The 57,671-nt window shown below is 42.6% G+C and carries 45 protein-coding genes, 2 rRNA genes and 1 pseudogene (2 of these 48 running past the window's edge); 23 read left to right on the top strand and 25 right to left on the bottom strand.

Features of this window, described 5'->3' with window-relative positions; translation table 11 throughout:
• The 3 genes from HC246_RS16915 to HC246_RS16925 all read left to right on the top strand — a co-directional run.
• A 23S ribosomal RNA gene (locus HC246_RS16915) occupies nt 1-182 on the top strand (its annotated part extends 2,500 nt beyond the left edge of the window); the annotation flags it as partial.
• Nucleotides 183-281: 99 nt separating this feature from the next.
• Nucleotides 282-398, top strand: a 5S ribosomal RNA gene (gene rrf / locus HC246_RS16920).
• Between the two features lie 190 nt (nt 399-588).
• The gene (locus HC246_RS16925; RefSeq protein ID WP_169364651.1) at nt 589-2,994 is read left to right on the top strand and encodes a CHAT domain-containing protein; all 2,406 of its coding nucleotides are present in this window, start codon (nt 589-591) and stop codon (nt 2,992-2,994) included.
• Here the strand turns inward: HC246_RS16925 and HC246_RS16930 are convergent.
• Entirely contained in the window at nt 2,989-3,504 is a 516-nt protein-coding gene (locus tag HC246_RS16930) for an alpha/beta hydrolase (protein WP_169364652.1), read from the bottom strand. The genes HC246_RS16925 and HC246_RS16930 overlap by 6 nt on opposite strands.
• Nucleotides 3,505-3,709: 205 nt before the next feature.
• Here HC246_RS16930 and HC246_RS16935 point away from each other — a divergent pair, with 205 nt between their 5' ends.
• Together HC246_RS16935 and HC246_RS16940 are read left to right on the top strand one after the other, a co-directional pair.
• Nucleotides 3,710-3,868 carry a hypothetical protein gene (locus HC246_RS16935; RefSeq protein ID WP_169364653.1) on the top strand — a complete coding sequence of 53 codons (159 nt, stop codon included), beginning with the start codon at nt 3,710-3,712 and terminating at the stop codon, nt 3,866-3,868.
• Nucleotides 3,861-4,796 carry a tyrosine-type recombinase/integrase gene (locus HC246_RS16940; protein WP_169364654.1) on the top strand — a complete coding sequence of 312 codons (936 nt, stop codon included), beginning with the start codon at nt 3,861-3,863 and terminating at the stop codon, nt 4,794-4,796. The genes HC246_RS16935 and HC246_RS16940 overlap by 8 nt, the downstream gene beginning before the upstream one ends.
• Before the next feature lie 62 nt (nt 4,797-4,858).
• Here the strand turns inward: HC246_RS16940 and HC246_RS16945 are convergent, their stop codons facing one another.
• From HC246_RS16945 to HC246_RS16965, 5 genes are all read right to left on the bottom strand, one after another.
• The gene (locus tag HC246_RS16945) at nt 4,859-5,203 is read right to left on the bottom strand and encodes a hypothetical protein (RefSeq protein WP_211167834.1); all 345 of its coding nucleotides are present in this window, start codon (nt 5,201-5,203) and stop codon (nt 4,859-4,861) included.
• Nucleotides 5,204-5,209: 6 nt separating this feature from the next.
• Nucleotides 5,210-5,719, bottom strand: coding sequence for a phage tail protein (locus HC246_RS16950; protein ID WP_169364655.1), 510 nt, complete (start codon nt 5,717-5,719; stop codon nt 5,210-5,212).
• 77 nt (nt 5,720-5,796) lie between these two features.
• Nucleotides 5,797-6,270 carry a phage tail protein gene (locus HC246_RS16955; RefSeq protein WP_169364656.1) on the bottom strand — a complete coding sequence of 158 codons (474 nt, stop codon included), beginning with the start codon at nt 6,268-6,270 and terminating at the stop codon, nt 5,797-5,799.
• Between the two features lie 66 nt (nt 6,271-6,336).
• Entirely contained in the window at nt 6,337-6,810 is a 474-nt protein-coding gene (locus HC246_RS16960) for a phage tail protein (RefSeq protein ID WP_169364657.1), read from the bottom strand.
• A gap of 258 nt (nt 6,811-7,068) precedes the next feature.
• On the bottom strand, nt 7,069-8,778 hold the full coding sequence (locus tag HC246_RS16965) for a phage tail sheath family protein (RefSeq protein WP_169364658.1): 1,710 nt from the start codon (nt 8,776-8,778) through the stop codon (nt 7,069-7,071).
• A gap of 422 nt (nt 8,779-9,200) precedes the next feature.
• Between HC246_RS16965 and HC246_RS16970 the strand changes: the two genes are divergently transcribed.
• Both HC246_RS16970 and HC246_RS16975 read left to right on the top strand, forming a co-directional pair.
• Nucleotides 9,201-9,899: a response regulator transcription factor gene (locus HC246_RS16970; RefSeq protein ID WP_169364659.1), complete on the top strand. Its 699-nt coding sequence runs from the start codon at nt 9,201-9,203 to the stop codon at nt 9,897-9,899.
• Nucleotides 9,892-11,154 (top strand): DUF4255 domain-containing protein, encoded by a 1,263-nt coding sequence (locus HC246_RS16975; protein WP_169364660.1) that lies wholly within the window; start codon nt 9,892-9,894, stop codon nt 11,152-11,154. Before HC246_RS16970 ends, HC246_RS16975 begins: the two co-directional genes overlap by 8 nt.
• 42 nt (nt 11,155-11,196) lie before the next feature.
• On the opposite strand, the gene HC246_RS16980 is transcribed toward HC246_RS16975, so the two are convergent.
• Nucleotides 11,197-11,802: a TetR/AcrR family transcriptional regulator gene (locus HC246_RS16980; protein WP_169364661.1), complete on the bottom strand. Its 606-nt coding sequence runs from the start codon at nt 11,800-11,802 to the stop codon at nt 11,197-11,199.
• A gap of 118 nt (nt 11,803-11,920) precedes the next feature.
• Between HC246_RS16980 and HC246_RS16985 the strand changes: the two genes are divergently transcribed.
• The 6 genes from HC246_RS16985 (at nt 11,921) to HC246_RS17010 (ending at nt 18,541) form a co-directional block, all read left to right on the top strand.
• The gene (locus HC246_RS16985; RefSeq protein WP_169364662.1) at nt 11,921-13,240 is read left to right on the top strand and encodes an HlyD family secretion protein; all 1,320 of its coding nucleotides are present in this window, start codon (nt 11,921-11,923) and stop codon (nt 13,238-13,240) included.
• Between the two features lie 74 nt (nt 13,241-13,314).
• A complete protein-coding gene (locus HC246_RS16990) occupies nt 13,315-15,300 on the top strand; it encodes an ATP-binding cassette domain-containing protein (RefSeq protein ID WP_169364663.1) in 1,986 nt (661 codons plus the stop codon).
• 51 nt (nt 15,301-15,351) lie between these two features.
• Complete coding sequence (locus HC246_RS16995) at nt 15,352-15,780, top strand: VOC family protein (RefSeq protein ID WP_169364664.1); 429 nt, start codon at nt 15,352-15,354, stop codon at nt 15,778-15,780.
• Nucleotides 15,777-16,883, top strand: a complete 1,107-nt coding sequence (locus tag HC246_RS17000) for an ABC transporter permease (RefSeq protein ID WP_169364665.1) — start codon at nt 15,777-15,779, stop codon at nt 16,881-16,883. The genes HC246_RS16995 and HC246_RS17000 overlap by 4 nt, the downstream gene beginning before the upstream one ends.
• A 45-nt stretch (nt 16,884-16,928) precedes the next feature.
• Nucleotides 16,929-17,345: a GNAT family N-acetyltransferase gene (locus HC246_RS17005; RefSeq protein ID WP_169364666.1), complete on the top strand. Its 417-nt coding sequence runs from the start codon at nt 16,929-16,931 to the stop codon at nt 17,343-17,345.
• A gap of 77 nt (nt 17,346-17,422) precedes the next feature.
• Nucleotides 17,423-18,541 (top strand): ABC transporter permease, encoded by a 1,119-nt coding sequence (locus HC246_RS17010; RefSeq protein WP_169364667.1) that lies wholly within the window; start codon nt 17,423-17,425, stop codon nt 18,539-18,541.
• Between the two features lie 54 nt (nt 18,542-18,595).
• Here HC246_RS17010 and HC246_RS17015 read toward each other — a convergent pair whose 3' ends face one another.
• Together HC246_RS17015 and HC246_RS17020 are read right to left on the bottom strand one after the other, a co-directional pair.
• Nucleotides 18,596-20,164, bottom strand: a complete 1,569-nt coding sequence (locus HC246_RS17015; RefSeq protein ID WP_169364668.1) for a mucoidy inhibitor MuiA family protein — start codon at nt 20,162-20,164, stop codon at nt 18,596-18,598.
• 3 nt (nt 20,165-20,167) lie between these two features.
• Nucleotides 20,168-22,516 (bottom strand): DUF4139 domain-containing protein, encoded by a 2,349-nt coding sequence (locus HC246_RS17020; RefSeq protein ID WP_169364669.1) that lies wholly within the window; start codon nt 22,514-22,516, stop codon nt 20,168-20,170.
• A gap of 304 nt (nt 22,517-22,820) precedes the next feature.
• Here HC246_RS17020 and HC246_RS17025 point away from each other — a divergent pair, with 304 nt between their 5' ends.
• Complete coding sequence (locus HC246_RS17025; RefSeq protein WP_169364670.1) at nt 22,821-25,490, top strand: CBS domain-containing protein; 2,670 nt, start codon at nt 22,821-22,823, stop codon at nt 25,488-25,490.
• 50 nt (nt 25,491-25,540) lie between these two features.
• Here the strand turns inward: HC246_RS17025 and HC246_RS17030 are convergent, their stop codons facing one another.
• From HC246_RS17030 to HC246_RS17075, 11 genes and pseudogenes are all read right to left on the bottom strand, one after another.
• Nucleotides 25,541-25,861: a fertility inhibition FinO-like protein gene (locus HC246_RS17030; RefSeq protein ID WP_169364671.1), complete on the bottom strand. Its 321-nt coding sequence runs from the start codon at nt 25,859-25,861 to the stop codon at nt 25,541-25,543.
• 64 nt (nt 25,862-25,925) lie between these two features.
• Nucleotides 25,926-28,070 (bottom strand): Tex family protein, encoded by a 2,145-nt coding sequence (locus HC246_RS17035; protein ID WP_169364672.1) that lies wholly within the window; start codon nt 28,068-28,070, stop codon nt 25,926-25,928.
• A 428-nt stretch (nt 28,071-28,498) separates the two neighbouring features.
• Entirely contained in the window at nt 28,499-29,998 is a 1,500-nt protein-coding gene (locus HC246_RS17040; RefSeq protein WP_211167835.1) for a COR domain-containing protein, read from the bottom strand.
• A 45-nt stretch (nt 29,999-30,043) separates the two neighbouring features.
• Nucleotides 30,044-30,547: pseudogene (locus HC246_RS26995) on the bottom strand (ADP-ribosylation factor-like protein); the annotation flags it as partial.
• Entirely contained in the window at nt 30,523-31,872 is a 1,350-nt protein-coding gene (locus HC246_RS17045) for a leucine-rich repeat domain-containing protein (protein ID WP_169364673.1), read from the bottom strand. The gene HC246_RS17045 and the pseudogene HC246_RS26995, both read right to left, overlap by 25 nt.
• 71 nt (nt 31,873-31,943) lie before the next feature.
• Nucleotides 31,944-32,114, bottom strand: coding sequence for a HepT-like ribonuclease domain-containing protein (locus tag HC246_RS17050; RefSeq protein ID WP_169364674.1), 171 nt, complete (start codon nt 32,112-32,114; stop codon nt 31,944-31,946).
• The gene (locus HC246_RS17055; RefSeq protein WP_169364675.1) at nt 32,111-32,431 is read right to left on the bottom strand and encodes a nucleotidyltransferase family protein; all 321 of its coding nucleotides are present in this window, start codon (nt 32,429-32,431) and stop codon (nt 32,111-32,113) included. Before HC246_RS17055 ends, HC246_RS17050 begins: the two co-directional genes overlap by 4 nt.
• Entirely contained in the window at nt 32,428-32,751 is a 324-nt protein-coding gene (locus HC246_RS17060) for a nucleotidyltransferase domain-containing protein (RefSeq protein WP_169364676.1), read from the bottom strand. The genes HC246_RS17055 and HC246_RS17060 overlap by 4 nt, the downstream gene beginning before the upstream one ends.
• 13 nt (nt 32,752-32,764) lie before the next feature.
• Complete coding sequence (locus HC246_RS17065) at nt 32,765-34,123, bottom strand: pentapeptide repeat-containing protein (RefSeq protein WP_169364677.1); 1,359 nt, start codon at nt 34,121-34,123, stop codon at nt 32,765-32,767.
• Nucleotides 34,114-36,114: an ATP-binding protein gene (locus tag HC246_RS17070; RefSeq protein ID WP_169364678.1), complete on the bottom strand. Its 2,001-nt coding sequence runs from the start codon at nt 36,112-36,114 to the stop codon at nt 34,114-34,116. The genes HC246_RS17065 and HC246_RS17070 overlap by 10 nt, the downstream gene beginning before the upstream one ends.
• Nucleotides 36,111-36,338, bottom strand: a complete 228-nt coding sequence (locus HC246_RS17075; protein ID WP_169364679.1) for a hypothetical protein — start codon at nt 36,336-36,338, stop codon at nt 36,111-36,113. The genes HC246_RS17070 and HC246_RS17075 overlap by 4 nt, the downstream gene beginning before the upstream one ends.
• Nucleotides 36,339-36,587: 249 nt before the next feature.
• Between HC246_RS17075 and HC246_RS17080 the strand changes: the two genes are divergently transcribed.
• The 3 genes from HC246_RS17080 (at nt 36,588) to HC246_RS27000 (ending at nt 40,110) form a co-directional block, all read left to right on the top strand.
• Nucleotides 36,588-39,533, top strand: a complete 2,946-nt coding sequence (locus tag HC246_RS17080; protein ID WP_169364680.1) for a COG1470 family protein — start codon at nt 36,588-36,590, stop codon at nt 39,531-39,533.
• Nucleotides 39,534-39,670: 137 nt separating this feature from the next.
• Nucleotides 39,671-39,976, top strand: coding sequence for a hypothetical protein (locus HC246_RS17085; RefSeq protein ID WP_169364681.1), 306 nt, complete (start codon nt 39,671-39,673; stop codon nt 39,974-39,976).
• Nucleotides 39,973-40,110, top strand: a complete 138-nt coding sequence (locus HC246_RS27000) for a DUF6760 family protein (RefSeq protein ID WP_369683004.1) — start codon at nt 39,973-39,975, stop codon at nt 40,108-40,110. Before HC246_RS17085 ends, HC246_RS27000 begins: the two co-directional genes overlap by 4 nt.
• A gap of 2 nt (nt 40,111-40,112) precedes the next feature.
• Here the strand turns inward: HC246_RS27000 and HC246_RS17090 are convergent, their stop codons facing one another.
• From HC246_RS17090 to HC246_RS17105, 4 genes are all read right to left on the bottom strand, one after another.
• A complete protein-coding gene (locus HC246_RS17090) occupies nt 40,113-40,571 on the bottom strand; it encodes a pentapeptide repeat-containing protein (protein ID WP_169364682.1) in 459 nt (152 codons plus the stop codon).
• Between the two features lie 37 nt (nt 40,572-40,608).
• Nucleotides 40,609-41,145: a Uma2 family endonuclease gene (locus tag HC246_RS17095; RefSeq protein ID WP_169364683.1), complete on the bottom strand. Its 537-nt coding sequence runs from the start codon at nt 41,143-41,145 to the stop codon at nt 40,609-40,611.
• A 141-nt stretch (nt 41,146-41,286) separates the two neighbouring features.
• Nucleotides 41,287-43,581 (bottom strand): eCIS core domain-containing protein, encoded by a 2,295-nt coding sequence (locus HC246_RS17100; RefSeq protein ID WP_169364684.1) that lies wholly within the window; start codon nt 43,579-43,581, stop codon nt 41,287-41,289.
• 124 nt (nt 43,582-43,705) lie between these two features.
• The gene (locus HC246_RS17105; RefSeq protein ID WP_169364685.1) at nt 43,706-44,446 is read right to left on the bottom strand and encodes a pentapeptide repeat-containing protein; all 741 of its coding nucleotides are present in this window, start codon (nt 44,444-44,446) and stop codon (nt 43,706-43,708) included.
• Nucleotides 44,447-44,554: 108 nt separating this feature from the next.
• Between HC246_RS17105 and HC246_RS17110 the strand changes: the two genes are divergently transcribed.
• Nucleotides 44,555-46,228: a tetratricopeptide repeat protein gene (locus HC246_RS17110; protein WP_318655967.1), complete on the top strand. Its 1,674-nt coding sequence runs from the start codon at nt 44,555-44,557 to the stop codon at nt 46,226-46,228.
• A gap of 32 nt (nt 46,229-46,260) precedes the next feature.
• On the opposite strand, the gene HC246_RS17115 is transcribed toward HC246_RS17110, so the two are convergent.
• A complete protein-coding gene (locus HC246_RS17115) occupies nt 46,261-46,470 on the bottom strand; it encodes a Nif11-like leader peptide family natural product precursor (protein ID WP_169364687.1) in 210 nt (69 codons plus the stop codon).
• Nucleotides 46,471-46,630: 160 nt separating this feature from the next.
• On the opposite strand from HC246_RS17115, the gene HC246_RS17120 reads away from it, so the two are divergent.
• From HC246_RS17120 to HC246_RS17140, 5 genes are all read left to right on the top strand, one after another.
• On the top strand, nt 46,631-49,114 hold the full coding sequence (locus tag HC246_RS17120; protein WP_169364688.1) for a substrate-binding domain-containing protein: 2,484 nt from the start codon (nt 46,631-46,633) through the stop codon (nt 49,112-49,114).
• 140 nt (nt 49,115-49,254) lie between these two features.
• Entirely contained in the window at nt 49,255-49,440 is a 186-nt protein-coding gene (locus HC246_RS17125; protein ID WP_169364689.1) for a hypothetical protein, read from the top strand.
• Complete coding sequence (locus HC246_RS17130; protein ID WP_169364690.1) at nt 49,437-49,946, top strand: phage tail protein; 510 nt, start codon at nt 49,437-49,439, stop codon at nt 49,944-49,946. The genes HC246_RS17125 and HC246_RS17130 overlap by 4 nt, the downstream gene beginning before the upstream one ends.
• Before the next feature lie 3 nt (nt 49,947-49,949).
• Nucleotides 49,950-57,584: a hypothetical protein gene (locus HC246_RS17135; protein ID WP_169364691.1), complete on the top strand. Its 7,635-nt coding sequence runs from the start codon at nt 49,950-49,952 to the stop codon at nt 57,582-57,584.
• A gap of 62 nt (nt 57,585-57,646) precedes the next feature.
• On the top strand, nt 57,647-57,671 hold the 5' portion of the coding sequence (locus HC246_RS17140; protein WP_169364692.1) for a CIS tube protein. 422 nt of this gene lie beyond the right edge of the window; only the first 25 of its 447 coding nucleotides appear in the window; it begins with the start codon at nt 57,647-57,649; its stop codon lies off the right edge, out of view.

Here is a 57,671-nt window from a genome sequence, read left to right on the forward strand (position 1 = left end):
GGTAGCTATGTGCGGAGAGGATAACCGCTGAAAGCATCTAAGTGGGAAGCCCACCTCAAGATGAGTATTCTCATGGGAAAACCCAGTAAGGTCACAGGAAGATTACCTGTTTGATAGGTTTCAGGTGGAAGCGTAGTAATATGTGTAGCCGAGAAATACTAATAGACCGAGGGCTTGTCCTCAATAATTACTCTACTTCTTGTATTTACTAACTAACTTTGTTACTTGATTACTGTGCAGCTTTCAAGGTTCTTACTTATCAGGTAGACCTTACAGGTTTGCTTGGTGTCTATGGTGCGGTGGAACCACTCTGACCCATCCCGAACTCAGGTGTGAAACGCTGTCACGGTGAAGATACTTTAGGGGTAGCCCTACGGGAAAATAGCTCGATGCCAAGCTCTTTTTTGAAAAGATAAAGGCGGTAGAAACTAGTTAGTTTCTACCGCCTTTATCTTTTTGTGATTTTCCTACAATCTCAGATATGGAAAGTATAGAATTGCTATGCTTTTGGAGATGGGCAGTAAACTTTATCAGACGATAATCATCTATGCTAAGCTAAAATTTTTATGTAAATGTAGAGGTGCTGTTATGACTGCTCAATTCTACTTAGTTGCATTAGCTTTAACTGGACTTTGGGGTTTAGTGGAACAATTCAATGTCCCTTCTGTTTCTGTTTATGCACAAACAATACCAGATCGGAAGGGAGATGCTGATCAGCTATCTAGATTAGGAAATGATCAATATCAAACTAGTAAATTTGAGGCAGCATTACAGTCATATCAGCAAGCATTAACTATCTATCTCGAAATTAGGGATCGCAGAGGCGAAGAATGGATGACAGGCAGTTTAGGGCGGACTTATAACAGCCTTGGTAAATATGGCAAAGCGATAGGGTATTTACAGCAAAGCTTAGAATTGGCAAGAGAAATTAAAGACCGCCTAGGGGAAGAACAATGGATTGGAAATTTGGGGATCAGTTATAAAAATCTTGGTAAATATGACAAAGCTATTGAGTACTACTTGCAAAGCTTAGTGATCGCGCGGGCAATTGAAGATCGACAAGGGGAAGAAAAGTGGCTGGGCAGTCTAGGATTTGCTTACGATGCCCTTGGTAAATATGACAAAGCTATTGAGTACTATCTGCAAAGTTTAGCGATCGCAAGGGAAATTAAAGACTTTTATGGTGAGGGGCAATTGTTGGGGAATCTGGGAGTTGCTTACCATGGACTTGGCAAATATTACAAATCAATTAATTACCAACTGCAATATTTAGCAATTGCAAGGAAAATTAAAGACCGTTTTGGAGAAATGCAGGCTTTACATAATTTAGGCTATGCCTACCTCAATTTGCATCAAGATCGTGAGGCAATGATTTATCTTCAACAAGCTTTAGCTATCGCTAGAGATATAGGCGATCTCAATACCGAAAGATACTTACTGGGAAGTATAGGACAAGTCTTATCTAACCAACAAGAGATTGAACTTGCGATTCTCTTTTACAAGCAAGCAGTTAATATTCGCGAAGTTATTCGTAAAGATATTCGTAAACTTGATAAAGATGTTCAAAAATCCTATTTAGATACTGTTGAAGATAATTACCGTAATCTCGCTGAATTGCTACTAAAACGCAACCGTATTTACGAAGCTCAGCAAGTTCTTGATCTACTCAAAGTTGAAGAACTCAGCGACTATCTCCGTACTGTACGGGGCAATAGTATTACTGAAAAAGGAACGGCATATCGTCGCCCAGAAGAAATTTTTATTGCGCTCTCCCTTGAACTTGATAGCTTACAAAAACGGAAACTCAAAAATCAACTCACCGATACTGAACAGCAGCGCCTCAATCAATTGATTCAGTTTGAACAGGAACAGAATAAACAATTTACGGCTTTCCTAAAGAGTGATGCTGTTCAATCCTTAGTTAAAGAACTGCGCCGCACTGAAGAGCAACAAAACCTTGATGTTAAAAATTTTCGCAACCTTCGTACTGATATACTCGCCAAACATCCAAATGCGGTTTTGCTCTATCCTCTCATCCTTGACAATAGTCTTGAATTAATTCTGATTACTGCCAAAACTCCTCCTATTCATCACTCTATTCCCATTAAGGGCGAAAAAGTAAATCAAGAAATAATGGATTTTAGATCTGGGCTAAGAGATGTTTCATCTCAAGATGTCAAAGAGTCAGCTCAGAATCTTTATGACTTGTTAATCAAGCCATTAGAACTAGAACTTAATCAACTTAAAATCGATACAATTGTCTATGCTCCCGATGGACAACTACGCTATATTCCTCTTGCTTCACTCTATGATGGCAAGCAATGGTTAATTGAAAAATATCGCATTGATAATATTACCTCTGAATCACTCACTAAATTTAATAAAACACCGATCGCTACACCACATATTTTTGCTGGTGCTTTTGGCAGTAAAGAAAAGGATGGATTTATAGGTTTGCCTTCTACTCTAGTGGAGGTGAAAAAAATTGCGGATCGTTTCACTAATACAAATACTGTTGTTGAATCTGCTTTCACTAAAACTGTGACTGAAAATAATGCCAACTCATACACGATTTTACACTTAGCCACTCATGGACATCTCTCCAGTGAAAAGCCTGAAGACTCTTTTATTCTCTTTGGTGATGGACAAAAAGCCACGCTTTCTGATATTGGCTACTGGACTTTAACTAATGTGGATTTAGTCGTTCTAAGTGCTTGTGAATCTGGGCTAGGCAGTAAATTAGATAATGGGATAGAAGTTCTCGGCTTAGGTTATCAAATGCAAGCCGCAGGGGCAAGAGGGGTAATTTCTTCACTTTGGCAAGTAAGTGATGAAGGAACTCAGGCTTTAATGGATGCTTTTTATGCTGAATTAAAAAAAAGTGATGTGACTCTCTCCGAAGCTTTGAGAATGGCTCAGGTGAAAATGATTCATAGCAATTTCTCCCATCCCTTCTACTGGTCTGCGTTTATTTTGATTGGCAATGGTTTATAAATCTGCACTCATTCCCAGATCGAGAGTAACTTTAATTTTAGCAGCATCTGAGGTTTCTGTGGCAAAGGCGATCGCAGTTGCCGCTCCCATAGAATGTCCGCCCATGCCGAGTTTTGCTTGATCAAAGAGTTCAGGATGTTGCTTCACATAAGAAAATACCAATTTCGCATCCTGAAGATTTTCTTCTGCACTAAAAGTTCTTGGATAGGACTCGCCAAATCCTCCAGAATCAAAGGTTAAAGCTGCAATTCCATGACGAGCTAACTCCAAAGCAAGTGGTTCCACCATCTCCTTAGAAGAGCTAACTCCATGCCAGAGAATCATCATCGGATAGGGTGCTGTTTGATTGGGCAAATAAAGTCTACCGACAAGAGCACGATCGCGATCGTGGTGAAGATTAATGGTTTTCGTTATGATCGTATGGGGATAAAAAACTTGATAGAGCAATAATCCGATGATTAAAGCGATCGCACCTAACCACAGCCCCAGTCTTGTAAATAATCTATGCATATTAATTAGGGATACAAAAAAGATGCCATCTTGCTTCTGTTAACTTTGTACTTCTAATTATTAACTGGGAAGGGAGTAGGTGATGTGTATACTTCTAACAATCCATTCAATATCATATGTTTAGGATTTTGCGATTTAATAAAGAACCAAACTTTTTGTGACGAGGTAGGGGACTTGACGAGAAAAAAGGTACCACCGAGTTTGTATGGCTTCGACTTCGCTCAGCCAACGTTGGCTGAGCGAAGTCGAAGCCGTAGGTACTTTAATTAATCGTAAGTCCCTAAAGCCTTGCCACAAAAAATCGTTCTGTGTCTCTGATTGCTACATAAAAGATTTTAATTCTTGGATGATCTGCTATGCCTGAACCAATTCTTATTCTTTATAACCAGCCGCAACCTAAAGCGATCGCTACCAATGTACGTCAATCACGGGTAGATGAATTTTTGGATTCGAGATCTCTGCAACCCAAAAGTCGCAAAGCATATCAAGCGGATTTACAGATTTTTATGGATTGGTGCGATCTCCCTTGGGCTGATGTCAGTCGTCGCAAAGTAACGCAGTTTAAAACCTTTTTACTAAAGGAACGCGGATTAGCTCTCAGTTCCCTCAATCGGGTGCTGTGTACACTCAAGTCCTTTTATCGCTGGATGTTGCTATCAGAATATATCACCGCCGATCCTACTATTGGTATTCAACAGGAACGCTTGCCTGAGCCTGATTCTCAAGACTTGGAAGATGAGGAGGTCGTGCGAATTTATGAAGCGATTAATTTAAGTAAAGTTGTCTTACGCGATCGCGCATTGTTTTCCGTTCTTTTGCATGGGTTGAGAGCCGAAGAGGTCTGCCGCTTGAATATTGAGGACTATTGCAATGGAGAATTAGTAATTAAAGAGGCAAAATGGGATAGCAAAGGAGAAGTACCCCTCACTAAGCTGGGGATACAGGATTTAGATGCCTATTTAGATTGGCGTAAAGAAAAAGAAGATGAGTTATTACCCGAAAGTCCTTTATTTGTTTCCTATTCCAATCGTAGTCAGGGTAAGCGCTTGACCTATTGGGGCATTCGTCATGTGATGGATGACTTAGCTGAGAAGACAGGTATTGCGCTCCATTCCCATCGAGGAAGACATACCTTTGCTACAAATTTAATCGTGAAATATGAGTTAGATCCCTCCTTAGCAATGGAATTAACCCGCCATCGCGATATTCGCAGTTTTAAACGCTATACCAATCGCAAAAATAAATTGGCTGCCAAACGTGCTTTCCTAAGAGCAGCCGAAAAATTGCAGTAACCTTACATTGCAATAAAAGAACGAATGAATTTAAGAGTGTTGCGTGGCAACACTCTTAAAATTCATTCGTTCTGATCAGAGGTTTCAGGTTCCTCGACAAAATTTGTCCATTCTGTATCCTCCAATCCATTAATCTGACGGTAGAACTTTTGTAGGTAACTTAAATCACTAGCAAATAAATTTTCGATTACTGTTGTGGTAATTTCTTCTAATCCCCCTAATTTAGTAATTACTCTTGCCAAAATAATCACAGTAGCGTAAGCAGGATTACTCCTCACACGCGGATCGCGCATTGGTGTAATTTCATCGATCGCTCTTGATAGACGCATCACACCTTTTCGATGTAAATTGCCATCACTATCGACATAGCCCTTGGGAAGCGTAAATTCAAACTCTGTTTGAATCATTGATTTTTAACTAATCCTTAAAAAGTCGTTCACGCTTAACTCTACCTCAGCCACTGCAAACTCACCACTATCTGCTTTAAAGTCAGAAATTTTATAGCGCACTGGCCAAGCCCCATTAAATCGAAATCTGGCTTTCTCGATTGCCGACTGATCGTAAACAGTGATATCACCATCTCGAAGCTGTTGCGTCCAATTCCCATCTTCAACTGCCTTGAGCCATTTCCACATGGTCATGGAAATAGTTAACCCTTGCTTGAGAATAATATTATCGCTCTTGACATTACCAGGAAGTTTAGTGCGGACAACACGTCCCTTACTGGAGGAGTTCTTTCCCCATACTTGGGGTGTCACTTCTACAATCTCGATCACTTCTTGGCTACGGGATAAACCACTACATTCCATAAAGTAGCCATCAATTTTTTCGAGACTACCCTGTAAAGTAATTTCCACATAAAACCTAGAACTAGCTAAAAATTCGACCTGTTGATCTTGAGCGCTAGCATCTGTTCCTGCCATGAAATCTCACCATTAAATGTAATAGTTTGTCCATTAGCGCTGGCTAATGGGCAAACCCATATCATTGATTAGCCATATTATTTGGTGCGGTGTAAAGACTCATACACAAATTCAATTGTTTCTGTGGCTAAACCTTCTGCACCTGCCTCTAGTTTAATGGATTTGTAACTTGCAGGCATAACTCCTTTCAGTTCCCAAACTGCTGCCGCTTCACCACCTTGATTGTATAGAGTAATTGTTGCTGTATCCCTTACCCCTTTAGTTTCTGAACCACCGCCACCGAGAGGCTCAGTGTGAGATGCACTGTACCACTTGATGAGGCGATCGTCCCCCACTGTACAGACAAACTCAACGGTAACTTTGCTATTAGTTACACCCGTTACAGTTGCTTGAATTACTGATTTTGCCCCTTTGGTGACTCCATAGGACTTAGAATCACCAGCAGTTTGCAAAGTAGAACTAATGCCACTTACGCTTTTGATCACTAAGTCTGGGTACTTACCCAACTCAAAACTGTACTTAGAGCAAGCTAAAACTTCACCTTTTGCCATAGTTTCTTGACCTCAAAAATTTATAGTCTGTGTCATCGAGCTTATTTCAGTCAGATGACCTTTGCTCTACTTGATACGGTTGATCTGCTCAGCAATAATTTCGTAGGTTTCAACTGCCAAGTCCTTGCTTTCAGAGTTAAAATCGCTCACTTTGTAGGATTTGATCCAACAGTTGATGAGATTCCAACGAATTACTTCGGTGTCTTCGCTGTCGTAGGCAACAATTGAGCCATTTTTACGATTGGAAGACCATTTCCCTTGACCACCTTCACTCTTAGGCATAGTGTTCAACATCCAATTGTAAAAATCCATGTCCCCTTCAGTAACATATACTTCAACGGTCACGTTAGGGTTCTCTTCAAATCCTGACGAAGTACTCTGCCAGAGGGTCTTACCACCTTTGGTGGAAGCAAGAGGTTTTTCATGCCCTGCGGTCTGTCCTGTAAAAGTTACTTCAGAAACACTTTTAATTAACTTGTCCGTCAATCCATCAAATTCTACATAGTATCGACTAGTAGGAATTGGTATAAGATCAGCCATTCTTCCTCCTTGAACTTTGTGTTATTGGGTGTTATTGCGCTGAATGATTGCTGAGTTATTGAATATTTAGGTGCTTGATTTGAATAATTAGGTAAATATTTAGCGATCGCCAAATATTTACCTAATTATTTTAAAATCTAAAACTATGCCTTCAAGAGAACCACAGCATAAATCTTAAGAAAGCGATAAATTTAGTCACATTATTTAGTCACATTATTCGGAGAAAAGAGAACCACTACGGTTCTCTTTTCTGCAAACTTAGCTATTAGGCGACCACTGGCTGACTCGGAAGATCACAAACTCAGCAGGTCGGACAGGGCAAATGCCAACTTCGATGAATAGACGACCCATCATCATGGTTTCGTTGGTATTGATCGAGGCATCGCATTTGACGTAAAACGCTTCGGATGCTGCGCCGCCAAACAATGCGCCATTGCGCCAGAGTCCTTCGAGGAAGTTGCTCACTGTGCGCGAGACTCTTGCCCAGAGGTCAGTGTCATTGGGTTCAAAGACGACCCATTGTGTACCGATCTCGATCGATTTTTCGATGTAGCTGATCAAGCGGCGGACACTGATATAGCGCCATTGAATATTGTCTGGTTCCACCAAGGTACGTGCGCCCCAAACTTTGAAGCCACGATTGTAGCTAGCAAAGTTGCGGATACAGTTGATACCAATGGGGTTCAAGAGTTCTTGCTCACGCATATTGGTTTCATAGGCTAAGCCAAGTACACCTCTGGGAGTGTCGTTAGCAGGAGCTTTGAATATACCGCGTGATTGGTCGGTGCGACACCAGAGACCCATGATGTGACCGCAGGGAGGAACGTAGGAGGGCTTGCCACCTTTGCGGGGGTTGGCAACCTTGATCCAAGGGTAGTAGAGTGCGCCAAACATGGAGCGACGGTTGAACATACTCAACCATTGGGCTACGTCTTGAGGCTTTTGGCGATCAGGAGGGACTGCTTCCATGCCCTTAGAGGGTTTGATCGGTGGGGGATCGATGACAGCCATACGGAAGGCAGGACCTGGGAAGGAGTTTTCGCACATGCTGAGCATCATTTCCATGACCCCGTGGACTTGATCGATATCGATTAGTCCTGCTTCGTAAACGCGCATCAGGTCAGGGCAAGCGATCATCGCTGTTTCGTCGATTTCAAACATGCCTTGGATGCCTGTGCGATCATCTCTTTGTCCTAGGAGATCACGGGCAAAGCGATCGATTGAGGAGATGTAAGGAGGAGGAGCAATTTCATAGGCTCCGTTGGCAGGACGACGGGAGAGGGGCTGTCCACTGGTGGAGATATCAGCGATGGTGACATATTCAGAATCGGCGATCGCTGTGACAACATAGTCGGCAACTTCGGGGGCGACCTGTGGATTCATGGAGACATTCTCGAATCTTTCGAGTTCCTGTCCACCACGAACGACGACAACATTGAAAAATTCACCAGTATTTAAAGGTGGCTCGGCATCATCAGGTGCATCAGCAGGTAAAGGCTTGGGCGTACTTTCTTGGATGATCACCTTGAGGCGATCGCCTGAGGATGGCAAAGCTAATTGACTTTCAGAGGCATCGGCAGGCTTGATGTTAAACATCAATGCGGGTTTATTGTTGGATGTGCCGATCCGTAGAGCTGTAGCTTCTGGAGGTGGAGGAGTTGAGCCAGGTAATTTTGTACCGATACTCGTTACCCAACAGCGACCACCGCCATTGACAAACCAACCGCTAACGGCAAAGGGTAAGTAAGCATCGAAGTCAGTAAATCCGTCGGAACCGGGGGCAGCGAAATATTCACGATATTGATCCCATGATGTCACCATCATCGGTTTGAATAGTTCCGCATCACCGCGCACATCTTCTGTAAATCCAATAAATCCCGCCACACTCAGGCTGATCCCTTCAATCGGACGACTGCCTTTATCAACCTCTTCGACGTATACGCCCGGGGCGAAGTAGTCTAGTGCCATATGCCACCCTTTAACTATGTCTATAGAGGTATACAGTAGGCAGGATTAAAATTAAGGGTTATTAGACTTTAGTCTATACTTTTACTAAAATGAGATGGCTCAAAAGTTCTTGGTGTTAAACCAAATTTAATTACTAAGAAATAATAAAAGTTCTGTTAACAATTGCTAAGGATTAATAAATGCTTTTAGATGGAATTTAATCTCTATTACGTTTTATTTCATGCTTGAGATCATTGGGAATAGACCTTGTAGGCATCTCTAATAAAGTATTGATTCCAGCAATATTTCTTTAGAATTTAGGCTTTAGCGTTAATTTTTATTTAATTTTTGTTTTAGCAGATTGCCTAACTAAGCTTATTTACCTACTTAACTTGCTTGAATAAGTTTTTATTTTTACTGATAAGAAATCAAAAGAATGATATATGACAACAACGGCTCAAGTGGTATCAGTTTTATTAGTAGAAAATGACTCTATTTTTCGTAGAGGGTTACATACACTGCTGAGCTTTTATAGTGATGATTGCTATCTACAATTTCAGATTGTGGGGGAGGCGACCTCTAGCGAGCAAGCAATCAAGCTGGTAGTCGAGCAAAAACCCGCACTGATACTTTTGGATGTGAAGTTAGCTTTGGAATTACCTGAAGACAGTGGACTGAAAGTACTCATGGATTTAAAGAAATTGGATTATCATGGCAAGGCTTTGATTTTGTCAGCACATCGCGAGGATGAGTTGGTATTTCGAGCGATGCAGTTGGGTGCGCGAGGCTATGTGGCAAAGGATCGCATTGGTAGTCAGTTGTATGATGCAATTTCTACAGTTATGAATGACGAAATTTTCTTACCGCCTGATATTGCTACCAGCTTCTTTCGGATTTTTCATTTCTATGCAGGGCGATCGCTACAGGGGCATTGCACGATCCATCTAACCGATCGCGAGCAGGAGGTATTGAACTGGTTAATTAAGGGAGCATCGAATGAGGAAATTTCTCGCTATTTGCATGTAACGATCGCGACAGTGAAAGCGCATCTCACTAGTGTGTTTGAAAAGTTAGGGGTGACTAGTCGCACGCAGGCAATTGTCAAAGCTTTAAAGTTAGGTTTGGTAGGTACTGATGAGTAATTATTTAGCGATCGCTACGGTTACGGCTACATTACAACGAATTTTGCAATCGGTAATTCAACAAGATATTGAGGGTGCTAGAGCCACAACTTTACCCCCTGGGGGGATTTCCACAGGTGCGCCAGAGGTGGGGGTCAATATTTTCTTATATCAAGTGACGAGTAATCCTGCATTGGCTAATTATGACTCTGCACCAAATCGCGCAAAGGGGAATCCCCTCAATCGTCAGGTGGCGATCGATCTCTATTACATGATGAGTTGCTATGGCAGTGATGCGGAACTACAACCACAGAGGGTTTTAGGTAGTGTAATTAGTACTCTCACTGATAAGCGGATATTGACATCTGATTTAATTCGTTCTACTTGCAATGATCCCACTTTTCCATTTTTAGCAGAATCGGATTTAGCAGATCAGATCCAGCAGGTGACTGTCGCGCCTGTAGATATTTCCCTAGAGGATCTGTCCAAGGCTTGGTCAGTGTTTTATCAAGTGCCCTATGTGCTATCGGTTGCCTATCGGGCTTGTCTCGTGATTGTCGAAGGTCGAGAAAACTTTCAGCGATCGCTACCTGTGCGTGATAGTTCGCCCGCAGGTATTGTGCCGTTCCCCGCTTCTCCCCATCTTGATCAGGTGACGGTTCAGGGTAGTCGCTTTGAACCGATCGCGATCAGTAGTGTACTAATGATTCGAGGAAGGAATCTCCAAAGCCAAACTGTAGAAATTCATATTGGCGATTTGGTGATTACGCCTATGGAAGTTAAGGAGCGCGAAATTACTTTTTCGTTAAGTAATACTCCTTTTCCTATGCTCCAAGCTGGGGTGCAGAGTTTACAAGTTGTACATCGTCTGGAGAGCACTTCGCCTTTAATGACTAATGCGATCGCTTCTAATGTATTGCCCTTTGTTCTTTGTCCAACAATTATCAATTTATCGGTACGAGGTGTAGAAGAGGTAGAAGATCATTTGCGATCGGCAGTGGTGGTCGTGCAGTTAGATGTTTTAGTGCGGGAGAAACAGAAAGTGGTAATAGCGCTGAATGAATGGACGATGGAGGCTCCCAGTGTCTATATGTTTGATCGTCCTCCTCTATCCAATGCTAGTTCAACGATTGAGATTCCAATTACTAATGTCAAGGCAGGTGAGTATCTAGTGCGAATAAGAATCGATGGTGCAGAGAGTAAGCTGGGTGTAGATGATAATCCTGATAGTCCGACCTATAACTGGTACAACAGTCCTAAAATTGCGATCGCCTGAACTTGAGTTTAGTGATTGGTGACGTGCGAAGCACGTCACCAATCAACTAGAACTATGTATAAGATCAATCAGACTATCTACTAATCTTTCAGAGGAGAGAGGCATAATCTCCTTGCCATGCATAATTTCCTGCACAACGACGAAGGAAACTAAGGAACCGAAGAAAATATGGGCGGTGGCTTCGGAGTCCTGAATTCCTAATTCGGGATGAGCGTCAAAGTATTGACTCAATAGCTGTCTTCCGCGCTGAATCACTGTCTGATAATAGAGCTTTGCCATTTCAGGAAAGCGTGAAGATTCGGCAATGATTACTTTTAAGAGACTGAGATATTCTTGATCCTCGGCAACTCTCAGCAAATAGGTTTCGGCAACCTGCCTGAGAAGTTGGTCGGGTTCACCTTGTAACTGCTCTGACTCAAAAAGAGTATGAAATCGAGCGATCGTAATTTGTTCAATTAGAGCTTTGAAGAGGCTCTCTTTGTCATGGAAATAACTGTAAATAGTTTGCTTAGAGACCCCTGCCTCACTGGCAACGCGATCCATACTCGTGCCTGCATAGCCATCGCGAAAAAACAATTGCATCGCGCCTTGCAAGATCCTTTCGCGTTTCTGTTTCCCTAAGATGGCTTGGCTAGCAGTAAGAGTCATGACAAGAATTTAAGTTTAATTTAAGTTTATTAACTTTGTTGCAAGTTTATTCATACTAGACTGTCTAGTATGATATGTAAATCTATAAACCTATAGTCTTTATTGCGATCGCGAAACTATGTCACAGGCTGCCCCTAATCCCTCAGAAGTTTCTCTGCAACAAACCGAATCGCAAAATGTCGATCCCGCGAATACGCCGCAACAACCTCAGAAGTTTAATCCACGCTTAATCATTCCTCTTGCCTTGGTAATTGGTGCAATTGGTTATGGAATCTGGACAATCTTGCCGAAACCTGCGGAAACGGTCTTGCATGTGAGTGGGCGCTTGGAATCCGATGAAACGGACATTGGCGCAAAGACGGCAGGACGCTTAGCAAACATTTTGGTGCGTGAAGGAGATGTGGTCAAAAAGGGGCAGGTGGTGATTGAGATGGAAGATGAAGAAATTCCTGCTCAACTCAGTGGCTTGAATGCCCAAATTGAAGCCGCTCAGCAGGAAGAGATCCAAGCAAAGCAAGAGATTGCCGTCGCCGAGAGTCGCATTCGTGAAGCTACGTTAAATGTGCAACAGTCACAGGGGGATGCGGTCGGACGGATCGATCAAGCGCAGTTTACAGTCTCGGCAACGGCATCGGATTTGCGACAGGCGGAAGCATTGGTGAAGCAGTCAGAGGCTCAATTGCAGCAATCAAAAGCAGAATTAAAATTGGCAAGAATAGAACGCGATCGCTATGCTGAATTGGTCAAAGAAGGCGCAGTCAATCAACAACAGTTCGATCAAAAGCAAACTGTCCTCGATACTTCCCTTGCCAATGTGAATACTACTGAGGCAAAGTTGTTGGCAAGTCAGGCTTCGGTCAGAGCTTTTCGCGATCGCTTGCTAGCAGCACAGGGTAATTCGGTACAGGTACAGGCAACGGGCTTAAATCCAGATATTCGTAACGCTCAACTTGATACCTATTATTTACAGAAGAATCAAGCACAGTCGAAATTACTTGCCGCACAGGCAAAGGTCAAAAACGCTCAAGCTGCCCGTGACCAGATCCAGCGTCGTTTGGATTCCTTTAAGGTCAAAAGTCCCATTGATGGCATTGTCCAGAGTCGTCCCTTTGAGTCAGGAGCTGTAGTCGCTACGGGCAAAACCTTGCTAACGGTTCTCGATCCCAATGCTGTATATCTACGGTGCTACATTCCCGAAGGTGAGATTGGCAAAATTCGTGTAGGACAGACTGCCAAGGTCTTTCTTGATTCCAGTCCCAATAAGCCTTTTATCGCCCATGTCTCCCAAATTGATACGAAGGCTTCCTTTACTCCTGAAAATATCTACTTCAAACAGGATCGAGTCAAGCAAGTATTTGGGGTGAAGTTAGCGATCGATCAGCCTGAAGGCTTTGCTAAGTCGGGTATGCCTGCTGATGCGGAAATTGAGTTGAAGTGATGTTCATTTTGCCGTAAGCAAAAATCAATTGAGTATGGCAACGCCATTTTTTAACTTGGTATTAGGAAACAATTATGACCAGTATTTCCCCCGTATCTTCAGAACGAATAGCGATCGCCAAATCCCATAGCTCTCCAGTAATTTCTGTGCAGAATTTGCGTAAGCAGTATGGCAATTTTATGGCTGTGAAAGGGATTGATTTTGAAGTGAAGCAGGGAGAAATCTTTGGCTTAATTGGTCCCGATGGTGCAGGGAAAACCACCTGCTTTCATATATTAGGCGGCGTGATGGAATCTTCGGGTGGTGAAGTATTAGTACTAGGAGAAGCGCCACGTACTGCTCGATTAAATATTGGCTATCTCACCCAGCAATTTTCGCTCTATTTAGATTTGAGTATTGATGAGAACTTACGCTACAGTGCAGGACTGCGGCAAGTTCCTAACGATCAATTTGAGCAGAGACGTGATAAGTATTTGCGATTGATGAACCTTGAACGCATTGGCGATCGCCTTGCGGGACAGTTATCGGGAGGGATGAAACAAAAGCTCGCCCTCTGTTGCGCCTTAGTATCACAGCCGCGATTGCTATTACTAGACGAACCAACCACAGGGGTTGATCCTGTCTCACGGCGAGAGTTTTGGGATGTGCTAGCTGCCCTCGCCGATGATGGGATGACGATTGTGGTAGCAACGCCTTACCTTGATGAAGCTGAGCGCTGTAATCGTATTGCCTTAATGTATGAGGGGCAAATCAGCGAAATTGGCACATTGCCGCAATTACGCGCCCATCTGGGATTACAAAGGTTAGAGGTGCGGACTTCAGCTTTGGCGGAGGCGGAGTCAGTGCTATTGGAAACTGCGAGGGGGAGATCGAGTATTGCCGATGTGCAGACCTTTGGCGATCGCCTAGATGTATTGGTTGAGAATGCCACAACTGACGAAAGAGCGGTGAGACAGGCTTTTAGCGATAGCCTCGTACCGTTTGATAGCATTCAAGCCAGTGAGGCAACCCTTGAGAATGTGTTTGTGACCCGATTGCGCCAACAAGGTTCTGATCCTTTGTTTCTGCCTTTCCCGCGATCGCAGTTCCCGAATGGTGGTAATTCCAAGCTTGATCATATGGCGATCGCTGCCCGTAATCTGCAAAAGACCTTTGGCAAGTTTCGCGCTGTCAAAGATGTCAATCTCGAAATTCGCTATGGTGAGATTTACGGACTATTAGGTGCAAATGGGGCGGGCAAAACAACGACGATCAAAATGCTCTGTGGTTTGCTCGAAGCTACCAGTGGCAAAATAACCCTAGCAGGACAGAGCCATAATCTGCGGAGTAGCGCTTTGCGGAAACGCATCGGCTATATGAGCCAAAAGTTTACGCTCTACGATGATCTCAGCATTCTCCAAAATCTTGAATTTTACTGTGGTGTTTACGAAGTGCCGCCACACTTACGTCGCGAAAAGATTGCTTGGGTTTTGGAAACCTGTGGACTGGTGGGTAGAGAAAATATGCTGACGGGCAAGCTCCCGGGAGGATGGAAGCAAAGGGTTTCCTTTGGAGCCTCGGTGATGCATGAGCCAGAAATTCTCTTTTTAGATGAGCCGACCTCGGGAGTCGATCCCCTCGCAAGGCGACAGTTTTGGCGCACAATTAATGACTTTGCACGACAAGGAACAGCGATTCTGGTGACAACTCACTATTTAGAAGAGGCAGAACAATGCAATCGCATGGGCTTTATGGTGGCGGGAGAGGTGGTGTTGCAGGGTTCGCCTAGTGAGGTGAAGGCGGCTCAACCGGGGCAGTTAATTGAACTCAAGGTCGATCGCAATCAGCAGGCAGCGAATTTCCTGAAAACGCGATGGGAACCTTGGCGGATTTCCATTTTTGGCGATCGCCTCCATGTGGTGCTGGATCATCCTGATACGGAGTTACCACTTATGAGATCCCATCTTGCCGAAAATAATATTCAACTCTATAGCGATCGCCCTGTTCCTTTCTCCTTAGAAGATGCGTTTATCGGCACGGTGCAACGTTCGGAAGCAGGTATTTCTCACTTAGCAGAGTAGAAATCAAAAAATTGTAATTGAATTTGCTTAGATTGATTGGAGGCTATGATTATGACTGATATCGGTTTGACTCATATAGCACTACCTGTTGCGGATATTGAGCGGAGTATTGCTTTTTATCGTAAGTATGCAGGAATGCAAGTGGTACATCAGCGACACGATCAGCAGGAAGGAGTTCCTGTAATATGGCTCAGCGATCTCACTCGTCCCTTTGTAATTGTTTTGATTGAGGCACAAGTAGTTAATCCGATTCTGTCACCATTTGCACATCTGGGTGTTGGTTGTAGAAGTCGGGAAGAAATGAATAGCCTCTGTGAACAAGCTCGTCAAGAGAATTGTCTGATTAAAGAGCCGCAAGATTCTGGATATCCTATCGGTTACTGGGCTTTCTTATGTGATCCCGATGGACATACTCTAGAGCTTTCCTATGGACAGGAGATTGGTCTAAATGTTGAGAAATCTCTGAGCGATCAACTATGAAAAGAATTCTCTCGCAATGCAGCAAGGAATTATCCCAATTTAAGCGCGATCGCTTGACCTTAGCTTTAGCCTTCTTACTTCCCTTGATGACCCTATTTATTTTCGGTTTTGCGATTCGTCTGGAAGCCAAGAATATTCCGATTGTGATTCAGGACTATGATCGCAGTCAAATTAGTCAACGCTATATAGCCAGACTATTTGCCACTAATCAATTCATCTTCATTCCTTGGACAAATAACAAATCCGTAGAAATTGCCCTCGATCAGGCAATCGCTAAAGCAGGTGTGATTATTCCTCCCGATTTCCAGCGTCACCTGACCGCAGGTAAAATCGCCGATGTCCAAGTACTCGTCGATGGTACAGATGCCAACAATGCGAGGGTGATTAAAAACAGTATTAAGGCAACCACCAATGATTTTATGCAAGCTGAAGGTCTAATTCCTGATACCAATTTGCTGACCACGCGATCGCGCCTATGGTTTAACCCCGGACGACAGGAATCGCTGTATATCGTACCGGGGGTCTATGCGGTGGTGCTGTGGATTTTTCCATCATTACTATCCGCGATCGCAATGGTGCGGGAAAAGGAACGACAGACAATTTTGCAGGTTTATGCCTCCAGCATGAGCGCCACCGAACTGGTTCTAGGTAAGGGCTTAGCCTACCTGATCGTCAGTCTCGGTATTGCTTTGGTCGTTATGGGTATTGGAGCGATCGTGTTTGGACTGCGATTAGCAGGCGATCCCACTCCCTTACTAGTGGCAACGCCCATCTATCTATGGGCAAGTGTGATGTTTGGCACGATGTTAGGAACGCGCACTAATAACCAAAATGCTGCTGTGCAAGGCGTTGCCCTTGTAGGATTCCTCACAGCTTTACTTCTATCAGGATTTATCTATCCCTTGAGCAATATTCCCTTTCCCCTTTCATTATTACCAAATATCATCCCCGCCCGTTACTTCATCGAGATTACCCGTGATGCCTATGTACGCGGCACAGGCTGGATCGGAGTCTGGTTTGCGGAGATCATGATTTTTGCGATCGGTATGGTGTTCTTTAATATTTCTCGCAAGGTTTTGAGCAGAATGCAGTTGACTGATTGATATAGGTTGGGGCTATTTGTTGATGATTGAGGGTGTATAAAAAACATGTATAAAAATATTTCTATTCTCACAGATGTACAAGTAGCACAGCTTCAAGACCTTTATCAGTATGCTTGGTGGGCAAAGGAAAGAACATTGGATGATATTTGGCAGATGCTCAACAACACTGATTATATATTCGGAATTTGTGAATCCGATTCTAAGAAACTAATCGCCTTTGCTCGTGTCCTTAGCGATCGCACCTATAGAGCAATAGTTTTTGATGTAGTTGTGGCAGCAGATTATCGCCATCAAGGATTGGGTTCTTTGCTGCTTGAGCAGATTATTTCTCATCCAGAACTTTCAAAGGTCGAGTGCATCCAACTATTTTGCCTGACAGAGATGATGCCTTTCTATGAAAAATTAGGGTTTGTCCGAGCCGAACAATCTCTATTAGTGCGCCAAAGGCTTATCCCTAGTTAGCACGATGTTCGATAGAAACATCTTTGACTAGATCTATTAAAGCTAATGCAATTAAAATAGAAATGAGAATTTAAAAAATGTTGAACTGGTTATTGGCAAGTCGATTTTGGGCGCTAGTGCGAAAGGAAATTAATCAAATCCTGCGAAATCGCCAACTAATTATTTTGTTGATTGTTCCACCGACATTGCAATTGCTGGTCTATGGATTTGCGCTCAATCCCGATGTGCATTACTTAAAAATGGGCGTTGTCGATTATGCGCGATCGCAGGAAAGCCGCGAGTTAATTTCTGCCTTCACCGAAAATCGAATTTTTACCCTCACAAAAATTCTATCCAGTGAAAAGGAATTAGGACAACAGGTTGAGCAGGGTAAACTCACTGTCGGTATTGTCATTCCGCCTGAATTAAATCGCAATTTGGCAAAGGATCAGTCTTCAGATATCCAAGTATTAATTGATGGGGTGGATGCTAACACCGCAGGCATCACCAATGGTTATGTTAGCCAAATCGTGCGCCAATATAGCTTGAAGCTAACAGGACAGTCCCTCTCGCCTCCGATTGAGACCCATGTGACCTTTCTCTATAATCCGGGATTAGCCAGCAGTTGGTTCTTTGTCCCAGGGGTAATTGGCTTAGTGCTGACCTTGATTGGTTCGATTGTCTCCTCGATTACGCTAGTGCGCGAAAAGGATACAGGTACACTCGAACAACTGCTGATGACCCCATCGGAGCCTTGGGAAATTCTCGTTTCTAAAATTGTGCCCTTATTTGTATTGCTGATGGGTGATGTTTTTCTCGCTTTGAGTCTAGGGAGATTTGTATTTGGCATTCCCTTTCAGGGGAGTTTTGTACTTTTTCTTGCCCTCTCTAGTCTCTATCTCTTTGTGGGTATTGGCGTTGGCATTATGCTGGCGACGGTTTGCCAATCGCAGCAGCAGGTTGTACTGACCACCTTTTTTATTAATCTACCGATGGTGCAGCTTTCAGGAGCGATCGCACCTGTGGAGACGATGCCTGAATTCTTTTATTATCTCTCTTGGCTAAATCCTTTACGGCATTATGTAGCGATCGTGCGGGGCATTTTATTAAAAGGAGTGGGTCTGGAAGCCCTATGGCTCCATGTGGTTTCACTGGCGTTTTTTGCAGTTATCTTACTAACGATTAGCGTCAAAAAATTCCGTAGTCAATTAAGCTAAGCTTCTCTCCATAATAAGATAGAGGTTGCTACCCAAAGAATAGCAACCTCTATCTTATAGACCTTCAATATCGGGGGCTCCTATGATTTTGTAAACTAGGCTGACCTTTGATTGTGAATAGGCAGGAATCTGTAATCGCCAATTGCAAAAACCATTGGCATCAGGCTGAAGGCGATCGCGAGTTTCTTCCTGCAATACCTCGATCTTTACCTTCTCTAGCTCTGACACAGGAACCCTCTCCGTTAGAGCAATTGTGCGATCTTCCTCGCCAATATTTGAGAGGAAGACATGGATCGTATTCGTAATTGTATTCCATTGGGTCAGATGATTTTTCTCACGCTTTTGAGATTCGGTGCGCTGTACCCGCATATTCGCATCAGTTCCCCAGCCGAGCGCAAATTTTTCATTGGGGGCAATAAATCCAACTGTGGTACGACCGATATATTCCGTAGCCCTGACCAGATCGACGGGACCCGCCAAAATCGGATAGATTGCTTGATTGGTTTGTTCGCTTTTGCGTACAACTTGCAAGGCAACTTCAGGCATGAGTATATGCTCAATTGTGGCAGGAGATTGAAATTGGAATAGAGGAATGCGGTAGGGATTACCATCGGAGGGCACATTAGCTTTATGGAGCGATCGAATTGTACGAACTTCACCACCATCATCTACCCCTGGTAAATCAATAGTTGGCGATCGCTGTTCTGTGCCTAAACCAGTAGTTTTGACATTCTGATCGCGCAGTTCGACGGCAATCCGTTTGGACTTTTCGCGAATATTCAGCAAGTCGTCCGATAGTAACGGTGGTTCTGTCCCAAGGGAAGCGCGAGCAGTCGAAAATACCAAATCCACATTGTGCCAGTCTTCGCCCGTATTTTGCCAAACACAGCCATCGGTACGGAAGGTGATCTGAGGACTGTCGCCGATCTGCAATTGCGCTTGGTGATAGGGTCGCCATAGGGCATTGGGAACTACATAATCAAAGGCAAGGCTATATTCCCCTGTTTGCAAAATTTCGAGATCTGCTTCTAGATGAGCGGTATAGATGCTGTCGGGTCTTGCTTCGGTGTTGATGCGTGTGACTAGTCGTGCGATCGCTTCTTGAAGTTGGGCTTGAGCATGGTAAGTATTCAAAATGTCGCTACGAATATCCCGCAAGCGTTGAAAGATCGGCTGCAATTGCGATCGCCATGCCATCGGATCGACCTGTCCCCAAGCAGCATCAACGGGCAATTCCTGCAAAGCCTTCACTAAAATTGTGCCAATTTGCTCAAATTGCGCTTCGAGTTGGTGACGATCTTCGCTGAGGACATGGTAATGCTCGTATTGCGATCGCCATTCAGTTTTTAACTGCTCCACTAATCCTGTGCGATCGGCTTCCTTAATTAACATTCTGCGATGGACGCGCACATCATTGACCCTTGCCCCTGCTGATGTACCGATAAATTCGGCACGGAGAGATTTATCGGACAATACAGGTGCAACTTGCGCTACCTGTACCCGCCATAGTCCTGCGGTTAATATCTCTTTGCCAAGGCGTTGGACTTGGGCGCGATCTTCGAGCAAAGTGACCGTACTAACAGGAGCCTCTAGAGTCAAGGTTTGAATTTCTGCTGCTAACATCTGCTATTCCTCTCTCCGATTACCGTTAACTAATTCATTGTCCACAAAGATCTTGATCGTGTAATCGACATTTAATTCCGTTTCACTACCTGCGGCAACATTGATCTGCCAGCGATAACCACCTTTAATCGGCGCATTGCGTTCCTGCTGCTCATACTTTTCCCATGCGGGAGTGACTTGGGTAACGGTCACATCAACCTTGGCATCAGGTTGTGGTTGCGGAATGCGTTCGCGGACTTCGATTTTTGCTTCTCTTCCTAAGCGATTGGCGATCGCAATTTGGATGTGGTGACGGAGTTCATTAAAGGAAACTAAACTCATGCCCGATCGCATTTCCTTAAAGGAAGTATTTCGCGCCACCTTAATTGCCTGTTCAACACCCAGAGCTAATTCCATTTGACCCTTGGGGGGGACTGTGGCAATTTTGGTCGAGAGAATATATTCTCCATCAACATAGATATCGGCAGCACCAGCTAGCAAGGGCGCTCGTAGAGGATTTCGCAATTGAGCAATACGGAATACATTAGTATCTTCACGAGGTACGACGATGTAACGCAGGTCAATCTCCGCACTTTCTTGGAGCAAGGCAACTGAATGGAACTGTCCATCGGTGGGAATATCCACTCTGCCATTACCTAGATAGGCAAAGTCAAACGCCCCTGCTGTCTGTCTCACATTAATCCCGCCATCAGGTAATCTAGTTTCGCGGCAAGTGGCACGATCAAGGGCAATTTGGAGGATTCTCTCAATTTCAAAATTAACTGTAACTTTCCTACGCTGAAGGGACTCCAAATAGAGCGTTTTCGTATCAGGAAGATTGAGCTTGCCCCTTAGTTCTAGGTTACTTGGTTCCGCTAAACGCATCAGTCCATAATTCTTAATCTCTTCGCGTGGATCAAAAATTGCTGCCGAAATTAAGGTGTCCTCCCTATAGTCACTGATGGGGACTTGACTCTGGGCACTGAGTTCTTGCATACCCATCATTCTCGAGCGTTCTACCGATTGTGGAGCCGCAGCTCTCACTGCCTTCCTCGATATTGGCATAGAAGCTGGTACAGAAATTGGCACAGTAGCAAAAGTCTCGATACTGGAATCATCGTCAAAATCACTCATGTATGGTACGGAACCATCTGATAGTTCTGCATCAAAAAATTCTTGATTGGAACTATAACGTATTTGTTCTAATTCGTATTCTTCATATTCAGCCTGCCATTCTAAATCTCCTAAACGTTCTACTTTCTCAGAGAGATTCGATTTCTGAATATTTTTTAAGGGGGCTACTTGGGGAATCTTAAAATTGGGTAGGTGGAAATTAGCCCCTATGGCATTACGCGCATTTTGTTTTTGATAATCATAGTCGGCAAAGAGCAGCTCAGTTCCTTGTGGAGGATTGCGCCAAGCTTTTTGCGGACTATAAGTTTGCGATCGCCCCAACCTTAACGAAGGTAATTCAGGCAATTCACACCATCCTGTTGGTGTCGCTGTGGACAGTTCGAGTCTGACTCCTGCCCAATCCTCACCTGTACGCTGACAAATCAAAGCACGTACCGCAATCGCAGCTCGATTGGTCGCACTATCGAGGCGGCAAACATAGCTGGGTGTCCATCTTGCCCCATTCACAAAATATTCCACCACGAGTTGCAGGTTAGCGAGGGATGTGGTGGGCTGGCGATCGCTAAGATGAAGATGCGCGATGATCGTCTTGCGGAGTTCATGCTCCTTGGCAACATGGGCATTCGAGGCGATCGCTTGTTTTTGTTGTAAGTCCGCCAGATTTTCCTGCGCTTGACGGAGCTTTTGTGCTAATTCTCGGATTTCTTGGAGCCGTAACTTTTGCTGCTCATCCTTAAAGTTGGCTAAGGCGAGCCTTGCACCTGTGGGGGAAGTTGGTGGTGCTTTGCCCTCCTCTCCCATTGGACGATCAGGAACATTTAATTTCTGCAAAATCCGCGTTTCTAGTTCCAGCGTATTTCGCAAGTCCTGTAAGCGATCGACTTCCACTTGAGCCGCTTGGATTTCTGCTTCTAGGGATGACTGGGTGACTGGCGGCGGCGGTGGCACACTCAAGCCTACCCGCACATCTGTAACGATGATGCTTTGGTCAACTAGGCGATCGCTTGATTCGCTAGTCTCTACGCGCACCCGCACCGAGTCATCATCGAGAGCAAGTGGTAAGCCAACGATCTCGACTGCAATTTTATGGCGATCGGGATTGCGATCGGGAGCATTATTTACACTTTGCTCGGAAATTTGCTCGTTAATCTGGGCCAGTTTTGCTAAGCGCGTGACTGTTGAGCCTACTGCATAGACCTTGACCTTATCAATCTTGGAATTAATTTGGACAATTGACATAATTTTTTTAGGCAGTTTTATGAATTGTACAAATCTTTTCCGTCTTAACTGGCAGTTGTTAACGATATTTTGCAATGTCGTAATCGATGGCGCACACGCCTTGTGCACACAAGTTTCCCTATCTTCGTTTCGATTGTTCTAAGCCCCCTAAATCCCCCAATTCTGGGGGACTTTGAAAGAATTTTACTTTCTTGTTCCCCCAGAATTGGGGGCTAGGGGGCGATTAATTATTGACTTGACTAGGTTTTATGACTTGCTTAACCCAAACTCACGTTAGATCGAAGTGAAAAGGTAAAATCAAGGCATGGATATTATTCTTTGTCATGCAACAGCAGATTTTGACACCCTTGGCGCAGCCGTGGGGGCGGCATGTCTATATCAGGGAGCGCGGATCGTCCTCACGGGTGGTATGCAAATGCCCGTGCGCGAATTTCTCTCACTGCATCGGGATGAATACCCATTAATTGAAATGCGATCGGTACATCCAGAAGTAATTCGGCGATTGATTTTGGTGGATACTCAATTTCCGAGTTACTTAGGCAATGCTGCGAAATGGTTAGAGCTGCCCAATGTCGAAATCCATGTCTATGATCATCATCCTACGAATATCAAACCAACCTTTCAACCGACTTTGTGGTGCGTAGAAGCGGTTGGTTCCACCTGTACTTTAATTATTGAACGTCTACAAGCCCAAGCGATCGCTCTTACACCCTTTGAAGTTACAGCCCTAGCTTTAGGACTGCATGTAGATACTGGTTCTCTGACCTTTGAGCATACAACCGCTAGAGATGCGATCGCTTTAGCATGGTTGATGCAACAGGGCGTGAATTTGAGAGTTCTCTCCACCTATATCGACTATGCAATGTCACCACCGATGCAGGAAGTTCTATCACGCGCATTAGCAGAACTTCCTGCCCATACGGAAACCATTGAAGGCTATCGCATTGCCTTTTGGTCATTGCATTACGAGCAATTTCTTATGGGTCTCTCCAATGTGGTTGAGCATCTCATGGAATTGATCGAAGTTGATGTTTTGATGGTGGTGGCTTGGCAAGTTGATCGGATTAGCTTGATTGGGCGATCGCGTCATGAATTTGCTCAATTACATACACTCATGCAGCGCTATGGCGGTGGTGGTCACGCTTGGGCAGCTTCGGCATCCTTAAAGGTCGTTGATGAGAACTTTGATCTTGTAGGATTAATCGCTGACATCAAACAGATATTGCGCGATCGCCTGCCCAAGATCGTCACCGCCGCAGCACTGATGTCATCGCCCGTGCGGACAATTCGTCCTGAGGCAACGATTGACGATGCTCAGCGTGTGTTGCTGCGCTACGGACATTCAGGACTATCGGTGGTGAATGAACAGGATCAATTGGTGGGGGTAATTTCTCGCCGCGATCTCGATATAGCGCTCCATCATGGGTTTGGTCATGCCCCCGTCAAAGGCTATATGGCAACTACAGTCAGAGCGATCGCCCCTGACACAGCTCTATCGGAAATTCAAGACTTGATGCTGAAGTGGGATATTGGACGCTTGCCCGTGGTCGATCACGACAATCTGGTAGGCATTGTCACCCGCACCGATGTGTTGCGCTATCTCCATCGCCTCACCCCTGAGCCGCAACAAATTGCCCAAGTCCGCGATCGCTTGCAGGTGCAACTCCAAAAATTACTCACACCCCGTTACTGGGATATTTTGCAGCAAGCTGCTAAGGTCGCCGATGCCTTGAATTTGCAGCTATATCTTGTGGGCGGTACGGTACGGGACTTTCTTTTGAATCTCGCCACCGATGATCTCGATTTGGTCGTTGATGGCAATCATCCCCTCGTCACCGATGGCACGGAGCCTGAAGGCTGGGGTGTGAAATTAGCGCGATCGCTACAGGCGATCTATCCTGATACGAAACTGGAAATTCACGGTAAATTCCAAACGGCAGCTCTGACTTGGGCGGATGGTCTGTGGATTGATATTGCTACGGCTCGTACTGAGTTCTATCCCTATCCTGCCGCCTTGCCTGAAGTCGCCGCTAGTTCCATTCAACAGGATCTCTATCGCCGTGATTTTACAATTAATGCCCTTGCCTTACAGCTCAATGGCGCTCAAGCAGGACAGATCCTCGATTTCTTTGGTGGTTTAGAAGATTTAGAACATCGCACCATTCGCGTTTTACATCCCAATAGTTTTATCGAAGATCCGACAAGGATTATTCGCGCCGTCAGATTTGCCGTGCGGTTAGACTTTCAAATCGATCCAAGGACAAGGGAATATGCTCAAGCAGCAAGCCATTTAGTCCAAGGCTATAGTAGCAAGGGGATTTGGTCATATCAAAACACGCGCCTCAAACAGGAATTCCATTATGTGCTCACCGCTAATTACTGGGTGCAAGCCCTCTATCAACTGAATGAATTGGGAGCATTGCATTATTTGCATCCTAGCCTGACGATTACCCCCAAGCTGATCCAGCAATTACAAAGGGTTGGCGCATGGCTGTACCACTTCGCAAGGTTCTATCCTGAAATCGATCGCCATCATCTTTGGCAAGTGCGCCTTGAACTGATGCTGACTCCCTTTCCCGATGCCGTAGAGATTGCCGAGCGCCTACATTTCAATCAAGTGGGCTTGCGTCGTCTCGCCAATTTCTCGACTTTAAGCGATCGCCTGTTGCTAGCAATCACCCCTGAGCTGGCGGCGAGTGAGGTGGTGCGTCTATTAGAGCATCAGAGTATTGTGGAAATAATTATGGTAGCGGCGATCGCTCCTTCACCGATCCGCAAAGTACTATATCGCTATTTCCGTGACTGGAATTTAATGAAGATGCCCCTCGGTGGTGCGGAACTCAAGCTCATGGGCTACAAACCTAGTAAGCAGTATCAAGTCATGCTTGGAGCTTTACGCGATCGGGTGTTAGATGGAGAAATTGGGACACTTGCCGAAGCCGAAGCATTCATCAAGCAACAGTTTCCTCTATAAAGCCGTGAGAGTGACGATGCGAATCCCCATTACTCTTACGGTTATTTTGATTAACTTGCCTCAACGGGAATTTCACTTGCTAAGGCTTGAATATCCTTTGCCTTTTTTTGAAAGACCTGCACAATAGGATCTTCTAGGATGAAACCAGTGTTGGTTGATTCGCCCATTTTGCCAGATATTTCCGCAGTCCAATGACCGTATTTAGCCGTACCCTCTTCTAACCTTTTGAATACCTTAGGTCGCACAGAAATATTAACTATACGTTCATCACACTTGATCCTAAAAGACTTCCAACCATTTTGATGGGTAATAACATTGGTCGGTACTTGATCAATTTTGATGATTAATTCTAGGTTTCCTGAAGTAAGCATATTGAAATAAGTATGAAATAGGCAGAATATCAAAGTATTAAAATATCAGAGTAAAATATCAAATCTATCGCTTCATCGATAAGCCAATTCGTTTTAAAGATTCATTTACCTCCAAAACACGCACTTTCACCACCTGACCAACTTTAACAATCTGCTTTGGATCGCTAACGAAGCGATCAGCTAATTGCGAAATATGGATTAATCCATCCTGATGCACGCCAATATCAACGAATGCGCCAAAGTTTGCCACATTAGTAATAATACCTTCTATCTCCATACCAATTTTTAAATCAGAGATTTTTTGGATTGCATCACTAAAGGTGGCATATTTAAACTCAGCACGGGGGTCGCGTCCTGGTTTTTCGAGTTCGCGGAGAATATCCCGCAGGGTTGGCTCACCGATCGCATCGGTGACATATGCCTTGAGATTGACCTTTTTTAGCTTGTTGGCGGCTTGAGCAATTTCCGATAGGGGGACATTGAGATCACGGGCGATCGCCTGTACGACTGGATAGCTTTCGGGATGCACCGCCGTATTGTCGAGAGGGTTGTCGCCATTGCGAATCCTTAAAAATCCTGCTGCTTGTTCAAAAGCTTTTGCGCCTAGTTTGGGGACTTTCAGCAGATGGCGGCGATCGCGAAAAGCACCATTTTGATTGCGGTAGGTGATGATATTGTTGGCAACTGTGGGACTTAGCCCTGAGACAAAGGTCAGCAGTTCTTTAGAAGCTGTATTGAGGTCTACGCCGACAAAGTTCACACAACTCTCGACGGTTTCTTCGAGTTTCTTTTTCAGCAATTTTTGATCGACATCATGCTGATACTGACCTACGCCAATAGACTTCGGATCGATTTTGACGAGTTCGGCAAGGGGATCTTGCAAGCGTCTACCAATGCTGATCGCGCCGCGCACCGTGATATCTAATTCTGGAAATTCAGCGATCGCCACAGGACTAGCGGAATAAATCGATGCGCCTGATTCATTCACCATCACTTTGATTGGTGCTTTCTCTAACCCTTGGATTACTTCCATTACAAAGCTATCGGTTTCACGTCCTGCCGTACCATTACCAATGGCAATTAGTTGAATGTGATATTTCTCAATGAGATTTCTCAAGGTACGAGCGGCTTGTTCTCTTTGAGCGGCGGCTTGATGGGGAAAGATGGTTTGATATTCGAGAAATTTCCCTGTCTCACTAATGACGACGGTTTTGCAACCTGTGCGGAAGCCGGGGTCGATCGCGAGGGTGGGTTTCATGCCTGCGGGAGCCGCTAGTAATAAATCCCGTAGGTTGGCTTCAAAGGTTTTAATCGATTCTTCGTCTGCCCAAGCCTTTTTGTCGGTGATTACTGAGGCGATCGCCGAGGCTTTCATGAGGCGATTAAAGGCATCCTTGAGCATATCTTGATAAAAATCTCTGATCGCGGGAGTTTTTGCCCGAATTTGCTGTGACTCTAGATAATGCAATAGATGTTCTTCATCAAAATCTAGATTAAGGGTGAGGATCTCTTCGGTTTCACCACGGAGTAGGGCAAGGAGGTTATGGGGGGCGATCGCTTTGACTTTGGCTTGATAGTCGCGATACATCTCAAATTTGGTGGTTCCCACGGGATATGTGGATTTAATCTGTGAGACAAATAGTCCTGATTGGGTTAAGTAATCGCGGATGTAGGCTCGATATTCAGCGTTTTCGGCAACTTCTTCCGCCAGAATGTCTGATGCACCCTTGAGAGCTTCGGCAGTGGTTTTTACTTGTTCGGATAGGTATTTGGTGGCTTCTTGAATTAATGAGGCGTTGTTGATATTGGGACGATTGTAGGATTTGATTGCTTCGGCAAGAGGTTCTAGTCCCTTTTCCCTAGCGATCGCAGCTCTGGTACGTCGTTTAGGTCGATAGGGTAAATATAGGTCTTCGAGTTCTGTCTTTTGGGTGCAGGCTTCAATTTTGGTTTTGAGGGCATCGGTTAGTTTGCCTTGATCGGCGATCGCTTGAATGATAATTGCTTGGCGATCGCGTAGTTCGGTGAGGTAGCTGTAACGATCTTGCAAATCCCTGAGTTGAATTTCGTTCATTTCCCCTGTGCGTTCTTTGCGATAACGAGCCACGAAGGGAATAGTTGCTCCTTCGGCAAAAAGCTCTAGGGCGTTTTTGACCTGTTCGGGGCGTAGTGATAATTCTTGGGCAATCAGTTGTTCAAGGTTCTGCATTAGTTGTATTAGCGTTTGAACGTTTCTGTAGGTAAGTTGTTGGGATTAAATGTAGGATAGATTAGCGATCGCGTAAGGGACTTGCTATTAATTAAAGTACCTGTGGCTTCGACGCTTCGACAGGCTCAGTGCATCGCTCCGCTCAGCCAACGTTAGCTGAGCGAAGTCGAAGCTAGATAACTTTGTTGGGACATTTTTTATCCGCAAGCCCCTAACCCGCCATTGTTGACTAATAACTGATGTTACGTGGAAGGAATCCTGCGATGGCTGAATTCTCGGGCTGGCACGGAGGCACAGCCCCTACAGTACATAAATTATTCAGGTAGGGGCAATCCCCCCGTGGTTGCCCTGCTAGGCTAGCAGCAAGAAATTCATCATCTGAGTTCCACGTAACATCAGTAATAATTTAATCAAGCCTTCCTACTTATCTAACCTTCAAGAAAGCCTTTGGTTGTAGAAATCAAAATTTTAGCAACAGGATGATTGATTGCTTCTTCGAGTGCGGTAACGCTACCTTCTTTGAGCGCTTTTAAAATTCGCTCTTGAAGTTTGGGATTGTCTTTGATGACCTTTACAGCTTCATCTTTAATGAGATTTTGTCCCTTTTCAGTATTGGGATTATATTCTTCAGAAAGTTGATCAAGTAGCTCTTTGATTTCTTTGGCGGCTTGGGAAAGATTGGCAGAATAGTTGTTATTCTGTATGCCAATGTTGTCACCTGCAATAGTTTGATCGCCTGTGACAACTTGTCCAACTGAATCGTGGAAATTTAAAGTGGTTTCAGAGTTGCTCATAGTTTGCTCTTGTTTTTGATTGACGTAAATGCTAACAGATGTTGAATTTGATGGGTTGCGATCTAATCGTTTATCTTCATCTTCAAACCATTCATATAGCATTGATCTTTCGCCAATATCATCAATTAAGCTTAGTACATTAACATCTTCATAGCTAATGTCACATTCAACAGTATATTTGCGGTTTTCGTAGCGGCGTTTGAGGTTGGCAAATTCGTAGAAATGGGGATTTTGACTGCCTTTACAGGTGTTGCAGTTGCAGGGGATGAGCTTTTGATATTTGTCGGCGAGGCGTTTATACGAATTATGAATTTTGTCGAGTTCGTGGGTGACTACTGTTAACAGGTCGCGTTTGTTTTTGCCTGAGACGCGGATCTTGATTTCGCGTTTGCCGTAGTTTTCGATGACTTCGGCGCGGGTGTTGGCATATTCGCGCTTATGGATGATTACACCGCTACGCCAGACATTTTGAGCTTCGATGCTTTCGTGCATGGCGACGATGAACTGACGCACAAGACCTTTGGGCATGAAGTCATAGGTATAGCGGAGGATCAGGTTTTCGGATTCATCCCAAGCATATTCGGGTTGGTTCTCGGTGAGGAGTTGCGGGGCGATGTAGATGCCCTTATATTGAGGGATTTCGTAGCAGAGTTGAAACTTTTTCATTAGTTCCAATAAGCCGCTATGCATTCCTGTATATTCGTCAGTGCTCCAGATTTGGGCAAGGGCTTTGTTGCTAAAGCGCCCAAAGTTACGGATTACTTCGGGGTTGTCGAGAACAGCATAGGCGGCATCGGTTCCCCATTTGGGTTTGAGGATGACAGTTTGATAGAGGGGAGACATTTCATCGTCTTGGAAATGGAGGCAGATGCCGAGGTCATGGAGATATTCGCTAAGTTGCAATGCATTTTTACGTTCTTTAAAACCGTTGTCCTCACAGATTTGAACATATTCATTGAGACTGATGTAGTTGCGCGGATCGTTCTCTAGGGCATGGCGGACTTTGACCCATGTTTTAGGGAGAGTTTGACCGATGTGGGGGAGCTGGCTGAGTTGATGTTGGGCTTCGCTCAGGATTTTTTCTAAATTGCGGTTATTTGCGAGATTGGTGGCAAAAACATCTTTAAGATTCACAAATTCTCCGCGCAATTGGTTGACGTTAATTTCCCGTTGGCGGTCTTGTTTTTCGTTTTTGATAATCAGAATTGGGCTGTTGTCGCTGAGGAGTTCGATGACGTTGAGCCAATAGTAAAAGTCGGTGTCTTCTTTGCGGGTATCGGCAACGAGGAGATAGAGGGAGCGCTTGGTGAGGAAATATTGATGGGTGGAGTGATAGATTTCCTGTCCACCAAAGTCCCAGATATTGACGTTGAATTGCTTGCCATCGGTGCAGGGAAATGACCAATGTAAGACTTCTATGCCTTTTGTGCTGTCTTCTTCGCAGAGTTGGTAATCGGGATTAATGATTTTGTTAGCAAGGGAGGTTTTGCCTGCGCCGCCTTCACCGACAATTAGGAGTTTTGCTTCGTAGAGATAATCTACACCTTCAGTTTCTATTTGTTTAAAATATTGGCGAATAGCTTCGATGCCTTCTTTTACTACTTCTAAGGGAGGTTCTGTTATTGGATTTTCATCTAAATTTAGATAAGAAAGTTTGGTTAACCTCGTAATCGAGTCGGGAATCGCGCTGAGATGGTTGTTTCTAAGGTCAAGGGTTGGAGATTGGTTAACCTTGTAATCGAGTCTGGAATCTCGCTGAGACTGTTGTTTCTAAGGTCAAGGGATTGGAGATTGGTTAACCTTGTAATCGAGTCTGGAATCTCGCTGAGACTGTTGGAGCTAAGGTAAAGGGATTGGAGATTGGTTAACCTTGTAATCGAGTCTGGAATCTCGCTGAGACTGTTGTTGCTAAGGTCAAGGGATTGGAGATTGGTTAACCTTGTAATCGAGTCTGGAATCTCGCTGAGACTGTTGTTTCTAAGGTAAAGGGATTGGAGATTGGTTAACCTTGTAATCGAGTCTGGAATCTCGCTGAGACTGTTGTTTCTAAGGTAAAGGGATTGGAGATTGGTTAACCTTGTAATCGAGTCTGGAATCTCGCTGAGACTGTTGGAGCTAAGGTAAAGGGATTGGAGATTGGTTAACCTTGTAATCGAGTCTGGAATCTCGCTGAGACTGTTGGAGCTAAGGTAAAGGGATTGGAGATTGGTTAACCTTGTAATCGAGTCTGGAATCTCGCTGAGACTGTTGGAGCTAAGGTCAAGGGATTGGAGATTGGTTAACCTTGTAATCGAGTCTGGAATCTCGCTGAGACTGTTGGAGCTAAGGTCAAGGGATTGGAGATTGGTTAACCTTGTAATCGAGTCTGGAATCTCGCTGAGACTGTTGGAGCTAAGGTAAAGGGATTGGAGATTGGTTAACCTTGTAATCGAGTCTGGAATCTCGCTGAGACTGTTGGAGCTAAGGTAAAGGGATTGGAGATTGGTTAACCTTGTAATCGAGTCTGGAATCTCGCTGAGACTGTTGGAGCTAAGGTAAAGGGATTGGAGATTGGTTAACCTTGTAATCGAGTCTGGAATCTCGCTGAGACTGTTGGAGCTAAGGTAAAGGGATTGGAGATTGGTTAACCTTGTAATCGAGTCTGGAATCTCGCTGAGACTGTTGTTGCTAAGGTCAAGGGATTGGAGATTGGTTAACCTTGTAATCGAGTCTGGAATCTCGCTGAGACTGTTGGAGCTAAGGTCAAGGGATTGGAGATTGGTTAATTCTGCAAGTTCAGGTGGTAAAGTCTTGAGCGGATTACCTAAAACATTTCGTTCAGTAACCAAGCCCAAACCAGCCAAGTAATATTTTCTCTCAGTAATTTTTCCTAAAATCAACCGCTTTAAATTTCTGCACTTAGCAATTGTCACTGGCAATACCTCAATCCCCTTCCCCGACAGATCGAGTTCTTCCCACTCCTCCCGCGCAGCCTGTTCTATAAGTTCTTCTAATTCCGATCGCAACATGATTTCAAGGAAAAAGTAAAAGGGTAAAAGGAAAAAAATTGGGTTGAGGTTGGGGCGATGGCTAGTTAGTGCTAGGTTTCATCAATTTTAGAAAGTAAATCTTGCATCGCAGTTTCTAAAGCAGGCAGCTTGTCAGAAACAACAACCCAAACAATATCTAAATCAATCTCAAAATAATTATGCGCCAAAATATTCCGCATTCCAATAATTTCTTTCCAAGGCACATCAGGAGCCGCTTTCATAGCGCTACAGCCTCCCGCAAAACGCGATCCCTAATCCTTTGCCTTAAACCCTTTTCCGTCACCACATCCACCCGACAACCCAAAAGCTCCTGCAAATCCATCAACAATCCTCCTAAATCCAATAAACTCCGTCCCATTTCCAAATCCACCAAAAAATCCACATCACTCTCCAAATCTGCCTCACCCCTAGCCACTGAGCCAAATACCCGCACATTGCAAGCCCCATACTGTGCAGCCAAATTCACAATTACCAAACGATAATCACGTAAGGTTTCTAAACTTATGGGATTAGTAGTTGTTAATACTTGATAAGTCATAATGCAATTCCCTCACGCCGTACATTATTTGCGAACGAAGCAGAGCGATCGCTAAATTCTTCTAATGACATTGGCATAATCGAAACTAGCTCACCAAACTCCAATAAAAAATGTAAGCGAATATCTGCCATGCGCCTAATTTCTTGAATTGGTAATACTCGATCATGCAACACTACCAAGACATCAATATCAGAATTATCTGTTGCCTCACCTCTTGCTACAGAACCATATAGCAATAAAGACGCTAAGCGATCTCCATACAGATTTTCTAGCTGTATCTTTAGTTCTTGTAAAAGAGATTGTAGGCGATCGCTTTTCATTGTCACTTTCTCCTTACTTGCATTTTTCTACAGTTCCATCAGGCATCGTCGCTCCACAAAAATTTGCACCCTGCAACACCGCACCTCGCAAATTCGCACCCGTGAGATTTGCCCCTGAGAGATTTGCCCGTTGCAAGTTTGCTCCAACAAAATCCGCACCCCGCAGGTCAGACTGACTGAGATTTGCATCCAATAGTCGCGCCCCTCGCAAACGTGCCAAGCGTAAATTGGCTCCTGCCAAGTCTTCACCCCTGAGATTGAGATCTTCGCCGCCACGATTGACGATATCCCAGACGATCCGCCACTTGCGATCGAGCACAGTCTCTTCATTAATGATGCTCTCTCGTAGATTTGCAAGGCGGAGATTCGCTCCTTCCAAATTGGCATCGGACAACTGCGCCCCCGCAAAATCAGCTTCCGTGAGATTCGCCTTCATCAAATCGGCATAGCGTAAATTTGCCTCATTGAACTTGACACGAGCGAGATTACTGCGGCGGAGATTGGTGATAAAGAGATAGGCTTGGGTGAAGTTGGCATCTTCCATATTCATACCAGCCAGATTCGCTTTCTCAAAGTTTCCACCCGATAAATCCGCCGCAACGAGGGTTTGACCATCGAGGCGTTGATTCACGACTTTCCAGACGAGAAACCATTTAGGATCAAAGAAAGTATCACTATCAATTTTGCTCGATCGCAAATCAGTGTGAAATAAATTTGCCCCTGCAAAGGTAGCTCCTTCTAGACTTGCCCCCTCTAGATTGGCTCTGGTGAGATTTACTTCACTAAAGTTAGCACGGCGTAAATTCGCTCTTTTTAAGCGGGAGTTGGTAAAATCGGCTTTTTCTAATTCCGCCAGTCCTAGGTTTGCACGTTCGAGATTAGCATTATCGATTTTCGCTCCATTTAACTTAGCAAATTGGAGATCGGCATTTTTTAAGGAAGCTTGGCTGAGGTTTGCGCGTTCGAGATTGGCATATTTCAGATTGGCTCGAAATAGATTTGCCCCTTCGAGTTTCGCTTCGAGCAAATTGGTATTTAAAAAATCGGCTCCCGATAGCAGAGCAAAGCGGAGATCTGCCCCCAACATATTTGATCGCATAAATTTTGCCCCATCGAGCTTTGCCCCACGCAGGTCAGCTTTGCGGAGATCGGCATCCCTGACATTAGCACCGATCAAATCTGCCCCCGCAAGTCTGGCATCGGGAAGATCGCACTCTGAGCATTCCTTGGTTTTAACCAGTTGATCGACATGGCTTTGATTTGCCGCCAGTACTGAGGTTGCCGTAGTGATGGCGATGATCGTGGAAATAGCGATCGCCTTTTTGATCACTTTTTTGCTCGCCTTTTTGATCGTCTTTTTGCCTATACCCATCCTTTTACTTCCGTATCCATCATTGGTTTTTCGAGTTTAATATATTCAATTTTTGCCGCTTGCAGGATATGTTTCATTTGCACGGGTTCATTGTGATCTGCCGCAATAAAGGCAGAATTGAGGGCAATATTGCGAATATTACCACCCGCCACACTGAGTTTAGCAAGTTTGAGATAGTCAAGATCGAGCGTAGGCGTTTGCTTCGGAAAGGCACGTCGCCAGATTTCCGCTCGTTGCTCAGCATCTGGAAATGGGAATTGCACCACAAAGCGTAAGCGTCTGAGGAATGCTTGGTCAAGGGAATTTTTGAGGTTAGTGGTTAATACGGCAAGTCCGCGATAGGCTTCCATTCTTTGCAAGAGATAGCTTACGCCGACATTGGCATGGCGATCATGGCTGTCTTTAACTTCGGTGCGCTTACCAAAGAGGGCATCCGCTTCATCAAAGAGTAAAATTACGCCTCCACCTTCAGCAGCATCAAAAATCCGCTTGAGATTTTTCTCAGTTTCGCCAATGTACTTATCGATAACGGAACTCAAATCAATGCGATAGACATCAAGCTGTAACTCATTGCCTAAGACCTCGGCTGCCATGGTTTTACCCGTGCCGCTTGATCCTGCAAACAGAGCACTAATCCCTAAGCCACGCCGACTCCTCCCCGCAAAGCCCCATGTTTCATAGACGGTCAAACGTTGGCGCACATGGGCGGCGATGTCATGGAGCACAAATTTTTCCTTGGAAGGCAAAATCAGATCTTCCCAAGTAGCAGTTGTTTCTACTCCTTGGGCAAGTTCATCCAGTCGCGGACGGGATTGCGAACGGCAAGCATTCCACAAAGAATGCTCAAAGGAATGTTCAGTTTCCTGTTGATGCAGACTTTTCGCCTTGAGCGCCGCATTGTAGATATGGGTTGGCGAAAGATTGAAATAGGAAACGAGTTTGGTAATAGAACCATTGAGAGAACTATGGAGATGCTCATCTAGATCGCTGAGGGCATCTTCCCAGAGGGTTTGCTGTTCATGCACAGAAGGCGATCGCACCTCAAAGGTGATGATCGTGCGTTGATGTTGACGACGACGGGTTTGGCTACTAATTAGCATCGGGCATCTGAGGATCTCGATCAGATAGCCGATCGCCATATCTTGATTATGATTTGGCGCTTCATCGCGATCGCAATCTAGCAAAATCGCCATATTGGTGAGGGTATATTCGCGATCGCAGAGCAAAGCAAGGGACTGTAAATTCGTTAAATCTTGGGGTAAGATATTCGCCGATATTTTATAAAGTTTGAGGTCGAGATTGCGGCAAACATTGGCAGCGATCGCTATTTTGCTAGCTATATCTTCACCACAAATCTGTAATACGGGGAGTAGTTCCGATTGATCTTGATTAGCTGCATGTAGCCATGTTGCGATCGCCTGATCGACAATTTGCTGATGGGAGTCAATGGCGACGGAATCCGTTACCAAGGGATCTAACAGATGGAGTAAACGCTCGTCTAAATCCTGTTGTCCCATGAGATAATGCAGAATCCGTTCATTAATCCGTAAAGGACTAGCGGTTAGAGCATTACCTGCACCAATTTCCACTAATTGCCAACGTCGCAGTGGGGCGGCAGGCGATAGTGCCGACCAATTAGGATGCTCTAGCACCGACATTGCTAAGCTAAAGGTGGGATAGTTTTGCTTCGGATCATTAGTAATTGCAGCACAGAGGTTAGCCCATCCTGCATCAAGTTCCATTCCTATACAAAGGATTAAGACTTCTTTCTCAAATTGGGATAGATTAAAACTTTCACATAACTGTTGTAGGTGACTACCTGAGTCCTGTGTGGGGGAATGGAATGCAGCTTGTTTGCCTAAAGTCTCTCCCTGCCGCTCAGCAACTTTTTGCTCTAATATCTGGCGCATTTTCGCGATTTCGCTAAATAGAGCATTTTGATTGAGCTTGTGGGCATTCACTATGGGAGGAGAAAGGGGGGATATGGTCATGACTCCATTACACTCTTGATTAACTGCTCCAGATAAGCGATCGCCTCACGCTCTGACAGCAAGATCACTTCACCCTTTTGCAAAATCTCATATTTGCCACCCCGAAATCCATGCCCCGCAATCAAACCCATTGATACTGCCATATTCCCAACTTCGGTAAGCTTGTTAATGCTCATCGTTTCTACTTCGAGGTCAAGTTGATGCCGAAGGTCTTTGTCATTCATTCTTGTTAATCCTAGCTTTAATGAATTTTTTCTATGATATTGCCATGTAAATTGTGACTTTATCTAATTGCAAATTGCTGTATGATTTCAGCCTATTATTTACTATAAACTTTGGTAATTTGTGATTACTTAAACTTTTTACAAGGCACTGAGTTGTAAAGTTAGTATGGCTAGTGCTCAGTACTGACCATGCAACACCATAAACTAAGTTAAATCCGATCAAGTTAAATCTCAACAATCCTGCTTACTATGAGGAGTGACCCGACCATATTTGCTTCAAATAGCGACAACAGCAACGATATCGAGCAAAATGCAGGATTGAGTATGGTGGATATTCTGACATTATCCACACAGCAGCAACAAATTATCAATTGGGTTATGCGGCATCGCGAGTCTACCCTTGAGGCAATCTCGTCAGGTATTGGCACAACTCCAGAAGATACTTTGCTCGAAATTGAAGCTTTAATTAGTCAAGGATTTCTCGAATTAATTTCCAATCCAGGGGGAAATTATTACGCGATCGATTTTCGTCGCCAGCAAAGTATTAACAATCTTGATGCGATGCCTAAGGCAGCAATTCGTCCCCTATCGATCATTCTCAACCCATCGGGGACAGTTTCCATTGCGACAGGGGAGAAATTTGAGCTATGCGTAACGGTCACCAATCAGGGGAATCGCAGTGCCGTCATCAGTGTGGTGATCGATCAAGACTCTAGCTCGATCTATTCTTGGTGCACCTTCCCTTCGGAGCGGCTTGCCCTTAGTGTGGGGCAAAGCTGTGAGGTGGTGTTTCCGATTCAAGTACCGCCAACTATGCCTCCTAAGGAATATGGCTATACGATCATCATCGATGCCCCTGAGCATTATCCCGAAGATACGCCAATTCAATACAAGGGGCGGGTGATTGTCACCCCTTCTATCCAAGAAGTAGTCAGGGTCAATGATCCCAGCTTTGCCACAATTCCTCGTACCAACTCCGCTAGTCCACACCAAATGCGCGGGGGCGAAATTTGGCAAGTCTTGATTTCAGTAAATAATCGTTCGGAACGGGTCGATCGCTTTCGGGTAACTATCCCTGATCTTGACCCCAAATGGGTATCCATTTACTATCCTGAAGGTTTAGCTTTAGCGGGGGTTGTCGAGGCGACAGAAGGCTTACCCCTCAACCCTGATACTCAAGGACAGATCACCATTATTTTCAAGCCCCCCATGGATACTTGGGCAGGCATTTATTCCCCAACTATTCGTGTCCATTCGACTAATAATCCTGACCTAGCGCTATTAGACATTGTTTACTTTGAAATTCTGCCAGTCTATCAACTGGATATTCAACTAGTAACCTTGCTCACCAGAGTCGAGAATCAGCCATCTCTCTACGAAATGCGCTTTAAGAGTAGTAGCAATATTGCCCGTGAATTAATCGTGCGTGCGAGTAGTCCTGAACAGGATGGACTTTTAACCTACAGCTTTAGTAGCGAAGAAACGCGAATTTCTCCCTATGGTAATTCCCGCATTAATCTAGAAGTACAAACCACGAAAAAGTGTAAACCTAAGTTTTTAAGTGAGCGCTACCTCAGTTTCATTGTTGAAGTGGAAGATAAGCAGGGAGTTGCTTTAGTTAGCGATCGCTACTTAGGCAATTTGATTGTCCCTGCCCGTCCTTGGTGGCAATTAGTGCTAGTAATCATTGGCATCATCGGCATCATTGGCACAATTATCTTTTTGATCTGGTGGTTCTTTTTCCGTCCGCCTGAAGTTCCTGTCGTCGTTGAATTTACTTCCGAATCACCCAACTACCGTGAAGTTGCCAATGAGTCAATTCGCTTACGGTGGCGAGTGACTAATCCTGATCTAATTAAAGAAATTAAAGTAGAAGGATTAGGTGAAGATCAAACTACCCTGAGCCAGCCTGTAGTCTATAACTTTAGTGCTGGTATTCCTCCTGAGTTAAAGGAATATTGCGTGATTGATCGCGAATTACTTTGTCAGAATGTCCCCACCGATGCGCGCAAGCCTAGTCAATATATTTTCCAAATGAACTTGGCATCAAAGAATCCCAAAACTCGCACCTTACCACTAGCGAAAACTACAAAGATTATTGTTGAGCCTGTCCCCCAAGCGCAGATTTTAGAGTTTGCCTCCAACAAACCTCTCTATACAGAATCTAGACCTGTTTTACCAACCATTGTTCTTGTACCTGTTGCCAAGTCTGATCAACAAGCAAACAATGCTCCGAAAGCAGAAACGAATAATCCTCCCACTTCTACGGAAGCCTCACCAAGTAATCCAGCTAGCTCCGTAAATAGCCCATCGCCTGAGGTGGTTGCCGCTAAAGCGAAGGAAACAGTCTTTATCCCTGAAGTCTTAGAGAAGCGAGTCTTCTTTACAGCCTTGGGCATTGCCGAAAGTCCCACTAAGTTGGGACTGATCAAGCCGAAACCTGATCTGGATAATGAAGTACGTCTGAATTGGCGCTTATCCAATGCTAGCCAAATTCGAGAGTTAACCCTCGTTGGGCGATCGCCTGAAGGGGAGATCAAAAGCCCACCCTTAAAATACTTGCTCACCGAAGGTATTCCGCGATCGCTACGTCCCTATTGCACCATTTCTAACGATGAAATGGTTTGCAAGAATGTCCCCACTGAAGCCAAAGCCTCAGGTAATTACATTTTTGAATTAGCGATCGTTCCGCGTAAACCTCCTATCGATCCCAAAGCAGTTCCTGTGATGCGGAAAACGGAGATTGTCAAAATTGCTCCCTACCCAGCCAAGATTCTCGAACTCAAGGTCAATGGACAGGATGCTTTACCGCAATATTCCTTTAATCTCAATCCCGATATTCCCAGCATTCTCACCCTCTCTTGGAAAGTAGAAGCCTCAGCCGCCGCCAAAATCGATCTCTTGCCTGCCCCCGGAAATGTCGCGGCTGTTGGACAATTAGCTCTGCCCCTCAGTCCTAAATCCGCCGAAGTAACCTATACCTTAAAAGTTACTAATCCCGATGGACAAATCATTATGCGTTCCTTCATTGTCCAAACGATCGCGCCCCCCCCAGCACCAAAGCCTGAGGAAACACCACCGATCGCTTTACCACCTGATGTGCCAGCGATCGACTCTCCCCTCATCCCCGCACCACCAAATCAGCGATCAGGAGGCACACTCACGCCATCTGAAGTTCCTCCTAGCCAAAAATAGTAGGACTTACGCAGTGGTTAGATGTGGTGTGTGCAAAGCCCACACCACATCTAACTCAAAAATAGAATAGACAAGGGGCTTCAGCCCCTTGTCTCAGTAAAATCTCGGTTAAATAGACCAGTGAAATTTAGTTGACCATGCTCCAAACAGAATTTAAATTCACGTTACCCAAAGGGTTATATCTCAATGGAGAATTACACCAACAGGGCAAAATTAAGCGCCTAACTGCTAAGGATGAATTGGTCATACAGGACTTGGCTAATCGTCATCCCAACATCGATGTTGTTTTCTGCGTCTTAGCTCAGGCGATCGCGCAATTAGGCAGCCTTACCAAAGTTATGCCACACCAGCTAGAACAACTCTTTCTCCCCGACTTCCTATACTTCCAGAGTCTATTTAGTCAACTGCAACCACAAAACCTAGACCCATCGGGGGAATTATAGGCTACCCCTCCGAGAGGTTATATGAGGAGGTAGCCTTTATCGCTTTTTACTTCCATTGGTCAAGGGAAGATATACTCAACCTCACCCATGCCGAACGCCTCCGTTGGGTCAATGAAATCATGCGTTTGCGTTAAGCTCAATCACCAGCCAATCGACAATCACGATTATTCAGCTTGCCATCGGACATGATCGTGCGACAAAAGATACTTTTTTGAGAATTAGAATCTTTCAATAGAGCGGCATTAAATTTAGCTCCCCTTAAATCTGCACCTCGGAAATCCACATTCTCTAAATCCGCATTAGTAAAATTTGCCCAGCGCAGGTTTGCATCCTGAAAGCTGGCATCTTTTAAGTAAGCTCCGATCAAGTTTGCGCCAATTAAGTTTGCCTTCCGCAAATTCGCCGCCCGCATTTGCGCCAAACTCAGATTTGCGCCATTAAGCTTTGCCTCAACGAGATTGGCATTACTTAATTCACATTCTGGGCAGGCTCTAGTCTCTAACAATTGATCGACAGGATTAGCGATCGCTGCTTGAGCAATTACTAGAGATGAGGATAAGGCGATCGCGTTAGGCAAAAAGTAATGGCGTAACATTGGCAATCCTTGTTTACGAATCGACTGTTTTCTAACTTTATCTCTGTTTGGTCATTGCTATAACCATGTCTAGGGTAATGTCTGAGATATTACCTAGAGTTGGGAGTTTGTTGCTTCCAGAATAGATTAGTGGCAGTTCTGAGTGTTCCCAAACCCAAATTTGCTGACTCTGAATATCGGTCAGCCACGCAATCTGAGTGCCATTGATCAAGCAATGTAGGATTTTGTTTTGTAGCTCTAAGGTATTTTGGTCGGGGGAGCGAATTTCAATCATCCAGTCTGGCTCTCCTTGCAGTAGACCATCAACTTCAGTAAGCCGATCACTTTTAACCACGGTAATGTCTGGTACGGGAGATAGTGGTGGCAAGATGCAACGCAGTTCTTGAATAGCTTCGTATGTTTGGGTTTGTCTATTGATTGTGTTAACTAGGTTACGTTGCAGGCGAGAATGAAAAAGCGTTGGCATCGGCTTTTGTTGAGGTTGTCCATGGATAAATTCCCAAGCAGGTGAGGTTTCAATTTTAGGCTGCTGGAGAAAAGTTTCTAAGGGGCTAGCGATCGCAATAGATTCCATAATTGCCTGAGATCAATCTTTGCAGGTGCAACGTATGTTTAGTTCATTCCCTTGGATTGAATACCCCTGTTTTTAATTTGCTTATGCCTACCTAGTGTTGAAAAATGCAATTCAACACTAGGTAGGCATAAATAGACACACTCAGATTTTCCAATTTGTATCTGGAACAAAATCTTTTGTCATGACAGTTAATGCCTCCCACAAAGTTACATAATGTTGTTTTAGAACTTCAAATCCTCCACTCATTAGGCTAGTACTTTTTTCATCTTGCTTTGCTTCTGGTCTTGCCCATGTAGGTGTTTCTAAACCTGTCTTGTCAAGTAATTTTGAATATGCGGTTTGTCCTTCTTCCGTATGTTTAGACTTTTTACCCTGTGCATAACTAGACAATGTTGTTTCCGTATGAGCAATCTTGCCTTCATTAACCATTTTGAGAAGTAAATCAGGCGATACAGCAGGACAATACTCATCAAGTAATCCTATCATATGTCCAAATTCATGTGCTGCGGTAATACGACTCCAATTTTGTTCGTACTGAGTTAGTGTATTAGGGGTATCAGGAGCTTCCAATTTTGCACTACTACCTATTGCACCCATAGCTTGTTTTGCTGTGGTTGGCTGCTCCACACCTGAATCACTAAGAACTTTATCAATTGCCTCTTTGCGTAAACCAACTAGCCCAGAACTTTCTCTTGATCCTAGAGTCACATCAATTGACAGTGGATGTAAATGTGCTAGCGCACTATCTTTACGAAGAGATGCTAAGTCTTGAGCAATATTTGTTAGTTGAGCTTTCATTCCCACTGCAAATTTGGAAGTTTTTGCGTCAAATACAATTGGAGCAACATTTGCTAATTTCTTAAGAAGACGCTCACGATCTCGTTCGTAAGCAGGCTTGATATTAGTAGTTTTTTCAGTAGGAGCAAGGTGTTGACTCACAATAGGATCGTTAATCTTATCTTTCGTATCTTGCTCTTGTAAAGTTCCACCACCTTGGTCATTCACTCCAGATACCCCTCCCGCTGTTCTCATACCACCTGTTTTCTTAGTAAAAGCTTTTGAGACACTAACTGAATAATGAGCATCGTTAGCTTTCTTAGATTCCACGACATTTATTACTGGTTGCACAACTACATCAGTAAAATTAACCTTGTCACAGCTAATCGTACTAATGTTACCCCATTTACTCATTACTGCTGATTTAAAGTCATTAAACCAAGCTTTCTTACCTTCTCTAGTCCACTCAGTATCAGCGTCATCTGTTGCTAATCCCTTATAAGCTGATGAGTCTTGATAGTCAAAATGGACTTTGACAGTAATTGTCATTATTCCAGTCTTAGGGTTATAATCTGCATCAAATTTCCCCCCTCCAGTTGATGGTTGCCAATTCCGAAGTTTAAACTTTTTTGAATTAAACTTTTCTCGTTCAGTTTTTTTTGAAAAAAGTCCTCTCTGAATAGTAGGCTTGGGATTTTTCTGCAACACATTAAGGTTGTTACTATTACTGGTAATGCTCTTTTTTTGAAGTTTAAATCCACAAGAAGAACAAGAGCAACCAGCATCATGCGTATTTACTTGACGTTGCAATGAGTCATTAGGATTTTGAGAAACGATATAATTTTGTTTCAACTTTCGATTCACATCCCCATTATTCTGTTGCACCACATGAGTTAATTCATGGGCAAGTAACTCCTGTCCATCTTTACTGTTGGGGTTGTATTCACCCTGCCGAAAAAATATATCTTGACCAGTTGTAAAAGCCTTTGCTTGGATTGACTTATTTAATTGATCGGATTGTGAATCTATATGCACTTTTACACTACTAAAGTCTGCTCCCATCGCTTGACCCATCTTAGCTTGAAGACTAGGATCTAGAGACTTTCCACTACCTCTCACACTTTGAATAGATGATTCTAAGTCTGACGATGCTTCCCCACCGCCAAGATTTTCACGTCTCTGTAACAAAGGCTTCATTTGAATTTCTTCATCCTCTTCCTCTATTCCCTCTTGTCTTTGGATTTGAGAGATCGGTTTCATTTGAATTTCTTTATCCTCTCCTTCTATTCCCCCTTGTCGTTGGACAGACTTATCATGCATTGGCGAATTAATTTGTTGAACTACTTTAGAAGCAGTCGCATCTGCTTCTTTTTCATACTTATCATTCGGTTCGCCAATATTCAACTTAGCTTGAATTGGGAAGCGATGTAACGAATTTCTCTGAATTGGACGATCAGAAGAGTTTGAAGGATTAGAGATTAGTTTCCCTAGTAAATTTTCTGATGACGAATTGGAAGCTTGATCTAGGAAATCTTCAGACTTTCGGTTAACTTGAGGAAAATCTGACTGTTCTGGTGCAAAAGCTCTAGTTTGCAAATTTAGGGTTGTAGGTTTGGGAGAAGTCACAAGTTGAGCAGACTTTTCTTGAGTGCGCTTCATAGCATTAACCTCTAAATTTGCTTACAGCAAAGCTGTATATATTCAATGCTAGATATTCTCGCATACTTGCAATTAGGATGCATATGTAAAGCACAGATATTTGAAGAATTTATTGATAATTTTTTTAACGACAATCTTGGCTATTAACTGAGCCATCTTGCAGAGTGGTGTTACATAGCTTTGCATTCTTCAGATTTGTGTTTATTAGTGACGAATTTTCGAGATTCGCATCCACTAAATTAGCTTCGCTCAGATTAGCGCTTTCGAGATTGGCAAACCCTAACTTAGCGTTAGTTAAATTCGCTTTGAGTAGATTTGCTCCTTCGAGGTTCACGAATTGCTTTACTAAGCTAAAAGCATCAACATTGCCATCACCATAGCTATCAGTCAAATTGGCTTCTTGAAGATTACTTTGGAGGAAGGAAGCCTCTAATAAATGGGTATTGCTGAGATTTGCACCTTGCAAATTGGCTTTACTAAAGTTAGTGACACGAAGATCGGCATAGCTCAGATCAGCTTGTGTGAGTAATGCTTCCTGTAAATTTGCACCTCTAAGATCGACGCTACGAAGATTTGCACCTTGCAAATTTGCTTTGTTAAGATTTGCACCAATGAGTTTAAGCCCACTTAAATCTGTATTTTGTAAGTTGCAGCCCTGACATCGGTTAGTTTCAATGAGCCGTTGACGATTGGCGGCTTGGAGCCGATCGCTACTAGGGTCAGCTAACGATGGTGAAGCGTTAGCGATCGCTATGATCGTTAAGATTCCTGCAAACAAGGGTTTGGAAAGATTTAGCATAATAGATTGATAATGTTGACTTAATGATGTGATTTTAACCAAGCTTTTCTGAATTAAAATCAGCATATAGTGTTTCCCAGCCTAATAAAGTACGAGGTTTTTTTCTGAAAATAATCCTCTGTAACTCACTTGCGGGGAAGGCGTGTGGTTGTGGTGTAGAAATTGGGAGTGCCTGTGATTCTGCGTTCTTTATTTAAGTCAGTCAAGCGAGGTAAGCGATTGGGATTGATCCTGATGGTGCTGCTCAATCTGCCTGTACCAATGGCGATCGCCCAAGAAAAGTTACAGGATTTTGACTATTGGGCCTCGCTCTGTAGTTCTTTGGTGAAATCGCGTAAATATAAAGATGCAGTTGAGGCTTGTAATCAAGCAATTACTTTAAATACCAATGAGCCGATCGCATGGTTAGAACGGGGAGATGCGATGGTGGGCTTATCGATGTATACCGAAGCAGTTGTTTCCTACGATCGCTTTATTAAGTTGCAGCCAAATAATTCAGGAGCTTTAGCCAAACGCTGTGGAGCCTTGAATGAATTAGAGCGCTACGAAGATGCGATCGCTTCTTGTGAGTTGGCGCTGAGACTAGATCAAAATTGGGACGATGCTAGTCCTGCAATGGTTTGGTATATCCAAGGGCTATTACTGAAACGGGCTGGAAAACTTGCGGAATCGCTAGAATCGCTAGGTTTAGCAATTCGCTCAAATCCTAATTATTCCCTAGCTTTGAGTGAGCGTTGTGAAGTTTTCATCAGTCTTGATCGCGCCGCCGATGCTTTGCAAGACTGCGATCGCGCCATCAAGGTGAATGCTAATTGGGGTAAGGCTACTCCAGCATTGGCATGGAAAAACAAGGGGAAAGTGCAGAACCAACTCCAACGCTTTGACGATGCCCTGTTTGCCTATGACAAAGCTGTGGCGATCGAGCCAACTAACGCTCAGGCTTGGGCAGAGCAGGGGATGATCCTCTGGCGATTGGGGCGCTATGCGGAGGCTTTAGCTTCTCAGGAATGGGCATTAAAGGCAAAGGAGAAATATTCCCTCGCATTAGCAAATTCCTGTGCAGCATTGAATCAATTACGGCAGTATAAAGAGGCTCTAGCCGCTTGTAATGCCGCCATCCAAGAAGGGGATCAGCAGTGGGATTATTTAGGTCCCGCATGGGCTTGGGATCAACGCGCCAATGCTCTAACAGGCTTAGGTAAATATGAAGAGGCTCTAGCTTCCGCAAATCGAGCGATTGCATTGAAACCCGATCAGGCAAGTTTTTGGGGTAATCGCGCCGCTACACTTTGGGCGTTAGGTCGCTTTGATTTAGCACTTTCTTCAACTAATCAGGCGATCGCTCTCAGACAAAACTCATCAAGTGCATGGTTCAATCATGGGCGCATTCTGACTTCACTGGGGCGCACTGAAGAGGCTCTCAAAGCTTATGACAATGCGATCGCAGGGGATGCCAATGTTGGTAATCAACTCTTTTTAGCAGATATTTGGACAAATAAATCCGCCTTACTATGGCGACTCAACCGTTTTCGTGAATCCATTGCGGCTAGTCAACAGGCGATCGGCATTAACCCCAAATCCGACACAGCTTGGTTTAATCTAGGCTTAGCGCTGATGTCCCTTGATCGCTATGCTGAGTCAGCTACGGCATATAGTCGCGCGATCGCGATCGATGTCAAAAATGCTGACTATTGGACGGGGCGCGGATTAGCTCTATTAGCCCTCAATAGTAATGCTGATGCCCTCGTTGCTTTTGAGCAAGCCCTGAAACTCAATCCTAATCAAACCCAAGCGCTACTAAATAAACCCATTGCGATCGAGCGTCTGAAACCGAAACCAGTCAAATAAAAAAAGATGACGCATCGCGTCATCTTTTTTTATTAAATACCAGGAATTTCTGACAGATCGCACTTTAACTCTTCGACGGCAAAGTTAGTCATTTGCTTCCATTCTTCGATAGTGAAATCGTATCCCTCAGCCTGTGCTAGTTTGACAAAACTTTCGAGATCGGGCGCTTCATTTAGTTTTGCTTTGAGGAGGGAATTGGATTGGGCTGCCCGATAAAGGCGGGCCACTTGCTCTCTTGCCATAGCATTGATTTAGGAGGTTTAGGAGTAAAGTGGTGGGGTGCAATTTAACAAGAATGTTTAAACAAAATAAACCTTGTAGGAAATAACACCTGCATAATTGATAATAGTCTAACAAAAAACATTCTTTTGATTATTAAAGATAATTAAAGGCAAAGGCTGTTTGGCTCGCAAAAGTGAGCAAAATGATTTAGGTCTTATCGGAAGTTTTACAGAATCAGGCAAGCTATTTATGGCAAGAAAGGCTCCAAATGTTTGGCAAAAGCTGTGGAAACGGATTACTGATGTTTGGGGGCAGTTTATTGGTTCAATTGATGCCCTCATCGGCAATCGATTTGTTGAATTCCTAGACAAAGTAGTTCCTACACCCTTACGCTTTCTGATTCCTTTCCTCAAGGATGATTTGGGAATTCAGCCGCCTTCAATATCTTCTTTTAAAGGTATTGTTGTACCCGAAAAGAATGAGACAAAGGAAGTTCTTAAGGAAATTATAGTTGAGGAGCGCATAGGCACAATTTGGCAGATCAAGCCACAATTTCTCCGCTATCAATGCCAAGAATCTAATCCCTTTCGCTGTGAATTTCCTCTAGAAACCGTTGCGGATAATCCTAATAATAAATACTGTAAAAAATGTAATTTCCCTGCCACTTTACCCCCTGAAGTCAAAGTGCGTGGTAGACGAGGTGTATATCAAGTAGATAGTTATATTGGTATTCGCGGTACAGGGAGGCTCTACAATGCCACGAATTTATCTGATGGTGAATCATTTTTATTTAAGGAATATGTGATCCCTAAAAAATATTTTAATGATCAAGAAACGCGAGAGAGTAAGCAGAACTTTGAATCTTCTTCAGAGATCAAGCTTTTAGATGGGAGAGTTCAAGACTCACGCCTAGTTACCCCCATAGAAGCGATCGCTGATAGTCGGGAAGAAAGGTGTTATGTCATTTTGCCGCATACTGAAAATACAATGACTCTTGCCGACTATCTAGCAACCCATGGAGCAATGAACAGTTGGCAGGTCAAGTCCTTTCTAAATCAAGTATTACAAACTCTAGAATCATTACATTCACAGAAATATCGACTGCGTTCGGGCGTGGTTGCCGCAGGATTGCCCCACGGTAATTTAACCTTTTATAGCATTGCCATTAGAGAGAACTTTCAAGGATTTACAGTCTATTTAAACGACTTAGCCTTGTGGGAAGATCGCTTTTATCCGCCTGATAGTCAGACTCATACCTATTCCATTAGTCGCGATCTTGAAGACTTAGGCTATATTGCTTTTTATCTCTTGCATGGAGGAGTAATTGATTTAGACAATCGCTCATACATCAATCCCAGCGATGTCGATCACTGGGTTGCGAAAGTGAACTTAGGACTGAAAAAGTTCATTCAAAATTTACTTGGCTTTGGAGAGACTAGATACGCGAGTGCTGAAATCGCGCGTCGTGCCTTACTACGTTTACCGATTGAACGGGAAGCCCTAATCGAGTTTGCAGAGCAACAGGAAGAAGCTCCAGCAGACAAAAAGAATAAATGGGCATGGCTTACTAAGAAAGTAATTGCTATTTTTGTTGGTGTGCTTCTCCTCCTCGGTCTACTCCTTTTACTCTATTGGTGGTTTACCCAGCCGCCGAAGCCTGCTAATCTCAATTTACCTTGTTGCATCAGTCAAATATCTGATATTCCCGCAGGTAATTTTACCTATGCTGCGAATAAGAATGGCACATGGACTTACACACTACTACAGAAAAATCTGATTGCTAAGGGAAGAACTCTTGAGGATAAATTACAAGAAAGTCAGCCCAAATTACAATTGAGCTATCAACCCATCGATGATGATCAATTAGTCAGCGATAAATTGCGCTCTAGTAAAGTAGATTTTGCAATTTCCAGTGTGATTACTAATTCTGGGGGAGATTTTATTACACAGGATATTGCCTATGACGGGTTAACTGTTTTTGTTGCCTTTAGCTATGCTCAACGGAATAACAGTCTCCCTACGGCTTTGCAGGGCAGGCTGACCTTTGAGCAACTGCGCCAAATCTACACAGGGGAAATTATCAACTGGCGACAGCTAGGGGGACCGAATTTACCCGTTAAGCTTTATATGCCTCTAGATAAGGAATCTATCCAGATTTTTGAAAAGCGTGTGCTGAAAACTGCAACTGCGATCGCGGCTTTCCAAAATCTTGCTCAAGATGGCAACAATAGCATCACTAAACTATCAACCTTTGATTCCTTAAGACAGTTGATCCAAGACTTTGAAGATCGCAATGTCGGGAGTATTTCCTTTGGTTCTATCAGTCAGGTCTTCGGACAATGCTCTGTTTATCCATTGACTCTTGCTGATGATCGTCAATCTTTCGTTTCACCCCTAGTAATGCAAACGGGCAAAGCTGTCACCCCTGACATCGATCTATGTAACGAAAAGGGAAATTATGTCCAAAATTACAGTGCCTTCATTAATAAGAGCTACCCACTCTCCTATCCAATTTCTGTCGTCTACCTCCGTGACAACCGCCGTACTCCAATTGCGGAAAGGTTTGTATCTATCATGCGAACCGAGGAAGCACAAGGTTTACTGAAACAGACGGGCTTAATTCCTTTGAAATATCCCATTAAACGCTTAAATGCTGAAAAATAGCGATCGCCTAAAGCATTTCTCCACCTTCAGTGCGGAAATGCTTTAGCAAATCTTTACAAATCGCGAAGAAGCGATCGCAAAGAAATATTAGCGTTAATATAATTTCTAATCCCTTGAATAAAGCTTTGCTCTAAAGGCTTATGCCTAAACAATTTAATGAAGCAACAGATGAATCTCACAAGGCAAAACTAGCTAAATTTGCTGCTCAGGTTTTACAAGAACCTCTCCAAATGAGATTGCTAAGCGATCGAGTATATGAATTACTCACAGATGAATTAAAACAGCAAAAGGAACGTCTTGGCAGAAATTATGAGGGCAGACTATGACTAACACCAGCAAGTTTGCAAGAGCAGAATCCTACGTTACCACTAATCACTTTTATGTGGAAATGCTGCCAACAGCAACTATTGTGGCGGGTTTTACCGAATGCTCAGGTTTAAGTGCCAAGGTTGAATACGACACCTATTTTGAAGGAGGAGTTAACGACCAACAGCGCATACTTCTCAAGCATACTTCTTTTTCTGAAGTTACCCTGAAACATGGTGTGACTAACGATTTAAGCTTTTGGAGATGGTTTACTGCTACAACTAACCGCCGCCGCAATATTCGTATTTTACTTTTTAATCAAGCTGGTGATATTAGGCAATGTTGGACATTGATTGGTGCAGTGCCCGTGGGCTGGACAGCGCCATCCATGCAAGCCGATGGTAATGCAGTCGCCATTGAGGAGCTAAGATTAGCGATCGAAGGTTTGACTGTATCCCTAGAAAATGGTGGACTTGCCACAGTTGTAACCAGAGATTCATCAAGTGGTTCTTTCCCTAGTTCTTAAACTATGTCTGAAAATTCTCAAATTCCTTCACTCGCCGATGATGATTTGCCTGATGATATTCCCCTTGGCAATTCTGATCCATTGCTTGTGCCAACGCCATTAGGACAGCCATTTTTACAGCCGAAGTTTATCTATCCTTTGGGCGCAGTTTCTATCATCAACCCTGATAGCCTCAACGCTGAGAGTGATTTTGAGACTCTTAGTGATTCTTTTAACGTTTTTGATCATCCATTACAAACAACTGAGTCAGTTGCTCCACCCATAGCCAATAGTCAGCCAAATCTTCAAGCTAAAACAATCACATCTTCACCAAAGTCAGTTAAGCGATCGCCTCAAAATACATCGTCCAAAAATCCTGCCACTTCTTCTCCATTAATTATTCCTTCTAAATCGTCATCACTTCCCACAAGTCAGACAAAGATTCAAACATCCATAGCTAATAGTTCTCCAGCGAATAATTCTTTAAACCTACAATCCAATTCATCTGACGAGCAATCTAGTTTATCTGAAGTGTTAGATAAATCAGATATTTCTAGTAACTTTTCAGAAGACACACCTATTCAAAGATTTACTGATATTCTTTCTAGTGCCGATGATGCAACATCTGTTATTAGTGACAGTACTTCAAGTGTAGCTAATATTGAAAGCTCTATTTCTCAAGAAGTTGAAAATAATCAGAGTTCTCCTCAGTTGATACAGAGAGAGTCTGATACTTTTGACTCTGACAGTAGTGATGCTATTTTTGCTGACAATTCACCTGCCATAACATCATCACAAGAATCAGAACCTAATACGGGAGATGTAGCTAGCACAGATAATAGCGATATCCCCAACATACAAAGTAAATCTGTATATCAAGTTAATGATCGTAGCGATATCTCTAAAACCACATCAAAAGATATTAGTTTAAATAACAATCCTCCATCTATACAAAGAACCTCTGAATTAAGTCAAAGTAGTCAAGATGTCTCAAATCAAGATTATAGACAGGATATTCAGTACAACACTGATACATATAGTCCAGCAAATACAGCACTTGACAACGATGTTAATAGTGACATTAAGGAAGATTCATCTAATTCAATACAGAGAAAATTAGAGATATCTAATAGTGAAAGTGCTAACAATTCAACTAATGCTTTTTCAAGAAAAAACTTAGATTCAGGTAATCGCGAATCTCAAGCAGGTCAAAGTTTAGATATTACAAACACAATCAACAATAATTTGCCAGACAGTATTCAAAGAGATTTAGCGCTGTCAACAGATACTAATCCTACTAATTTAGAAGATCTAGCTGGAGGGCAACCTAAGCAGATCAATGTTGATGACAATATATCTAATCAGACAAGTCAAGTTAATTTATTAGACAGCACAAATCAAACTTCTAATCAAATATTAGAGCCAAATGCCAAGTCAGTATCTAATAATAAACAGATTGAAAATCCTACAATACAAAGAAGTTTGGATGGATTATCTGGAATTAATATCCCCATTGTTACATCTACAGGCGATCAAAATATTGATCTCCCAAATACCAATATAAACAATCCTAATGTAGATAGTTCTGAGCGACAACTCCAGAGACAGTCTGATGAGATTTCTGATGCTACAATTACTAGTCAAACCACTTCACAATCATTACAAGATGCTTTGGATCAATCGAATTTAAATTCGTCAAGCATCTTAAATGCTGATACTAAGACACAAAATAACTATAGTAATCCAGACTCTTCTAATATATCCACTAGCATTAATTCTTCTCTAATCAATAATATACCCACTCAAATTCAAGCTAAATCTGACTTAGAAGATATCCCAAATCATAGTAGTTCACCAAGTGATGTGCCAAGCGATCGCATGTTAGAAGTACTCCCAATCAGAGAGATGTCTTTTCCTGACATCAACACTGATATCATTCCCAATGAATCACCTCAAAGTAGTATTATTCCATCTAATTCAGAGAGTCATACAATACAGAAGAGTATAAATAATCAAGAAATACTAACTAACAATGAAATCTCAAGTAGCAGTTTTAATGAGCAACTGTCTCAAAACAATTCTGTTAATGAGTCTTCACGGTTAATCCAAAGAGAGTCTGACTTAGATAGTACGAAATCTACTATATCTGATAATAATATTAGTAATACATCAATAGAACAGCTACAGAGAAGTAATTCTAGTCTAGACATTGCAAGTAATTCAAATCTTCCAACAATTAGTAATTCAGAAACTTCTTTGGATATTCAAAGTAAGACTAATGAGTCAAATCAAGATATTTTCGATTATCAAGATGAGCAATTTAGTAGTAATACTGTCTTGCAAAGCAATACTTCTTCCAGTATTGAGGATATTATTAATAGGAATATATTCCAAGAAAATATTTCAATACCAAATAGTGATATTAATACTGAGATTACCTCTAATGCTCCTATCAACAATTTGCTTTCAAGAAAATTTGATATAGGTTCAGATATTTCTACTAATGATAGAAAGTCTTATATTGAAGATATTAATGAGATTAACAGTACTAAAACTGATTCTACAGAAGATGATTTCAGTAACACACTTCAATCTAATCCAGATATTAATAATCTAGACAATAATTTCAATAATGATTTTATATCAAATATACAGAATAATATCCAAAGAGATAGCTCAGACATTAGCAATCTAGAAGATATAGAAACTAAATCAATTCAAAGAGATGCTGAGATTTTAACATCTAACAATATAAATGCTTATGAATCCTTTGTACCTGTTAAAGATATAGGTAGTTTTGATACTAGTATTAATACTCAGATTGATAGTATTACAGATAGCAATATAGATCAATCTTCTAATCTAGATAGTATTTCCACTATAGACAATCAAAATGTTCAACGACAAGCAGATAATGCTTATAACTTCAATAAAACTTTAACAGCAAATATTCAAAATGACATCCAAAGAGATATATCAAATACGAGTAATTTAGAAAACATAGAATCTAATCAAATTCAGGGTAATTTAATATCTACCAATGTAGATTTAGATAATACTAATGAACAATCAAATTCAATTATTCAAGATATTACTAGCGATTCCCCTCAAATTTATGGCAATATTCTCCATAATGATAATGATGCTAATTCTTTTAGCAATTTAGATAGTGAAGCAGAAAAATCAAATGATTTAAATGATGCTTTTGACATAGATAATCAAAACATTCAAAGACAATCAGATTCTATTAATGTTAATAATTTGGAAGTTCCTTCTACAGGCATTTCAGATGAACTTAGTATTCAAAGAAACTTATTAAACGAATCTCTTCCAAACACATCATCTAACTTGTCAGATACTTCTATTAGTAATAACAACAATAATAATAATATTCAGTTAGAAGCGTCTCCTGATTCTATTAGTATTTCTGAGTCGAGGAATGCTTCAGATACATCAATTGCTAATCCAATAGATTCTAGCATTAGTACTAATACTCCATCTAGAGATGATATTGTTGCACCAAGCGATCGCTTAAACAATCAACTTCAAAGACAAATTGAATTATCAGATGTAGGCACGGCTAATCTTTCGACGGATATTGAAGAGACCGATCCTTTAGGTATGACTTTTGGTGCACCAGATGATTTACTACAATCATCACGACAGGTATCACCAGATGTATCTATGGCGGATAAGTTAGATACATCTAATACAGATAGTAATTATCCTAATCTTCAAACTCAGATTGACACTTCTAGTTTGAATCTTTCTCCTATTTTGGATAGTGATTTATCTAGTGTTCCCGAAGATATTAATAGCAACATTATTCAAAGTGATTCTATTACATTAGCTACAGAAAATATTATCAATAGAAAAGTTGATCAACTTGATGCGATAAATAATAATAACGATATATCTACTACTAATAACAAAGAGCGATCAGTTCAAAGAGAAAACCATTTAGATGTTAATGAAGATATTAATAGCAGCAATGTTAATGCTGAATGGCGAGATAATAGCTTTGAGCAAGTTAATGAGTCATTGACGATTCAATCCAAGCTAGATATCGTTCCATCAGACAGCTATTTGGATAGAGATTTACCGAGTTTACAAGATCCTAATGTTGTTGAGTCTACTCAAAATAATTCCTTACAAGAAATATCACAGAATAGTCTAGACAATATATCTAGTGAGCAAATCCAACGTAGTTATGAGACTACTTCTATTCCATCTAGTGAAATAGTGGAATCTGATTCTAGTTTACAATCTTCTAGTGAATCAAGTTTACTTAATGAATATAATTTAAGTCCTACAAATTCAGAATTATCAGATAGTTATGTAGAAAACAATACGAATACTAATAGTAATGCGACGATTGCTTTAGAGAATAATTTGGGTAATAGAGAACAAAATATCCAGAGAAAATCTGAGTCTGGTGATCCCTCCCAAAATACAAATATATCTAATTTAGATGCAAGCTTTTCAACAAATAATGTTTCAAGTTTAGAGTCAGATGATGCAATCCAGAGACAAATTGATTTGGATAATGGTCGTACAGATATAGATGCGAATAATGCATATAGCGATCGCAACTTAGATGTGCAAGATGCGATCAATTTATTTGGCGTAAATGACCGTGGTGCAGCAGTTCCCGATCTTCCAATTGCTCAAACTAGCTCAAGTCAACCTCTTCAAAGAAAGAGTGACTCTGGTATAGATTTCAATGAGATAGGTAGCATTAATACAAAAGATGTGGATCTCAGCAGTAGTTTTAATATTGAAAATATTTCAGCAGATATTGATAGGAATACACAAAATATTCAAAGAGATTATGATATTTCTACTAATACTTCTATAAATAAAATAGATAGGACAGAGAATATTGAAAAAACTAGCAAGTATCCATCTGTTACTTCTAGCCAAAACCTAGTACAAACATCTGATACATCACTTATAAACAGAAAACTAGATAGTATTGATCAAAGTGTAGCATCTCAGGATCTACAACAAGTCTCTACAGATAATATTATAGACAACGCATTACAAAGTAATTCTATACAGTCTCACAATTTAAATGTTCAACAATCTAGTGCATCTAATTCTCCTAATACTTCTATCAAATTCGCTGAGCAGACGTTAGACCATAGTTTAAACGCCTCTTCTCAAGTATTACCGTTAAATTCAGTAGAAGATGATGAGGTAGTTCAAACTCAACGATCGCTACAGGAAAATAATGCAGTTGTAGACCCCACAAATACATCTCCAGATGTTTCTCAAACAATTCAACCTAAACTAGATGTTGCGGCCTCAGATAGCTATTTGGATAGAGATTTAACTAACTTACAAGATGCGGAGCATTATAATATTGATGAGACTCCTCAAAGTATTACAGAGACTTCTCAAAGTAATTCTTTAGGAGGAATATCACAGAATAGTCTAGATAATATCTCTAGTGAGCAAATCCAGCGTAGTTATGAGGCTAGTTCCACTCCATCTAATGAAGTAGTGAAATCTACTTCTAACTTACAATCTTCTAGTGAATCAAGTTTACTTAATGAATATAATTTAAGTCATACAAATTCAGAAGTGTCAGATATTTATGTAGAAAATAGTACAAATAGCAATAGTAATACGACGCTTGATTCAGAAAATAGAACGACAAGTGTCCAGAGAAAATATGATGCTAATAATTTTTCTCATAACACAAATGTATCTAACTTGGATGCAAGCTTATCAACAAATGATGTTTCAGGTTTAGAGCTAGATAATGCAATCCAGAGACAAGTTGATTTAGATAATAGTCGTACAGATATAGATATAGCAAGTAATACAGATAGCGATCGCAAGATAGATGTACAAGATGCGATCGACTCATTTAGCATGAATGATCGCATCGTAGACAATCCTGATCTTCCCCACAAAATAACTGAACCAAGTCAAACCCTTCAAAGAGCAGTCGATATTACTCAAACTGTTAATGCAGAATTCAAGGGAGATACTCAAGAAGATTTAGTTGATAATAGTAATAGTAATGAAGTTTTCGATACCAGTTCTAGAGAGACAACTCAAAAAGATATTACTGCTAGTGAGAATCTAATACAAACATCTGATACATCACTTCTAAATAGAAAACTAGATAGTAGTAATCAAAATTTAGAATCTCAAGACCTGCAATCAATTGCTAGGATAGATAGTAGTGAAACTATTCTAAATGATGTCAACTCTCAAACTGAGAATACTCTGCAAAATCCTTCCCCAATTGCAGATAAACATTCACAAGATATTCAATCATCTAATATTTCTGACTCCCAAAACATTGATGCAAACAGTCAAGCTTTAACAAATGATATTTCTGCTGACAATAACTCACAAACAATTCAAGCAAAGCTAGATATACCAAGTCCAGATCTAGCTTTGGATGGCAATATAGACAATAATTTAGAGAGGAGTGATGACAATAATCTTTCTAACATATCCAATGATGATTTAGTTCAAAAATCACCTAGTAGTTCTAAAGTAAACTTAGAAGAATCTTCTATAGATACTAATGTAGTAGATACTCATCCTGTAAATTTACAGCTATCATCACAAGACAATATTCAAACATTAGATGGTATTGACCCATCTAATGTTTCATCTCAGTCTATAGATGTTAGCAGTCAGGAAATAGAAACTATAGATAAATCAACTGGCTTAAATGCTATTCAAAAAGATGAAATAGATGCTAATAGTCAGTTAATCCAGAGGAAATCTGAAAGCATACCTCTAGAAAATCTAGGGAATACAGTACAATCGAAAACAGCAAATGCGATCGCATCCAGCAAAGATCAGAGTAATCAGACTGTTATCCAAAGGCTATCAGATCAGGCAAATGCTGATGATTTGACTCTACCGACAGTTTTACAAAATCTGGGGCAAACCGAGTCCTTAAGCAACTTTACGCCACTTACCAATAATCAATTCAATAATCAAAACAGTGCTCAATTTACTTCAACGCATCCATCCCAATTACTACAAGCAAAAAGTAATGGTTCAACCTTCGGTAATGCTGTAAGCAATTCTGGAAGTAATTCTAACTCTATAAATGCTCTATCACCTACACCTACTAGGATTCAGCCCAAAGATGATCCGACGAATCAAGGTAGTAGTCCGCAAGAAACTCATGCTGGTTGGTCAAATATCGCCGAACTATTAGCCAATTTGCCCCCTCCTAAAGTTTCTAGTAATCCATCAACTAGTTCATTAAACAAAAAATTAGTTAGTTCTGGCGATCGCAGTTCTTTGGCTAGTAATCCCAAACCTAGTCTATCTGCCTCCAGTCAAACTACATCTAGTCAAGCAATAATTCAGAGATCGCTTGACGCTAATGCTGATGATGGAGATCTCTACATTACCCCAACGGGTTTACAGAGAGGTAATCCCAATCAGTTTACTAATAGTCAATCTAATACCATCCAGCGGCAACAAATGCCATCAGCAGATGCAAATTTGCCTGAGGCAACGGTTAAGGTGAACTCTCGTGATGACAGTGACAATGATGCCAATTTTGAGGAAAATCTCAATGCATTAGCCCAAGAAATTTACGTTTTGTTAAGACAACGCCTCGAAATCGAAAAAGAGAGACAAGGATCTAGATATCAAGGCAGATTACCTTGGTAATCTTAGGATAGTGCTACTAAGCGCGAATATCCTAACGCTTTAAAACTAGTAAGGGATCAAGCATGACAGGACAACTTGTAAAGGCTA

The organism is Pseudanabaena yagii GIHE-NHR1, from assembly GCF_012863495.1.
Lineage (GTDB): Bacteria > Cyanobacteriota > Cyanobacteriia > Pseudanabaenales > Pseudanabaenaceae > Pseudanabaena > Pseudanabaena yagii.

Excerpts from the sequence above, each read along its gene's own strand:
- HC246_RS16975 (WP_169364660.1), top strand. The coding sequence starts at position 9,892 with ATGAGTAATTATTTAGCGATCGCTACGGTTACGGCTACATTACAACGA.
- HC246_RS16955 (WP_169364656.1), bottom strand. The coding sequence starts at position 6,270 with ATGGCAAAAGGTGAAGTTTTAGCTTGCTCTAAGTACAGTTTTGAGTTG.
- HC246_RS17125 (WP_169364689.1), top strand. The coding sequence starts at position 49,255 with ATGCCTAAACAATTTAATGAAGCAACAGATGAATCTCACAAGGCAAAA.
- HC246_RS17050 (WP_169364674.1), bottom strand. The coding sequence starts at position 32,114 with ATGAAAGCGGCTCCTGATGTGCCTTGGAAAGAAATTATTGGAATGCGG.
- HC246_RS17135 (WP_169364691.1), top strand. The coding sequence starts at position 49,950 with ATGTCTGAAAATTCTCAAATTCCTTCACTCGCCGATGATGATTTGCCT.
- HC246_RS16940 (WP_169364654.1), top strand. The coding sequence starts at position 3,861 with ATGCCTGAACCAATTCTTATTCTTTATAACCAGCCGCAACCTAAAGCG.
- HC246_RS17015 (WP_169364668.1), bottom strand. The coding sequence starts at position 20,164 with ATGTTAGCAGCAGAAATTCAAACCTTGACTCTAGAGGCTCCTGTTAGT.
- HC246_RS17030 (WP_169364671.1), bottom strand. The coding sequence starts at position 25,861 with ATGCTTACTTCAGGAAACCTAGAATTAATCATCAAAATTGATCAAGTA.
- HC246_RS16980 (WP_169364661.1), bottom strand. The coding sequence starts at position 11,802 with ATGACTCTTACTGCTAGCCAAGCCATCTTAGGGAAACAGAAACGCGAA.
- HC246_RS17090 (WP_169364682.1), bottom strand. The coding sequence starts at position 40,571 with ATGTTACGCCATTACTTTTTGCCTAACGCGATCGCCTTATCCTCATCT.
- HC246_RS17025 (WP_169364670.1), top strand. The coding sequence starts at position 22,821 with ATGGATATTATTCTTTGTCATGCAACAGCAGATTTTGACACCCTTGGC.
- HC246_RS16945 (WP_211167834.1), bottom strand. The coding sequence starts at position 5,203 with ATGATTCAAACAGAGTTTGAATTTACGCTTCCCAAGGGCTATGTCGAT.
- HC246_RS17045 (WP_169364673.1), bottom strand. The coding sequence starts at position 31,872 with ATGTTGCGATCGGAATTAGAAGAACTTATAGAACAGGCTGCGCGGGAG.
- HC246_RS17055 (WP_169364675.1), bottom strand. The coding sequence starts at position 32,431 with ATGACTTATCAAGTATTAACAACTACTAATCCCATAAGTTTAGAAACC.
- HC246_RS17105 (WP_169364685.1), bottom strand. The coding sequence starts at position 44,446 with ATGCTGATTTTAATTCAGAAAAGCTTGGTTAAAATCACATCATTAAGT.
- HC246_RS16985 (WP_169364662.1), top strand. The coding sequence starts at position 11,921 with ATGTCACAGGCTGCCCCTAATCCCTCAGAAGTTTCTCTGCAACAAACC.
- HC246_RS17010 (WP_169364667.1), top strand. The coding sequence starts at position 17,423 with ATGTTGAACTGGTTATTGGCAAGTCGATTTTGGGCGCTAGTGCGAAAG.
- HC246_RS16965 (WP_169364658.1), bottom strand. The coding sequence starts at position 8,778 with ATGGCACTAGACTACTTCGCCCCGGGCGTATACGTCGAAGAGGTTGAT.
- HC246_RS16970 (WP_169364659.1), top strand. The coding sequence starts at position 9,201 with ATGACAACAACGGCTCAAGTGGTATCAGTTTTATTAGTAGAAAATGAC.
- HC246_RS17070 (WP_169364678.1), bottom strand. The coding sequence starts at position 36,114 with ATGACCATATCCCCCCTTTCTCCTCCCATAGTGAATGCCCACAAGCTC.
- HC246_RS17100 (WP_169364684.1), bottom strand. The coding sequence starts at position 43,581 with ATGAAGCGCACTCAAGAAAAGTCTGCTCAACTTGTGACTTCTCCCAAA.
- HC246_RS17060 (WP_169364676.1), bottom strand. The coding sequence starts at position 32,751 with ATGAAAAGCGATCGCCTACAATCTCTTTTACAAGAACTAAAGATACAG.
- HC246_RS16990 (WP_169364663.1), top strand. The coding sequence starts at position 13,315 with ATGACCAGTATTTCCCCCGTATCTTCAGAACGAATAGCGATCGCCAAA.
- HC246_RS17020 (WP_169364669.1), bottom strand. The coding sequence starts at position 22,516 with ATGTCAATTGTCCAAATTAATTCCAAGATTGATAAGGTCAAGGTCTAT.
- HC246_RS17035 (WP_169364672.1), bottom strand. The coding sequence starts at position 28,070 with ATGCAGAACCTTGAACAACTGATTGCCCAAGAATTATCACTACGCCCC.
- HC246_RS17075 (WP_169364679.1), bottom strand. The coding sequence starts at position 36,338 with ATGAATGACAAAGACCTTCGGCATCAACTTGACCTCGAAGTAGAAACG.
- HC246_RS16995 (WP_169364664.1), top strand. The coding sequence starts at position 15,352 with ATGACTGATATCGGTTTGACTCATATAGCACTACCTGTTGCGGATATT.
- HC246_RS16935 (WP_169364653.1), top strand. The coding sequence starts at position 3,710 with ATGGCTTCGACTTCGCTCAGCCAACGTTGGCTGAGCGAAGTCGAAGCC.
- HC246_RS17115 (WP_169364687.1), bottom strand. The coding sequence starts at position 46,470 with ATGGCAAGAGAGCAAGTGGCCCGCCTTTATCGGGCAGCCCAATCCAAT.
- HC246_RS17000 (WP_169364665.1), top strand. The coding sequence starts at position 15,777 with ATGAAAAGAATTCTCTCGCAATGCAGCAAGGAATTATCCCAATTTAAG.
- HC246_RS17095 (WP_169364683.1), bottom strand. The coding sequence starts at position 41,145 with ATGGAATCTATTGCGATCGCTAGCCCCTTAGAAACTTTTCTCCAGCAG.
- HC246_RS16925 (WP_169364651.1), top strand. The coding sequence starts at position 589 with ATGACTGCTCAATTCTACTTAGTTGCATTAGCTTTAACTGGACTTTGG.
- HC246_RS17005 (WP_169364666.1), top strand. The coding sequence starts at position 16,929 with ATGTATAAAAATATTTCTATTCTCACAGATGTACAAGTAGCACAGCTT.
- HC246_RS16950 (WP_169364655.1), bottom strand. The coding sequence starts at position 5,719 with ATGGCAGGAACAGATGCTAGCGCTCAAGATCAACAGGTCGAATTTTTA.
- HC246_RS16930 (WP_169364652.1), bottom strand. The coding sequence starts at position 3,504 with ATGCATAGATTATTTACAAGACTGGGGCTGTGGTTAGGTGCGATCGCT.
- HC246_RS17065 (WP_169364677.1), bottom strand. The coding sequence starts at position 34,123 with ATGGGTATAGGCAAAAAGACGATCAAAAAGGCGAGCAAAAAAGTGATC.
- HC246_RS17130 (WP_169364690.1), top strand. The coding sequence starts at position 49,437 with ATGACTAACACCAGCAAGTTTGCAAGAGCAGAATCCTACGTTACCACT.
- HC246_RS17085 (WP_169364681.1), top strand. The coding sequence starts at position 39,671 with ATGCTCCAAACAGAATTTAAATTCACGTTACCCAAAGGGTTATATCTC.
- HC246_RS17080 (WP_169364680.1), top strand. The coding sequence starts at position 36,588 with ATGAGGAGTGACCCGACCATATTTGCTTCAAATAGCGACAACAGCAAC.
- HC246_RS16960 (WP_169364657.1), bottom strand. The coding sequence starts at position 6,810 with ATGGCTGATCTTATACCAATTCCTACTAGTCGATACTATGTAGAATTT.